Genomic DNA, 57,074 nt, shown 5'->3' with positions numbered 1-57,074 from the left:
CGTGATGCGACGCTCTTCCTCTTCGGCTGCGGGAAGGAGCGTCTTGATCTCTGCGACCTCGGCCTTGAGTCGCTCGGCCAGCGCCGCGTCCTTGCTCGCCATCGCCGCGCCGATCTCCTTGGAGGCGGCGTTGCGGCGCGACTGCATGTCCTGCGCCTTCTGGATGATCGAGCGGCGCGTCTCGTCAAGGGCGATCAGGCCGGCGGACGCCGGCTCCGCGCCACGCTTGGCCAGCGCTGCGTCCAGGGCCTCGGGATTTTCGCGGATCCATTTTATGTCGAGCATCGTCGTTCCAGGCGTCGTGGGGTTTTGCCCGTCCCGCCCGGCAGCGTCCGCTTGCGCCTGCTATCGGCTCTCGGCCTCTTGCGAAGCCGGCACTTCAGCCGCATCCGCCTCGGAGTCCGTTTCCTTTGCGGCGCTCGCCCGCTGCCGTTCGATGAGTCGGGCCGTATAGATCGAGATCTCGTAGAGAAGGATGGTCGGCAGCGCAAGGCCGATCTGGGAGATAGGATCGGGCGGCGTGAGGATGGCGGCGGCGACGAAGGCGGCCACGATCGCGTACTTGCGCTTGTCCACCAGCGCCTGCGAACCGATGAAGCCGGCGCGCACCAGCAGGGAGGACACTACCGGAAGCTGGAAGACGAGACCGAAGGCGAAGATCAGCGTCATGATCAGGCCCAGATATTCCGACACCTTCGGCAGCAACTGGATCGAAACCTCGCCCTCGCCGCCGCCCTGCTCCATCGCCAGGAAGAACCACATCACCATCGGGGTGAAGAAGAAATACACCAAGGCGGCGCCGATCAAGAACAGGACCGGCGAGGCGATCAGAAACGGCAGGAACGCGGCGCGCTCGTTCTTGTAAAGGCCGGGTGCGACGAACTTGTAGACCTGCTGCGCAATGATCGGAAAGGCGATCACCAGCGCACCGAACATCGCCACCTTGATCTGGGTGAAGAAGAACTCCTGCGGCGCCGTATAGATCAGTTCGACGTTTCGGTGCGTCAGCCCCGCCCATTCGACCGACCACTTGAACGGCAGCACAAGCAGGTTGAACAGACCCTTGGCAAAATAGAAGCAGACGAGGAACGCGACGAAAAAGGCGCCCACCGCCCACATCAATCGCCGGCGCAATTCGATCAGGTGTTCGATCAGCGGCTGGGGCTTGTCCTCGTAGTCGCCGCTCATGCCTCGTCCTTCTTGGGCTTGCGTGTGGTGGTCCTGGCCGCCGGCTTGCCGGGCGCCTTGGTAGCGGGCCCTGCCTTGGCCGCAGCGGCCTTTACGGGCGCATTCGCCCTGGCTGCGGCCTTGCGCTTCGGCGCGGGCGTACCGTCGCCCTCGGCTTTGGGCGTCCCCCTGGCCGTCTTTTTTGACGCGGCCGGGACGGCAGGACTTGCCTGATCTTCCGGCGCAGCCGTTGCCGGCTCGATCGGCCGGGCCTTCACCGGCGCGACCGGCGCCGCCGCCAGCGGCGGCGCCGCAGTTGCAGGTTCGGCCGCAGTTGCAGGTTCGGCCGCAGATGCAGGCTCGGCCAGCGCCGCCGGCGTCGCTTCGCCGGATGAAGCGGCAGGCTGATTGGTGCTCGTCGCCCGCTGCAGGTCGGACTTGATCTCGTCACCCACCTGGCGCAGCGGATTGACCGCGTCCCGGATGGCGTTCATCGGATTGAGCTTCTGCGCATCGCCGATGGTCTTGCGGACGTCGTCGAGATCGGCCTCGCGCAGGGCCTCGTCGAACTGCTGACGAAACTCGCCGGCCATGCCGCGCATCTTGGTCACCATGCGCCCAAAGGTCCGCAGCATCTGCGGCAGGTCCTTGGGACCCACCACAATGATCAGCACGATCGCAACGACGAGTATTTCGGTCCAGCCGACGTCAAGCATCTGGGAATGTCCTCAAGGGCCATGGCCGGCCGCCACGGCCGACCGACTACTTGGTTTCGTCGGCCTTGTGTTCGACCGTCTTGGTCTTGTCGGCATTGTCCTCGTCGGACATGCCCTTCTTGAAGTTCTTGATACCCTTGGCGACGTCGCCCATCAGTTCCGGAATCTTGCCACGGCCGAACAGCAGCAGCACCACCGCCAGTACGATCAGCCAATGCCAGATGCTGAAAGAACCCATTATCCTACTCCCTCTAGAATTCCGTACCCGATGTAAGACGTTCAGTCGTCTTTTTCAAACACTAGTATGTCGCGCTCGTTAACCGATACGGCCACGTCGCGCAATCCACCGGGAAGTTGACCGGCGCGAATGCGTGCGCGAACCGGCTGATCCGTTCCGGGAACGGCCATCTCCAACAGTTCGACAACGCCGAGGAACCGCCGCGACAGCACACGGGCCGGAATGGTCCCCTCCGATTGCGATACCGCCACGCCCGAGAGCCGCACCGCGATGCGCACTTGGGTGCCGTCACCGTGCGGGCCTGCCGGCACGATTCCGAGCGGCGTCTCGACCCTGCCGCCCCGGACGCTGCCGGGAAAGACGTTGATCTCCGAGAAGAAGCCGGCGGCGAAGACGTCGGCGGGCCGCAGGTAGAGTTCCTCCGCCGTGCCGATCTGCACCAGCTTGCCGTCGCGCAGCAGCGCGATGCGATCGGCCATGCGCATCGCCTCCTCTGCGTCATGGGTGACGACGATAGCGGTGGCCCGAGAGTGGCGCAGGATCGCCAGCGTATCGGCCCGGATCGAGTCCTTCAGCCGTGAGTCGAGCCCGGAGAACGGCTCGTCCATCAGCAGCACGGCCGGCCGCGGTGCCAGGGCGCGGGCCAGCGCGACGCGCTGCTGCTCGCCGCCCGACAACGCATGCGGATATTTGTCGGCGTAGTGCGAGAGCCCGACACGTTCGAGCGCCAGGTGAGCTTCCGCCACGGCTTCCGCCTTGGGGATGGCGGTCAGCCCGAAGCGAACATTGTCCAGCACCGACATGTGCGGAAACAGCGCAAAGTCCTGGAACATCAGCCCGACACCACGCCGTTCCGGCGGCAGGAACACCTTCGGTCCGGCGATTTCGCGGTCGTTCAACAGCACCCGCCCGCCGGCCTGGGCCTCGATGCCGGCGGCGATCCGCAGCAATGTGGTCTTGCCGGATCCGGACGGGCCGAGCAGGCACAACACCTCGCCCGGCTGCGCCGACATGGAGATGCCGCGGATCGTTTCCTTGCCATGGTAGCTGTGGTGGATGTCCTCGAAGGAAAGCTTGGCCGCAAAGGTGACCGCCGAAGCAGTGCGCTTTTCGCTCCCGTTCAAGGTCGACGAACCTGAAGCCATTCCCTGCCAATCCCTGCCTTCGCCGGAGCCCGGGATTGCCCCCGCCCCTCTTGCCGACCTGCCCGAAAAGCGGCGGCAATTCAGGGCAATGATAAGCTTCCGCTATTCGTCACCTTTTCCACCCGGTGTCAAGAGCCCAAGCTCCTCCAGGTCCTGCGGGGTGATCGGATCCTCGCCCTCGGCCAGTTCATCCTCGTCGAGCGGCAGCGGGATCTGGAAATTCGACGGCATGCGACCGGACAGCAGCCCGGCCCCCTTCAATTCGTCCAGTCCGGGCAGATCGCGGAGTTCCTCCAGTCCGAAGTGATCGAGGAAGTCCTTCGTCGTGCCGAAGGTGACCGGCCGGCCGGGCGTCCGCCGCCGACCGCGGAAACGGACCCAGCCGGCCTCCAACAGCACGTCGAGCGTTCCCTTCGAGGTCTGTACCCCGCGGATGTCCTCGATCTCGGCACGCGTCACCGGCTGGTGGTAGGCGATGATCGACAGCACCTCGAGGGCTGCGCGCGACAGTTTGCGCACCTCCGCCTCGTCGCTGCGCACGACGAAAGAGAGATCCGGTGCCGTGCGGAAGGCCCAGTGATCGCCGACCTGCACGAGGTGAACGCCACGCCCGGCATAGAGCGCCCGCAACTCGCGCATGACGTGACCGACGTCGACGCCGGTCGGAAGGCGATCGGCAATGTAGCTTTCGGCGACCGGTCCGGCGGAGGCGAAGACCAGCGCCTCGGCGATGCGTGCCGCCTCATGCAGCCGGCGCGGGTCGACCACGGTCGCCCTGTCCGCCACCACCACCACCCCTTCGCTGTCGCCCGCTTCAGACACGGTCGTTGTCCTCCTCCGCGCGGGTTCCCGGCCTGCCGCTGCGCAGGTAGATCGGCTGGAACGCGCCGTCCTGGCGCATTTCGAGGTGTCCCTCCCGTACCATTTCCAGCGTGGCCGCAAAGGCGCTGGCCGTCGCCGTCCGGCGCTCGGCGGGATCGGCCAGGTAGCGCAGCAGAAAATGGTCAAGCGCGGTCCACTCTTCCACCTCCCCGACCAGCCGGTGCAGGATCTCGCGGGCGTCTGACAGTGCCCAGACATTGCGTTTTTCGATTGTCACCTGGGTGACGGACTGACGCTGCCGCAGCGCCGCGTAGGCGCTGAGAAGGTCGTAGAGCGAGGCATCGAAGGCGGAGCGGCGCTGTGTCGGAATGTGCTCCGGTGCACCACGGGCAAAGAAGTCGCGGCCGAGGCGATTGCGGTTGATCAACCGGGTGGCGGCGTCGCGGATCGCCTCCAGCCGCTTCAGCCGGAAAGCAAGCGTCGCCGCCAGTTCCTCACCGGAGGGACCGTCGTCCTTCGGCTGCTGCGGCAGCAGCAGGCGCGACTTCAGATAGGCGAGCCAGGCCGCCATCACCAGGTAGTCGGCCGCCAGCTCGATGCGGATGCGCTGGGCGCGGTCGACGAAGGCGAGATACTGCTCGGCCAGCGCCAGCACGGAGATGCGCGCCAGGTCGACCTTCTGGGTGCGGGCAAGATGCAGCAGCAGGTCGAGCGGTCCCTCGAAACCGGCGATGTCGACGACGAGGCCCTCCTCGTGCAGCGTCCGTTCGCCCTCGGCCTGCCACAGGTCCTCCATCGGCGCGCTGTCCGATCCCTGGGTTTTCGACGGCCTTGTCCGCGATCCGTACACCGCTACTCCTGAAGCGCAATTGCCGCCGACCGCCTCTCCCTCAGGCTATGGCGATCAGCGCGTTGAACTCTTCCCGCAGGGCCTGCTCGTCGGCGCCATCGGCCGGCGGCAAGCCGGCGATGGCCTCGTTCGCCCGCCTCAGGCTCTCGCCCTCAAGCGGCGGCACATTCTCTGCAACAGCGATCATTTCCTCCATGATGCCGTGGCAATGCAAGACCAAATCGAGGCCGGCGGCGACAATGCCGCGCGCACGGGTTGCGATATCGCCGCGCAACGCATTCATCGAAACGTCGTCGGACATCAACAATCCGTCGAAGCCGATGTGCCCGCGAATGATCTCGCTGACAACCTTCGGCGAGGTGGTCGCCGGATTGTCCCGATCGATATCGGTGAAGACGATGTGCGCGGACATCGCCATCAACTCGTCCTTCATGCGCCGGAACGGAACGAAATCGACGGCTTCCAGTTCGGCGCGCACGGCGTTCACGACGGGCAGGTCATGGTGGGAATCGACCATCGTGCGCCCGTGGCCCGGCATATGCTTCATGACCGGCAGCAGCCCGCCCGCCTTCAGCCCATCCGACGCCGCCCGGCCCATCGCCGAGACGATCTCCGGCTCCTGGCCGTAGGCGCGGTTGCCAATGACGTCGTGAACGCCCGGCACGGCGACGTCCAGCACCGGAAGGCAGTCGACATTGACGCCGAGGCGCGACAGATCGAAGGCGAACAGCCGCGACATCAGCCAGGCGGAGCGCAAGCCCTTTTCCGGATCCAGCCGGTAAATCGCCCCCAGCGCCGCGGCGTTGGGATACTGCGGCACGTGCGGCGGCCTGATCCGCTGCACCCGCCCGCCTTCCTGATCGATCAGCACCGGGATGCGCTCATCGCCTCCGACAGTGTCGCGCAGCGCCGCCGTCAGATCGGCGACCTGCGCCGGCTCGCCGATGTTGCGGCCGAACAGGATGAAGCCCCAGGGACGTTCGTCCCTGAAGAAGGCCTTCTCGTCATCGGTCAGGGCGAGGCCCTTGCAACCGGAAATGAATGATTTCGATTCGCTCATGCGACGAATCATACGGCGCTGCGACGGAAAGGCGAGAGTGCAGGCGCCACTTTCTCAGCATTATCAGCCCTCGAAACGGCAAATGGCGCGGCTTCCGCCGCGCCATTCGCTCATTCGATCCGGCGAGGACCTACTTTGTCACGAGGCAGCTGCCACCGGCGCTCTTGTACTGAGCGCAGAGCGCGTTGGCCTCCTCACGCGAACCGGCAGGGATGCGCACGCGATAATAGGTTCCCTTGTTGGGAATGTCCGCCCGCTGGATATCCACGCCGCGGCCGCCAATGACGCTGGAAAACCGGCTGGACAGGTTGCTGTAGGACTTCTGCGCATCGGCCTCCGACGGCAGCGACGCGATCTGGATGACATAGCCGCCCGGATTGGCCACGGCGGCTGGCGCCTGCTCCGCCGCCGGCTGCGCCAAGGCCGCAGTCTCGGTCGGCGCCGTGTCGGCGACGCGGCCGCGCTCGGTGACCGTACCAACCACGTCCACCGGCTGGTCCACCGGACGGGTCACGGGAACGGGGGTGCCGGTCGGGGCAGCGGCGCTCGCCACGTCGGTGGCCGCCTCGGACGCCTCAGCGTCCACCGCGGTGGTCTTCACCGGGCGCACGGGGGCGAGTTGCTCGACCGACGCGTCGGCGACCTCCTTCAGCGCGGCCGACCCGTCGTCCGGTTCGGACGCGGCGGTGTCGGCCGTTGCGGAACGCAGCGCGACATTGGCCTCGCCAGCGGTGTCTGTCGGTGCGGCGAGCGCGGGCGCAGCCCCATCGACGCCGGCATCGCTGTTCGCCTCGGAGCTGCTTGCAGGTGACGCCATGGCGCTCTCCGGCTCGACGACCGGATCCTCGCGCGCGACCAGCGTTCCATCGGGCTTGACGATCATGGTGCGGACCTTGCGGGCCGAGACGACCGGCGCCTGGTTGTCCGCCACCGACGTTTCCACTGCCGGGTCGTCGTCGACCCCCGGCAGAAGGCGGTCATCGGCCTGCCCGGCGCTTGCCGCATCGATGGCGGGCGCCTCGTCCTCCGGCGCCTCGAAGGGCAGAGACTCGGGCGTCAGCGTGCGCTGGACGACATCAACCGGCTCTTCGGTGGCGGTGACCAGTTGCTCCTGCTGGGGCACGACGTCGTTGGCCCCGGCCACGCGATCGTAGACCGCCTTGTCCTGGTTGGGCACCGTCTTGCCGCCCCGCTGCTCGGGCACGATCTTGACCGGATCCTTGTCTGCCAGGATAACGCGCGGTTCGCCCGCTCCCGCGCCATCGGACCCGGCGCCCGACAAGAAGGCATAGGCGCCAGCGCCTCCGAGCGCGACCAGCACGGCCGCCGCGGCGGCGAATTTCAGCGTCCGGCCACGCCGCGACGGCTCATCGTAGCCATCGCCGACATAATCGTCATCAGCCTGCTGGGCATCGAGCGGTATCGCGTGACGCTCGGACTGGGACAGAGAGCGGCGCAGATCCTCTTCCAGAGCCTTGTCGAATTCGTCTGCCTCGCCCGGCGCATCCGTCGATCCGGAGGCCTCGGCCGGTCCGTCGCTGCGATCGCTGCGTGCGTAGCCAGCGACAGGGCGCGTGAAAAGTTGCGCCATCTCCGCATCGATGTCGAAGTCATACTCCGGCTGCTGATCCGCCACCTTCTCCTTGTCGGCGACCGGGAACTGCGGAACGTCCAGCTCCGCGACCGGCGCGACACTGACGTCGGTCTCGGCGATCAGCGATGGGTCGAAAGGCAGCGCGACGTCGAACTCCTCGGGCTCCGGCGCCTGCGCAGAAGCTGCAACAGGCTCCGCCGCGAACGCCGGCTCGGCCACGCGCGGCGCGGGTTCGGCTGCGGGAACGACCGGTTGCGAAGCCGCCCGCGAGCCCGCAGACTCCACCGCTACCGGCTGGGAGGCCGCGGCCTCCACGGCTGCGGGCTGGGTGAACACCGGTGCGGGCGGCGGCGCAACGGGCGCCTCCGCTTCGGTCGGCTCGATCTTCAGTTCGGTGGGGTCGAGCTCGATGTCGGACAGATCGAGCTCGAAGTTGGCGAAGGCATCCTCGACATCCGAAACGGCGTCGTCAGCCTCCGGCGCCGCAGGCTGTTCGGGGATCGGGGCGGACGTGGCAGTCGTGGCGGGCACGATCGCGGCCGCCGGCTCTGCCGGCAGATCGGCTTGAACCGACATCGCCGGCTCGATCCGGTCCTGCGCCGCGATGGCCGGCACGACCGGCTCCTTCTGCCGATCGGGGGCAACCGGGGTGGCCCGGCCGAACTTGACGCTGGAGAAACCGTCCAGCGATCCCGGCCGCGTGCGCGGCGCCTGGGCCGGTTCGACGACCGCTGCCGGCAGCACCGCCGCCATCGGCTCCGGCATCGGCTCGACCGACGGCTGGACCTGCGGGCGCGGCTCGGGCACGGGATAGCGTTCGACCTCGGCCAACAGTTCGTCGAGGTCGAAGCCGTCTGAGGAAGGCTCGGCCGGCGCCACGTCATAGGTCGCTGTCGGCTGGAACGCGGTGGCCTCGGTCCCGGTGCTATCCGGGTCGGCCGCCTGACGCTCGTCCTGCGAGAACATCACGGAGGCAACCTCGGCAGGCAGTCCGGCCGCTTCGAAGTGCCCACCCTCGCCCAGCGACCGCGTCACCGGTACCGGCTCATCGAAGGCAGACGGCCAGGCAAGCTCAGCCGCGCCACCGGGCGGAAGCTCGACCCGAGGCAAGGTCTCGATCAGCGATTCCTGATGTTCCCCGGCATGCGCATTGCCGGTATCAGCTATGGCAAGACCGGCAGCGTCGGCGTCGAAAGACAGGTCAGGAGCGGATGCAGATGGCGTCGCGACCGTCGGCAGCGCCGCCTCGACGAGCGGCCCTTCCGTCGCCTCGGTCAAAGTCTCGCCGAGCGAAAGCTCGAGCTCGCGATCAAGGTCCAGATCGAGCGAGGCAGACTCCGGGGCGGAAACAGCAAATTCCGCGGGTTGCAGTCCGAGGAACACGGGTTCCGTCGGAAGCGCCTCCGGCGCGTCCATCGCCGGCAGCGCTTCGGCGCTCGACGGCTGCTCGCCTGCAGGTGATCGGGTATCGTCCGCCATTGCGGAGGATTGCTCCACCCGGCCCGGATCAAAGTGATCGGCCGCGGCCGCGGCAGCGTGGCCCGGCTGGGATGGCGCGTTCCAATCCGGTTCCAGGGCAAACGCGGCCGGCACTTCCGGTTCCTGCGAAGCCGTTCCATCGGCGACCGGTTCCGCAGCCGGCTGGAACGGATCGCGACCGTGCGGCAAGACATCTTCGTCAAGGGCGGAGGCCGGCGCGATCTCGCTGGCGGCGACATGATCGACCGGATCCAGTGCGGGTGCATCGTACTGCGCGAACTCGCGCAACAATTCGTCCTCGAGATCGATCACCGGATCACGGAGCGGCTCCGGCGGCACCGGCCGGGCAGCTGTCGGAACATTGCGTGGCTCGTAGCCGACAATGCGTGCGAGTTCCGCCAACGGATCGTCGTCCGACAGGAGGTCGGCATCGGCTGCCCCGCTTCGCGCAAGATTCTTGTCTGCCATTCTGCTCCACTCACAAGCTACAAAACCGCGTTTGCCAGCTTATTGTGGGCAAATGGTGACGCTATCGCATCTCGTCCGGAGCGGCTGTACCTGTGATGGCAAGCCCGGATTTCAAAACAGAAGCGACCGCATACACCAGCCCGAGTCTGGCTATACTCAATTCTCGGTTTTTATCATTAACAAAACGTAAGTCAGGCTGATCCTTACCCTTATTCCAGTGCGCGTGGAATGCGCTCGCGAGGTCGTAAAGGTAAAATGCGATGCGATGAGGCTCGTGCGCGAGTGCAGCCGCCTCCACCACGCGCGGATACTCTGCCAGCTTGGCAAGCAACTGCAGTTCACTTGGATCGGAAATCTTGTCCTTGACCGCCTCGGCCAGATCAAGCGAGGCCAGATCCAATCCGGGAAAAGCCTCCGACGCCTGACGGAAGATGGACATGCAGCGCGCGTGCGCATACTGCACGTAAAAGACCGGGTTGTCCTTCGACTGCTCCGTGACCTTGGCAAAATCGAAGTCGAGCGGTTCGGAACTCTTGCGATATAGCATCATGAACCGGACCGGGTCGCGGCCGACCTCTTCAACGACCTCGCGCAAGGTGACGAAATCGCCGGAGCGCTTCGACATCTTCACCGGCTCGCCGCCGCGGAACAGCTTCACCAGCTGGCACAACAGCACGGTTAGCTTGGCGTTGCCGTCCGAGATCGCGCGGCACAGGGCCTCCAGCCTTTTGACATAGCCGCCATGGTCGGCGCCGAGGATGTAGATCATCTCGTCGAAGCCGCGGTCGAACTTGTCCTTGAAGTAGGCCACGTCGGCGGCGAAGTAGGTATAGCTGCCGTCCGACTTGATCAGCGGCCGGTCAATATCGTCGCCGACTTCGGTCGAGCGGAACAGGGTCTGCTCGCGGTCTTCCCAGTCCTCCGGCAGTTGCCCCTTCGGCGGCGGCAGCACGCCCTTGTAGACGTGCCCCTTGAAGGTCAGGTCGTTGATCGCGGTCCGGATCGGCGCGCCGCCATTGGCGTGTAGCGCGCGCTCGGAAAAGAACACGTCGTGGGTGACGTTCAGCGCCTTCAGGTCGTCGCGGATCATCGCCATCATCGCGTCGATGGTGCGGTCCTTGACGATCGGCAGCCACTTCTCCTCCGGCATCAGGCGCAGGCTCGAACCGAACTCGGCTGCCAGCGTCTCCCCGACCGGGACGAGATAGTCACCAGGATAGAGGCCGGGCGGAATATCGCCGATCGCCTCGCCGAGCGCCTCGCGATAGCGCAGGAAAGCGGAACGGGCGAGCACGTCGACCTGCGAGCCGGCATCGTTGATGTAGTACTCCTTCGTCACCCCGTAGCCGGCGAAGGCAAGCAGGTTGGCCAGCGCGTCGCCGACGACGGCGCCGCGGCAATGACCGACATGCATCGGGCCGGTCGGATTGGCCGAAACGTACTCCACATTGATCCTACGTCCGGCGCCGGTCTCGCTGCGGCCGAATTCGGTGCCCTTGCGGATGACGTCGGCGAGCACCTTTTGCCAATAGCCCACCGAAAGCCGCACGTTGATAAAGCCCGGGCCGGCGACATTGACCTCGGCAACCTCGGGATCCTGGCGCAATTTCTCGACGATCATGTCCGCCAGCGCGCGCGGATTGGTGCCGAGCGGCTTTGCCAGCACCATGGCGGCGTTGGTGGCCACGTCGCCGTGGCTGGCATCGCGCGGCGGTTCGACGCCGACGCGGGCGAAATCGATCTCGGAGCGCTTCTCGCGCACAACATCAAGATCTTCCAATACGCTTTTGATTCTGGTGTCGAAATCAACAAAAAGGTTCATGTCTTCCATCCACGCGCCGGGGAGGCGCCGTGCGCAAAAGCGCTGATTTTCCGGTTGGCCCGGGTGACTATCTCAATTCCGGGGTGTGGTCAAACAGCCGTCGGTGGGTGTCGATCGCGTAGTTGTCGGTCATGCCGGCGAGATAGTCGCCGACATGACGCGCCCGGGCCGCTTCGGGCATGTCGCGGATGCGGTCCACCCAGTAATGCCCACGCATCAGTTGCGGATCGGCCATGAACGCCTTGAACAGGTCGGTGACGATCGAGGCGGCGTTGGCGCGCACCCGCATCACCTCGGGATGGCGATAAATGCGGGAAAACAGCAGCTTCTTGATGGCCTTGTCGGTCTGCGCCATCGTCGCGGAGAAGGTCGCCATGACGCGCCCGGCGCCCCGCACCTCATCGGCGGATTGCGGCCGCGTCTCCCTGAGCGCGCCCTGAGCGTAGCCGATCACGTCCTCTACCATGGCGGTGATCTGGCGGCGCATGATTTCGTGGGTGAAGCGCGCCGGCTCCAGCCCGGGATAGAGCTGGCGCACCTCGGCCATCAGCCCGGCCAGGAAGGGAACCTCTTCCAGCATCTCGAACGAGAGATAGCCCGAGCGCAGGCCATCGTCGATGTCATGGGTGTTGTAGGCGATGTCGTCGGCGATCGCCGCCACCTGAGCCTCGAGGCTGGCGTAGCTGGCAAGTTCCAGGTCGTGCAGGGCGCAGTAGTCGAGGATCGGCTGCGGTACCGGCCCGCGGGTTCCCTCGCCCGCCGGTGTCAGCAGCGGGCCGTTGTGCTTGACAAGCCCCTCGAGACTTTCCCAGGTCAGGTTCAAACCGTCGAACTCGGCATAGCGGCGCTCGAGCTTGGTGACGATGCGAAGCGACTGGGCGTTGTGGTCGAAGCCGCCATAGGGCGCGAGCGCCTCGTGCAGCGCATCCTCGCCGGTATGGCCGAACGGCGTATGACCGAAGTCGTGCACCAGCGCCACGCCCTCGGCGAGATCCTCGTCGAGCCGCAGCGCCCGCGCGAGCGCGCGGGCGATCTGGGCCACCTCGATCGTGTGGGTCAGGCGGGTGCGATAGTGGTCGCCATCGGCGGCGATGAAGACCTGGGTCTTGTGCTTCAGCCGGCGGAAGGCGGTGGTGTGGACGATACGATCACGGTCGCGCTGGAAATCCGAACGGGTCGGGCTCTGGCCCTCGTCGAAAAGCCGCCCGCGGCTTGACCAGGGATCCGCCGCGAAAATCGCCCGTTGGCCCGCGCCGAAGCCCAGGGCATGTCTGTCCAGTGTCATGGTTCACCCGCATTCGGGCCGCCCATTGACGCGACCCCCATGCCTTCATACCTATAGTGTGCACAGCGTAAAGGCCCACCGCAAGCATGATGCTTATATTGCAAAGATATCATGCATTTGGCGCTTGCCCGAACATTGTGCGATAGTGGCCGGTAGCTGCGGCCCGCAAAGGAATCGATTCTCGGCGGACCTTGAACCCGCCCGGAGGTGCATATGAGCGAAATGAACGTCACACTCTCGGACGCCGCGGCCAGGCGCATCGCCGCCATTCTCGGCGCCGACCGCGCCAACAACGCCATGCGGGTCTCGGTCGAGGGCGGTGGCTGCTCCGGCTTTTCCTACAGGTTCGACCTTGTCGACAGCGCCGAGGACGACGACCTGGTGCTGCAGAAGGACGAGGCCCGCGTGCTGATCGACCCGTTGTCGCTCGTCTACATGGACGGCGCGGAGATCGACTTCGTCGACAATCTCATGGGCCAGTCGTTCCAGATCAAGAACCCGAACGCGGTCGCCAGTTGCGGTTGCGGCACCAGCTTCTCGATCTGAGCGCAACGAGCAGCCTGCTCCGAGCCCAAACGCCCGCCCCTGAATGCCAGCCCGGAAAGTACGACGCGGATGAAGATCGCCACCTGGAACATCAACGGCGTGCGCGCCCGGATCGACAACCTTCTGGCCTGGCTCAAGGAATCGCACCCCGACATCGTCGCCCTGCAGGAGATCAAGTGCCAGGACGACGCCTTCCCGCGGCTCGAGGTCGAGGCGCTCGGCTACCATGTCGAGACACACGGGCAGAAGGGCTTCAACGGCGTGGCGCTACTGTCGAAGATCCGTCCCGAAGAGGTCCATCGCGGCCTGCCGGGTGGCGATGGCGACGAGCAGTCACGCTTCATCGAGGGGGTGTTTTCCATCGATGGCGGCGTCATCCGTGTGTGCTCGATCTACCTGCCGAACGGCAATCCGCCACAGGACCCGGTCAAATATCCCTACAAGCTCGCCTGGATGGAACGGCTTCACGCGTTCGCGCGCGACCGGCTGGCACTGGAGGAACCGCTGGTGCTTGCCGGCGACTACAACGTCATTCCCGAGCCCTACGACTGCTGGGACGTCAAGGTCTGGCAGGGCGACGCGCTCTACCTGCCGCCCACGCGCCACGCCTTCCGCCGGCTCGAAAACCTCGGCTTCACCGACGCTGTGCGCGCCTGCAGCGACGCAACCTCGCTCTATACCTTCTGGGACTACCAGGCCGGATGCTGGCCGAAGAACAACGGCATCCGGATCGACCACCTTTTGCTGTCACCGGAGGCGGCCGACCGCCTGATCGACACGGACGTCGAAAAACACGTCAGAAACTGGGAAAAGCCGTCGGACCACGTGCCGGTGATCGCAAACCTGCGGTGACCGCAGGCACGCCGACGTTCCCGGCCTTGCCGGCGGAACGGCCTAATTGACCTTCATCTGCTGGGTCATTGTCACGGCCGCGCGCCGGTCCTTCTCGCTTGCCAGCGAAAACGACTGCTCCTGCATCTCCTGCAGCCAGGCGCAATACTTGGGCGCACAGTTTTCCAGCGCGGACGTCATCAGCGCCAGGCCCCGGGCCGTCTGCCCTTCCTGGAAAATGACGTTTCCGAACAGGCCCATGGCGCCGGAATGGCCGTTCTTCCGTGCCCGGTTGAGCCACTTCTTGGCCTGATGCACATTCGTCGATCCGCCCTCGCCCGACAGCATCATGCGCCCCAGCTCAAACTGCGCCTCCGGCACGCCGAAGGTGGACGCGGCCTGGAAATAGAGCTGGCGCGCCTGCCCGAGGTCGATCGTCACCGGACTGTCGGGAATGCCGCGACGATAGTAGCCGGCGAGCGCGATCAGGGCGTTGGCGAAGAAGCCGGTGTCCTCCGAGCCGGGCTCTACCCCCTGGCTGGCGATGTCGCTGTAGATCTTGAAGGCCTGGAGGTCGTCCTCGGCGACGCCGTCGCCGGCAGCATACATGTTGGCCAGCGCCCAGCGCGATCCGGTGTGGCCCTTCTCGGCCGCATAGCGGTAGGCCTCCACGGCGTCGTCCTTGCGGCCCTCCTTGTAGGAGGTGAAGCCGAACTTGAACAGATCGAACGGCCCGCTCTCCTTGGTCAGGCCAGAAGCAGGATCGAAGGCATGAGCACGCGACGCGGCGAACCCGCCCGTCAGCGACAGGCAGAGGCCGAGGGCCAGGCATTTCATCGATAGTGACTCAGACTTGTACATCGCTACTACAATCTTCCGCAGTGCCCGGCATGGGGCTCGATGCGGCCTTCCGCAAGAGGAACAGTGACGTGGAGAAGGTCTTCCATGAGCCGACAGTGCACCTCGCTTCTGACTATAGCACATACCGGCGATACACGCCCGCGGCGGTCTTCCGGCAATTTCGTCAGCAACTCTGCCACTCGGTTCATCGTTTCCCTGGCGCTCGATACCAGCGCGCTCTCGGACCTATCGCTGCTCCCTGTTTGTGGCGGGAAATGGACAAGCCGGCTCACCCCTTGTGTCTAGCAGACTATCGCAAAGAATGTGTTGCCAAACAGGCACAGGCCCCGGAGGAGACACAGCGCCCAATCACGCCGCCGGCGCCGGACCATCCCGGCGCACAAGCACCAGTCTCCACCATAAAAAAGGCCCGGGTATGACCCGGACCCCTTGTGCACGACAAGCGTCGGCTCGATCAGAACTTGACCTTCAATTCTCCCGACAGGGCCGAGACGAAATCCGTGCCGTAGTCGTAGCTGGTGGTCGTGTTGCCGAAGGCCTGCGACGAGCCGCTGGTCAGCAGGCCGACCGCGCCGGCGAAGCGGAGTTCCACGTTCTGGGTGGGCGTGTAGGCGCCGCCCAGACCGAGGCTCCAGGTGTCGCTCTGCGAACCGACGATGGTGCTCGTGCCACGGTCCCAGGTCAGGCTGGCGCCGCCGCTCCACTGCTCGTTGAACTTGTGGCCGACGCCGCCGGTCAGGGTCCAGCCGTCGCGGTAGTAGAGGTCGAGCGAGGTGAGCGTCACGCCCGTCGCCGGACCGCAGAATGCGGCGCCGCCATCGCAGGTGAATTTGACCGACTGCAGCCGGCTCCAGTTGGTCCACTTGACCGAACCGAAGGCCAGCCAGTCCGGCGCGATGCCGGACTGCAGCTTCAGTTCCAGCGACTCCGGCAGCGTCGCGGAGCCGGACACCGGCGTGCTCACACCGAAGATCCGCTGATAGACCGGGTTGGCCCCCGCCAAGGCAGCCGGTACGCCGGTCAGATCAAGCGTGCCGTTGATGTCGTCGTAGTCGACCTTGCTCGTATAGACGAGGCTCGCCCGTACCGCGTATTCCGGAATTTCGTAACCGACGCCCGCACGCCAGCCCCCGCTCTGATCCTTCATGTCTTCCAGGCGGCCAAGGCCGGAATAGATCGCCGCGGCCGGACCCAGCAAGGCCGGCGGCACGACGACCGCCTCCTTGTGACCGCCGATCTCCTGGTAAAAGCCGCCGCCGATAAAGCGCAGCTTGCCGGGACCCAGATCGAACTTGTAGGAGCACGAGCCGCCATAGTTGTGGCTGTACACCTCGATTTCGGTCATGTCATAGGCACCGGCCCAGTTGCGGCCCGGGTTGGAGTTCGCACCCCACGGCTCGGAATAGTCGATCATGCAGTCGATCGCATCGCCGATCGCCGCCTTGGCGCCGACATAGGGGTCGACATAGTTCTCGTACTCGTCCGCCGTCGAAGAATAGCCCAGCGTGTTCAGGTTCCTCGGATCCCCGGCCGGGAACGAGGTGTCGGTCGCATTCTCGATCTTCCGGTTCGGCATGACATAGGTCACGGAGCCGTCGAAGACATACGGCGACTGCTCGAACAGCAGATCAACGTCGTAGCCGTGACGCTCAAGACCACCGGCGAGCGCCGAAGTCGAGGCTGCCAGTGCAGCAAAGCCGAGCACGCCCGACGCCAGTGTTTTTCTTCTCATCAATCCCCCCTGCAATCCGTGCGACGGCCCCACTCCCTGGCTCTGTCGCGGTGGCCGGGAGTATCCGGAAGAGCAGGCCCGTTGGCAAATGAACGAATCGGCGACATTCATTTGCCGATTGTTCGCTGAATTACGTAAGTTTTTCTTGAAGAATGGTGGAACGGGTCACGATTAGATCAATTTTTCACTTCGGCGCGCCGGCGCCGTTCCCAATAGAACGATTTTTCGCCGCAACACCCGACTGTCACATTTCCAACACATAGGCGGAAATGGGCTATCCACAACGCGAAACCGCGCCGCAGTCGCGGCGCGGTTTCGACTTTTCCACGGTGGCGGCCGGACGGGCTCGACTCAGCGCGCCTCGGCGACCCGGGCCAGCGCGGTCCCGAGGCTCGCCAGTTGCTGCTCGAGTTCCGTCAGCCGCTCGCGCTCCGCCTCGACGACTTCCGGCTTCGCGTTGGCCACGAACTTCTCGTTGGCGAGCTTGCCCTGGATGCGCCCGGACTCGGCGCGCGCCTTGTCGATCGCCTTTTCGAGGCGCGCCGCCTCGGCCGCCAGGTCGATCAGGCTGCCCAGCGGGAGGCAGGCCGTCGCCTCGCCGACGACGATCTGCGCGGCGCCCTTCGGCGCCTCGTCGGCCAGCGTGACCGCTTCGACGCGGGCGAGCCTGCGGATCGCCGCCTCGTGGCGCTCGAGCCGCGTCCGCGTCAGCGTGTTTGCGCCGACCAGCACCAGCGGCGCGACCGCTGCCGGGGGCACGTTCATTTCGGCGCGAACGGAGCGGATCCCGGACACCAGTTCGATCAGCCAGTTGATCTCGCCGGCAGCGGCCTCGTCGGCATAGGCCGGCGACGGCCATTCGGCATGGCAGATCAGCCCGGCGCGCTGCCGGCCCTCACCAAGCGTCTGCGCCCAGAGCTCCTCCGTCATGAAGGGCATGAACGGATGCAGGAGCTTGTAGGTCTCCTCCAGGACATAGGCAGCACAGGCCTGGGATTCGGCCTTGGCATCCTCGTCCTCGCCGTTGAACACCGGCTTCAGCAGTTCCAGGTACCAGTCGCAGAACTGATTCCAGACGAAACGGTAAAGCGTGCCCGCCGCGTCGTTGAAGCGATAGTTCTCGATCGCCTCGGTCACGTCCCGCGCCGTGCGCGCCAGTTCGGTAAGGATCCAGCGGTTGATGGTCAGCGATGCCGCCTCGGGCACGAACTGCGGATCGATGCGCACACCGTTCATCTCGGCAAAGCGCGTGGCGTTCCAGAGCTTGGTGCCGAAATTGCGGTATCCGGCGACGCGCGCCGGATCGAGCTTCACGTCACGGCCCTGCGCCGCCATGATGGCCAGCGTGAATCGCAGCGCATCGGCGCCGTATTCGTCGATCAGGTCGAGCGGGTCGATGACGTTGCCTTTCGACTTCGACATCTTCTGCCCGTTCTTGTCGCGCACCAGCGCGTGCACATAGACGGTGTGGAACGGCTCGACCGGGTTGCCGAGTTCGTCCTTCATGAAGTGGAGGCCCATCATCATCATCCGGGCAACCCAGAAGAAGATGATGTCGAAGCCGGTGACGAGAACGTCGGTCTGGTAGTATCGCGCCAGTTCCGGCGTGCGATGCGGCCAGCCGAGCGTCGAGAACGGCCACAACGCCGACGAGAACCAGGTGTCGAGCACGTCCTCGTCGCGGGTCAGGATCTCGCCCGGCTGGAAGTTCTCCAGTTTCTCCTCGACCCAGGCCTTCCACGGGCCCTCGTGCGAGATGTAATGCTGGATGGCGGCGTGCAGCGCCTCCTCCTCGGTCTTCTCGACGAAGACCTGGCCGTCCGGCCCATACCAGGCCGGGATCTGATGGCCCCACCACAGTTGCCGCGAAACACACCAGGGCTGGATGTTCTCCATCCACTCGAAGTAGGTCTTCTCCCAGTTCTTCGGCACGAATTTCGTGCGTCCCTCGCGCACCGAGGCGATCGCCGGCTTGGCCAGCGTCTTGGCGTCGACATACCACTGCTCGGTCAGCCGCGGCTCGATCGGCACGCCGCCGCGGTCGCCGTGCGGCACGGTGTGCTTGTGCGGCTCGACCTTGTCGAGCAGCCCCGCGCTCTCGAAGATCTCCACGACAATCTTGCGGGCCTCGAACCGGTCCTTGCCCTCGAGCAGGTCCCAGGACCCGTGCAGAGCCGCCGGATGATCGAGCCCCTCGAGGAAGTCCTCGTTCTCCTTCAGCGTCACCCGTCCCTCGACGGTGAGGATGCTGATGGCACGCAAGCCCTGGCGCTTGCCGACATCGAAATCGTTGAAGTCATGGGCGGGCGTCATCTTGACGGCGCCGGTGCCGGCGGTCGGATCCGGGTATTCGTCGGCGACGATCGGGATGCGGCGCCCGACGATCGGCAGGATGACGTGCTTGCCGACGATGCTCTTGTAGCGCTCGTCGTCCGGATGCACGGCGATGCCGGTGTCGCCCAGCATCGTCTCCGGCCGCGTCGTCGCGACGACCAGGTAGTCGCGCGTCTCCCATTCGACCGCCTTGCCGTCCTCGTCGAAGGCAGTCGGATGCTGGTAGGTGACGCCGGGCTCGAGCGGATAGCGCAGGTGCCAGAGATGGCCGTTGACCTCGACCTGCTCGACCTCGAGGTCGGAGATCGCCGTCAGCAACTTCGGGTCCCAGTTCACAAGGCGCTTGTCCTTGTAGATCAGGCCCTGCTTGTAGAGCGTCACGAACACCTCGAGAACGGCTTCCGACAGCCCCTCGTCCATGGTGAAGCGCTCGCGCGACCAGTCGGCGGAGGCACCGAGACGGCGCAACTGGTTGAAGATCAGGCCGCCCGACTCTGCCTTCCATTCCCAGACCTTCTCGACGAAGGCCTCGCGTCCCATCTCGCGACGGTGCTGCTGCTGCTCCATCAGCTTGCGCTCGACCACCATCTGGGTGGCGATGCCCGCATGATCCATGCCCGGCTGCCACAGCACGTCCTTGCCGCGCATGCGCTCGAACCGCACCATGATGTCCTGCAGGGTGTTGTTGAGCGCATGCCCCATGTGCAGCGATCCGGTCACGTTGGGCGGCGGAATCACGATGGAGAAGGTCTCGGCGCCGGGCTTGGCGCCCGCGCCGGCGCGAAACGCGTCCTCGTCTTCCCAGACCTTCGCAATTCTCGGCTCAACGGCCGCGGAATCATAGTTTTTCTCAAGCATCGTTTTGGCCATGCCCATTGTTTCAGTCACCCGGTTCTAAACCGGATGGCCAGATTGAAGTCAACATAACAAAAACGCCGCGCCGGTTCGCGGCAAGGCCTATCGCAGCAGCAAAAGCGGACGTTTTAGCGGCGCGGCCCGCGCGCCACCCGCTCGATCTCCTCCCGCACCAGCCGCTCGACGAGCGTCGGCAGGTTGTCGTCGAGCCATTCCTGCAACATCGGCCGCAGCATCTCTTCGGCAATCTCGTCGAACGAGCGGCGCGGCCCGGCCTCGAGCGCCTGCGCCAGCGCGCCGAAGGAACTCGCCACCTGGGCGCCCACCGCCGGCGAGACGAGCGACACCGGCGTCGTCGGGCCGGATGCCGCTGCAGCGGTCGCGGACGCCGCGCTGGTCTCCGAGGCCATCTGCGCAGCTCCAGCCACTTCCGCCGGCGCCGACTGCGGGCGGGAACCAGTGATGCTTCCATCTGCCATTTGTGTCATGGCTTGCGGACCTCCTGCTTGCGGCTGCCGGTCCACCTGCGCGTCCGGCTCGGTTCGGCCGGGGACCGCCTCGCGCATGAACACGCCCGTGCGCTCGGAGGCCGCGCGGACACGCGCGGCGACGTCGGCCAGCGACAATGCGGGCTGCGACGGGCGCGAATCAGGCTCGGCCACGTCGATCTCCACCGGCTCCGGCTCTTTCGCCACGGTGGCGCGGCGCGCCTCCTCGGCGTGGAAATCGGCAACGATGATCTCGTCGTCGAAATTGTCGTCATCGGCTGCAGAGTCGTCGCGCGAGACTGGAGACAGCACCGCAGGCGCGCCGACTGGCGGTTCGTTGCTTTCGATGATGCGGCGGATCGATGCCAGTATTTCGTCCATCGACGGTTCACGCGCTACATTTGGCTGAGCCATTTTCATCCCCGTTCACTGCGTCCCGCAGCCGGCTGACGCGACTCGCTGGTCGTGCGTGCGGTGCGGATGAGCAAGACCATAGGTCACTCGCGAGGGCAAAAAAATCGTCGCGAATCAACTCTTAACAGTGATGCACAGATTTATGGGCGATGCCAATGGCCGCAGCTTTAGCGGCCGTCCACGGTGCGCAGGCCGAACCACTTGTCCTTGACGGCCTCGTAGTGATCGGCCGGCCGGTATTCGGCCACCTTCAGGCCCTGGTCGCGGACCGTCAGGCGCCCCATCGAAGCCAGGAGCGAATAGCTGGCAACGACCGCGACCCGCTGGGACAGGACGAGACGCTCCTGCGCGTCGAGCACGCTCTGCTGCGAAATCAATACGTCCAGGGTCGTGCGCTGACCGACATTGCGCTCCTCGACCACGCCCTTGAGCGCAAGGTTCGCCGCCGCGATCTCCGCCTCGTTCGCCTGGATCGCGGCGAGCGCGGCCTCGAGCTGCGTGCGGGCGGAGATGACCGTCTGCTGCACCTCGAGGCGAGCCGAATCGACGAGGATGCGCTGCTGGCCGAGCCGTTCCTTGGCCTGGCGGATCTGGCCGTACTCGGCACCGCCCTGGTAGAGCGGAATGTTGACCCGGGCGGAAATGCTGGCAGCGACGTTGTCGTTCAGATTGGTGTTGGTGTCTTCCTTGAAGACGTCGCCCTGGATCGACACGCCGGGCAACATCGTGCCCTCGGCCGCCTTGACGTTGTAGCCGGCCGCGTCGACGCCGCGCTGGGCCGACAGGATCTGCGGATTGTTCTGCAGACCAATCGCGACCGCCTCGTCGAGCGTGCGCGGGATGCCGCGCGTCGCCGGCGCCGGCTGCTTGATGTTCTTCGGCAGGTCGCCGACGATCTGGAAGTAGACAGCCTCGCTCGTCTTGAGCGCCGCCTGCGCCGAAACCAGCAAAGCCTCGGCCTGGGCCAGTTGGGCCTCGGACTGGCTCACGTCGGTCTGCGTCCCTTCGCCGACCTGGAGCCGGGCGCGCGAGGCGTTGAGCTGCTCGCGCAAGAAGGCCAGGTTCTGCCGCCGGATGGAGACGATCGCCTGGTCACGGGCGATGTTGGTATAGGCCTCGACGGCGGTAAGCAGAATGGAGATTTCCTGCGCCCGGAGCGCCTCGCGGTTGGCGAGCACATTGGCCTCGGCCGAACGCACCCGGTTCAGCGTCTGGAAACCGTCGAAGATCTGCTGGGTGATCGAGATGCCGTAGGCGGAGGTATAGGTGTCGCGCCGCTGCGAGGTCCCGGCAAGCGAACGGTCGAACCGCGTGTGCGTCGCGTCGACCTCCGCGACCGCACTGACCTGTGGCCGCATCGCGGCCTTGGCGATCGGCACGTTCTCGTCAATGGCCCGCAAGGCGGCCCGCGCCGCGTTCAGGTCGGGGTTGTTGGCATAGGTCTTCGCCATCGCACCCGCGAGGGTTTCGGCCGACACCTGATGGGTTGTCGCCAGAAGAAGGGGAACGAGCGCCGCGGCCAGCGCAGTCTTGCGGAAGAAAGCCACCGATGAACTCCAGACTGGACCGGCGCACCGGTCCCTCTCGAAAACAACACGACAACGCGTGACACGCGTGCTGCTCCTGCGCGTGCAATGCCCGTTCCGGGGCGCTGCACGCACCACATGCTACACCTTCTAACCTTTTCCCCGCCTCCTGCACAAGCACGGAGGGACCACAGCATTTTGTGGACAAGCCCCAAATACCACCGTTGCGTGCTCGACAGACACAACGGCGAGATTCCCCCGGGCGATTTTGCGCACATTCCGCCGCGAAAATCGACTCAGATTTTCAGACAATTGTCAGAATACGAACTCTGCGGCCTTGCGGAATCCCGGCAACGGCTTGACCGCGGTGTTGAAGACGCTGCGCTCCGACACGATACCGCGCTCCTTGACGTACAGGCGCGCCTGCGAGGCATTGCCGTATCCCTGCACGGCCACCAGCCGGCCCCCATCGCGCAACTCGCCGAAAAGCGATTCGGGGATGACTTCGACCGCACCGTTGACGAAGATCACGTCATAGGGCGCTTCCGCACCGTAGCCCTTCTCGAGTTCGCCGGTGACGACGGCGACGTTGTCGTAGCCAAGTTCCGCCAGGGTCTCGCTGGCGGTCGCGGCAAGCGCTTCATCGCTTTCCAGCGCCACCACCGAGCCGGCGAGCATCGACAGGATCGCAGAGGTGTAGCCGGTGCCGCAACCGACCTCGAGCACGACATCCTCCTTCGTGACGGTGGCAAGCTGGATCAGCTTGGCCAGCGGCGACGGCTCCATCAGGTAACGGCCCGGCGCGAGCTCGATGTCGTTGTCGATGTAGGCGAGAGGCTTCAGCTGTGCAGGGACGAAGGCCTCGCGCGGGACAGCCATGAACGCCTCGAGCACCGAATGCGAAGTCACGTCCGTCGTCCGGATCTGGTTGTCGACCATTTTGATGCGCGCTGCGGTGTAGTCCATCATTGCTGCCCCGTCACAGAAATCCGGCCGTCGCGGCCGGCGGTCCGATCGATATTGGCGCTTGTCTTAATGCCCTTTCCCGCCGGGTGTCCATATCCATGGGCGCGCCGGGCACGCAAAAAGTGACAGCCCTGCCCCGACCCCGGGCGATTTCCGGGGAGAAAAAACATGACTTTTACTGTCATGATAACATTGCCCGGCCGCAGCGTTATGTTGTAAGGGAAACTCAAGATTACGCATTCCAGCCCACCACCACCTGGAATGCCGGCTTCACCATCGAGACACCCAAAGGATCCGACCTTGTCGAAACGGCTTCACCTGGCCGCCGCCCTCGCTGCAATCGGCCTAACGCTCGCAAGCACCACGGTTCAGGCGCAGGAGGGTACTTCCCCTGCGGAGACCGCCACAACGCAGACACAGCCGCGGCCCGTGGTCGAGCCGGCGACGTCCGGCGCAAACCCAAATTCAGCCGCATCGCCGGTGATGGACGGGCAGGCGGCAGCGCCGGCCTTCATTTCCGATGCGATGTCGTCTGCCACTCCTTCCGCCGCCGAAGCGATCGCCGATGAAACCGGCGACGCGGCGCACTCGGTAGCCGGCGCGGCGGATGCCGCGAACGATCCGGCGGCTGTCCGCCAGGCCGGCCTGCCGCACGACCTGTCCCCCTGGGGCATGTTCATGGCCGCCGACATCGTCGTGAAGGCAGTGATGACCGGCCTCGCCTTTGCGTCGATCGTCACCTGGACCGTGCTGATCGCCAAGATTCTCGAACTCGGCGCCGCCCAGCGTGCCGTCGGCCGCGCCGCGCAGGCCCTCATCGCAGCGCCGGGGCTTGCGGCGGCCGAGAACGCCCTCCCCGGCCACCGCAACCTCCCGGCCCGCATGGTCGCGGCCGCACGCGAGGAGATCGAAAGCTCCGGATCCGTGCTGGATCACGTTTCCGACGCCGGCGTGAAGGAGCGGGTCGCCTCGCGGCTGCAGCGTCTCGAGGTCCAGGCCGGACGGCAGATCGCCAAGGGAACCGGGCTGCTCGCGACGATCGGCTCCACCGCGCCGTTCGTCGGCCTGTTCGGCACCGTCTGGGGCATCATGAACTCGTTCATCGGCATCTCGAAGGCCCAGACCACGAACCTTGCAATCGTCGCGCCGGGCATCGCCGAAGCGCTGCTGGCCACCGCCATCGGCCTCGTCGCGGCGATTCCCGCAGTGGTGTTCTACAACTTCCTCGCCCGCGCCATCACCGGCTACCGGCAGAACCTGACCGACACCTCGGCGGCGATCGAGCGCCTGGTCAGCCGCGACCTCGACCGGCGCCGGGCCGGTCTGGCCGCCCAGGCCCCGGCCGGGCGCGCCGATCCCGCCCTCGTCAGGATCGGATAAGCCATGGCCGGAAAGATCAGGGAAGGCCAGGGCGACGGGCTGGAGGAAAACAGCGAGATCAACGTCACGCCGTTCATCGACGTGATGCTGGTGCTGCTGATCATCTTCATGGTGGCGGCGCCGCTGGCGACGGTCGACGTCAATGTCGACCTGCCCTCCTCCGTCGCCAATCCGGTGCCGCGCGAGGACAAGCCGGTGTTCGTCACGCTGAAGACGGACCTGACGCTGTCGCTCGGCAATGGCGCCGTGATGCGCGAACGATTCGGCGACGAACTCGATGCGATCACGCAGGGCAACAAGGAGACGCGGATCCTGCTGCGTGCCGACAAGGCGGTGGACTACGGCGCCGTCATGGAGATCATGAACCTGCTGCGCACCGCCGGCTACGCCAAGATCGCCCTTGTCGGGCTGGAAGGCGGCGCGCAATGACCGCAGCGCCCGCCCCGCTTGTCGGACATTGCGGCTGACCGCCTGCACAGGGCCTGCCTCAACGACACGCCCCCCCTTGCCCCCGGCAAGCAACGAGAGGTAGTGTTATAGTACACATCTGCCCTGGAGAACGTCATGACCCATCGTGCCTCGTTCATTGCCCTTGCTCTGGCGCTCCTGATCCTGCCCGGATGCGCAACCCAGTCCGCCCAGTACAATACGACCTATTCCGACTACCAGGGCCCGTCGCCGGACGCCGAGGTCACCGGCATGCGGACCGGCACCGTGAACGCAAGCGGATACTGATCGCGTCGGACCTGTAGCGGCCCGCGGACAGTCCTTGCCGGGATGCCGACCGGTCGCCGGTGGCATCGGCTGGCTGGCCCGTCCGTCGATATGGTTGCGGCCTGACCGACCGCAGGAGGTACCGGCGCCCGCTACTCTCGCCCGGCCCAGGCGAGATAGCGCTGCTCCTCATCCCGGGCTTCCTGCTCAACCGCGTCATGATCGCTCACATATCGCCTGGCGAAGCCATCCACGCCCCAGTCGCGATATTGCCGGACATGGACGAGTTCGTGCACCCAGCGGACGGTGTTGGTCCGCGCATCGGACTCGCTGGCGAAGACAATGACATGATCGAGCGTGATTGCGGCCGCGCCCCCGTAACGCAGGGCGTTTGCCTGCAGGCTGAGCGCGCCTCCGCCACCGACGCGGTAGCGCGCCGAGTCCAGGATTTCGCGGTCCACGAAACCCGCCAGTTCGCGCCGGATCGCCGGCGGAACACTGCGGACGCCGGCCGAAAGGGCCTCGTCCCGCGAGATGGCGATCGCCTCCGCGAGATAGGACGCAGCCGACTGCACCAGCGCATCGACCAGGTCGCCCTCAAGCCCTTCGGCGCGTGCGCCGCCGGCGAGCGAAAGGCAGCCGGCCATCACGCATGCGGTCAAGATGCGTCGGATGCTTCCCTTGCGAGACATCGGCTGCCTCCAAGACTGCCACAACCAGTGAAGCCTACGCGCGCCTGCCCTGCGGGCAACAAAAAAGGCCGGGCTGACCCGACCTTCCTCTTCCTCGAGCCAGTGCCAGTACATCCGTGGTCAATGACGAGGTAAGTATGTTCTAGCGGCCGATCGTGACGATTGCGTGACGCGGCGCGAAGCTTGTGTGTCCAGCCGTTCGGCCGGCCGCGGCAGAATGACGCTTCATCCATGCGGCGGCAGGGGCCCACCAAAATGGGCCCCGAAATCCGATCGGAGCCCATTTCGCCTAGGCCCATTGCCGGCCCTCTGCACTCTTCTACGGCGCGGGCCAGCACCCGCAAGCCTGCTCATTGGACCCGATCGTCGACGCCCTTGCAAGCTAGCCGTTGGACGTAAGGATCCAGCCAAGGACGGAGGCGAGCCAGCCTCGACGCCGCCGCAAAAAGAAACCCGCCGAAGCGGGTCAGTTGGAGCTCGGGCGTGCCTCTGGGGCGGAGGCACCCGTGCATCACGCGGCGGTCAATGCGGGAGGGGCATTTAGGGGACCTGTGGAACCGCCAACGCGGGCATGATCGTCCCGGAAGCGCGTTTTGCGCAAGCCTGTGTGGACGCAGCAATTTGGTGGAAGCGCGTCGGCGCGTCCAATGTTTGACGGCGCACGGGGGGAAATGCACATGCACCTTTGTCTAGTTGTCACACGACGCCTGTATGGCACCGGCCGATCCTTTTTGCCCTGGAGCTAGCCTTATGCGCTCAATTTCGGCCACCGGCGCCGTCGTCCTCACACTGACCTCCATGCTCGCCCTGGTGGCCGCCGCCCTTCTCGTGCTGGCAATTTCGGCGCCGTAGCGTCGATGTCGGCCATAGAGCGGTTGCCCAAGGTCCGGCTGCCCCGCACGGCCGGCACGGTCTGCCTGCCCGAGCAAGACGGCTCCCATCGCGGCACCGCCCCCTTCGACTGCCGAACGCACTTGGTCTCCCATCGCGCTGGCGCAGCCGCCCGTGGGGTGTTAGCCGATCAATAGCCAGAAGATCGTCCCGAACACCAGGATGAAGGCTGCGACAACCGCCAGAAGGCGAGCAAGGCCCTCGTTGGTGTTGCTTTTCTCACCGACGATCTGCTCATAGGCAGAACGATGTTCCGATCCCTCGTTCATGGCGTCTCCTCCAGATCCGGGCGCTGGACGGCAGGGCTCATCATCTGCGTGTCAGCCGGTATTCGCTCCATCGCTGCGCCCACAATAGCGGCCCGTAGCAACCTGCCTGCCGCCGCGCTCGACAAGCCCTTGCTGGCTCGATCCTGACTTGGAGCCCGCAAAGGACCAAGGTACTTGTACCGTTAAAAGCCGCCACACATTGCCTGTCAACAAAGTCCGATTCACTGTTGGATTCGGGCAGGGTCAAGAGTGCCACGGCTGGGAGTGGCAAAAAGCGGCTCGCGGGGACGCGTCGGCACAGTTAAAGCCCTCTGCCTACGCTGCGGGAAGGTCTGAATACGCGATTCCGGTATGGTTGAGCGAAAAAGACTAAAGTAGTCACCGTCAATTCTCTGCGCGGAAATAGGCCGCAAGGTTCTGGCTTATCTCAGTCACCAATTTCCGACGGAGAGCGGCGGCATAGTCGCTTTTGTCGGTTGGCGTCATCACGAAGGCCCCGGGCCCCCCAATGACGTTGTCGGCAAAATAGGAAGCCAACGGATAGGGAGGCTTCTCATTTTTTGCTGGTATGACGATCGCGTTGATCGTGTATCCTTTGACGATTGCTCTCCGCCTGCTCTCCAAGACGGACATCCCGTCATTGTTCTCGCCATTGCCCGAGATGTCGATCACCTTCTTTTCAGCCTGACTTCCCAACTGCTCGAGGAGCAGGCATCCGACGTCGATGGCGGAAGAGATCGATGTCCCGCCTCGTCCCCTGCGCTCGGTGCCATTGTTTCCCTTCTCTTGGATCACCATGGCGGCCGCTTCGGCATCTTCACGCCGGCAGATTCTGGTCCATGGCAGCACGATGCTCAATTGCCCTGGACTCGCCCATTCGAAATAGGTCACGCTGATGCAGCCGAGATAGTTTCGGGCAATGGCTTTGATGACATCCGGCGAAGTGAGCGCCGTGGCGTGTCCGTAACGCTGCAGGTCGGCGGTCTCCGGATCGACCGAAGAGGAAACGTCGACGGCGAACACGACCGCTGCATCGACGTCGGTCGCATGCGTCTGCGATCCCCAGAGCAAACAAGCTGCAAGCGTTCCCACTAGCCGCAGGAATGAGTTCCGCCCCATTACTACCCCTCCTACCGAACATTCCATCAACGCTAGAAAACCGGGCGGAAAATCGAAAAGGACATCGGATCGGGAAGCGCTCGGATTGCGCATCCCGCGAAGAAGTCAGAATTGGATGGGAGATTCGATCGTTATTATTTTGACGAGCACACTCTCACAAAATGAGGGCTCCTCAAAATCACTTTTTCCTAATATTCGGGCGGCGTTGTGCTCAAAGCGGGGAGGTTTTCCGGTGCCTGAAGGCCGGCGTAGGCATGATATCGGGGCCCGCCTTCGTTTGCGGGACGGCGAAGAAGATCAAAGGGGCCGCTGGCCGATGTGAGGCCTATCCGGCTTGCATCCCCTTGCAGGGCCTTCAAGGCCTCCCAAGTTGCATTCCATGTCGCATGGACCATGCCGGACCCCGCACGGGATCTTCGAAAACACCCGGTGTTCCCTTGCAACATGCGTGCGACACGGAGCCGGAATATTCACCGGCCATCTCATGCTATCCGCATTGATTTCATTTTCGAAATTGAGTGGAGGCCTCGCCCGGAATCGAACCGGGGTGCAAGGATTTGCAGTCCTCTGCGTAACCACTCCGCCACGAGGCCGTCCGTGCTTAAAAGCGAGTGGTGCCGGGCGTTTAGAACGGATTCAAAAGAGACGCAAGAGGCATTCTTCGCGGCAGCGCGCTTTTCCTCGCCGCCGCGCGATTATCCCCGGCGTCGCAGTCTGCGCGTCGCCCACCAGACCGAAAGCTTGCGGCGCTGGCGGCGGATGAAGGGGGAATCGTGCGACAGCACCAACAGTCCGAGCGGAATCATCCAGAAGCCGAGAACGGGCAGGAATCCGAGCAGGCCGAGAAAGACGAGCAGCAGGCCGACAAGCGTGCGCACCATGCGCGACCGCGGCAGCCTGCAACGGAGCGGCCCGACGACGAGTTCGCGGGTGCGGTGATCGATGCCGAAATGGGTTTTCGCCGTTTCTCTTGGTTTCATCCGCGTGCGCCGCAATTCAGGGATGCTGGTTTTCCGGTTCGTCCAGGCTGTCATCTGGCCCTTATTCCACACGCAATCAAGGAAGATGCGTTTTTTTCTGAAAAACCGCTTGGCAAATCGGAAAAGCATTTGTAGAAGCCCACTCACACCGCGGCGAGCGGTTGATCCCTGGTAGCTCAGCGGTAGAGCACTCGACTGTTAATCGATAGGTCGTCGGTTCGAATCCGACCCGGGGAGCCAGTTTCAAGAAGGGCCGCGCGGCGAAGGCGTGGCCCTTTCTGATTCCGGGCGGTACACAGGACGGCGCCTGGCTCGCGCCTTGTGTTCTCCGAAGTTCCGGGCTGTCAAAAACACCCGACTGCGCTACCTCTTAGGTAAGGAGGAAAGGCCATGCCGGACAATGACATGCCCTCAGGAGCGGACGGACTGGACCGACTGATCGATTGCGAACAGGCGATCGACCCCGCCTTCCAGGAACTGGTCCTGCAAGCGGTCCGGGCCGGCTGGAGCGAGGATCAGGTGTGCCAGGCGATCAAGTCGCTCGCCGAGAACCAGCTTCTGCTGCTGCGGGGAACCGACGACCCCGTGAACTCCAAATGCTGAGGCTCGGTGACCGACGCTGGCCCGGCAATCGCCAGAGACCCGGCGGCCGATGACTGGCAACAGGTCGCGGTCCGATGCTCCCGCCATCCTCTGGTTCAGGCGCGACCTGCGCCTGGGCGACAATCATGCCCTGGCGGCCGCCGCCGCCGGCGGTCGCCCGGTCATCCCGCTGTTCATCCTGGAAGAAGGCAATGACGACGCCCTGCCCTATGGCGCGGCACAAGCGTGGTGGCTGCACCTTTCCCTGTCTCACCTGTCCGGGCGGCTCGCCGCGCGCGGCAGTCGGCTGGTGCTGCGGCGCGGGCCGGCGCTGGCGACGCTGGAGGCGATCGTGGCGGAGACGAAGGCCGGCGCCCTGTACTGGAACCGCCGCCACGATCCGGGCGGCATCGCGGTCGACACCGCCGTCAAGGACGCCTTCGGCAAGGCCGGCCTCGAGGTGCGCAGTTTCGCCGGCCAGTTGCTGCACGACCCGACGCGCCTGAAAACGACAGCGGGCACGCCGTACCGCGTCTTCACCCCGTTCTGGCGGGCGCTGGCCGACGGCGGCGAGCCCGACACGCCGATTGAGGCGCCGGCACACATTCCGGCCCCCAACCGGTTTCCGGACAGCGAGCAGTTGGACGACTGGGCCCTGCCACCGCGACAGCCGGACTGGGCGAGCCGGTTCGCCAGGACCTGGACACCCGGCGAAAAAGCCGCACACGAGCGTCTGGTCGAATTCGTCACCGATCAGGTCGGCGACTACGAGGCGACGCGCGACTTCCCGGCGACAGCGGGCACCTCTCGGCTGTCGCCGCACCTCGCGTTCGGCGAGATCACCCCGGCCCAGGCTTGGCATGCCGCAAGGCAGTCTCCGGCTAAGATCGGTGCGGGCGGACCGGTAAGCTTCCGCAAGGAGCTGGCGTGGCGCGACTTTTCCTATCACCTGCTGTTCCACAACCCCCGGCTCGCCGCTGCCAGCCTCGATAGCCGCTTCGACGATCTTGGATGGCGCGACGACGAGGCGGGCTATCGCGCCTGGACGCGCGGACAGACCGGCTACCCGATCGTCGACGCCGGCATGCGCCAGCTCTGGACAACGGGCTACATGCACAACCGGGTGCGCATGGTCGCCGCGTCGTTCCTGATCAAGGACCTGCTGATCGACTGGCGACGCGGCGAAGCCTGGTTCCGTGACACGCTTCTCGACGCCGACCCCGCCTCGAACGCTGCCAGCTGGCAGTGGGTGGCCGGCTGCGGAGCCGACGCCGCACCCTTCTTCCGCATCTTCAATCCGGTTCTGCAGGGCGAGAAGTTCGACCCGGACGGCGCCTACGTGAAGGCGTTCGTGCCGGAACTCGCCCGCGTGCCGGCCAATTACATCCACCGTCCTTTCGAAGCACCGGGCGCGGTCCTGAGGGATGCCGGCGTCGCACTGGGGCAGGACTATCCTCGTCCGATCGTCGACCATCGCGCCGCGCGCGAGCGGGCGCTTGCAGCCTTCGGAGTGCTCAAGGCCACGCGCTAGGCCGCCGTGCAAACGCGAAAATATCCCACGGCGCCGAGGTCCGCAGGAAAAGCATTTCTTGCAAACCATTGCTTGCGGTCCGAAAAGTCGCTGCCTAATCTAGCTGTTAAAGTACGAGGTACGCGGGCCATGGCTATTCTCCCTTCAGTGTTGGACGCAATCGGCAACACGCCGCTGATCCGGCTGAAAGGCGCATCCGAAGCAACCGGCTGCACCATCCTCGGCAAGGCGGAATTCCTCAATCCCGGTCAATCGGTGAAGGATCGTGCGGCGCTGTCGATCATCCGCGCGGCGGAACGGGGCGGCCAGCTTCGCCCCGGCGGCGTGATCGTCGAGGGCACCGCCGGCAACACCGGCATCGGCCTCGCCATGGTTGCGCAGGCGCTCGGCTATCGGACGGTGATCGTCATTCCCGAAACGCAGAGCCAGGAGAAGAAGGACGCGCTCAAGCTGCTCGGCGCCGAATTGGTCGAGGTTCCCGCGGTGCCCTACAAGAACCCGAACAACTACGTGAAGCTGTCCGGCAGGCTGGCCGACGAACTGGCGAAGACGGAGCCGAACGGCGCGATCTGGGCCAACCAGTTCGACAACGTCGCCAATCGAGACGCCCACATCGAGACGACCGCGCCGGAAATCTGGCGCGACACCGACGGCAAGGTCGACGGCTTCATCTGTGCCGTCGGCTCGGGCGGCACGCTCGCCGGTGTGGCCCAAGGCCTACGGGCGAAGAACCCCGGCGTCAGGATCGGCATCGCCGACCCCGACGGCGCGGCGCTGTTCAACTACTATGCCCACGGCGAACTGAAGTCGTCGGGCAGCTCGATCACCGAAGGCATCGGCCAGGGCCGGATCACCGCAAACCTCGAGGGCTTCCGGCCGGACCATGCCTACCAGATCCCGGATTCGGAAGCGGTTCCGCTGGTCTTCGATCTGATCGAGAACGAGGGCATCTGCGTCGGCGGCTCGACCGGCATCAACATCGCCGGCGCGATCCGCCTGGCAAAGGACATGGGACCCGGCCATACGATCGTGACGATCCTCTGCGACTATGGTAACCGCTACCAGTCCAAACTCTTCAATCCGGACTTCCTCGATTCGAAGGGCCTGCCGGTTCCGGCGTGGCTGACCAGGAAATCGGGGGTCAAAGTCCCCTACCAGGCAGTCGACTGATCCATGACCAAACCCGTGACCGCGCTCTTCCGTGACGACTTCTATCTGTCCACGGCGGAGGCGGTGGTCACGGCGGTGCACGAGGATGGCGGCATCGAGTTCGACCAGACCTGCTTTTACGCCACATCTGGCGGGCAGCCCGGCGATACCGGCTTCCTCGAACGCAGCGACGGCAGCCGCATCGACCTTGGCCCCACCGTCCACGGGCCGACCAAGGACATCGTCATCCACCGTCCGCTGACGAACGCGGTGCTGCCCTCGGTCGGCGAGACGCTGGTGCTTCACATCGACTGGGCCCGGCGCTACCGCCTGATGCGCATGCACACCGCCTGTCATCTGCTTTCCGTCGTCTGCCCTTTCCCGATCACCGGCGCGGCGGTTGGCGAGACCGAAAGCCGGGTCGATTTCGACATGAGCGAGACGATCGACCGCGACGAGGTGACGGCGAGGCTGATGCGGCTGGTGACGGAGAACCACCCGGTCTACGTCCAGTGGATCAGCGACGAGGAACTTGCGGCCAATCCCGGCATTGTTAAGTCCAAGAACGTGCGTCCGCCGATCGGGCTCGGCCGCGTCAGCCTCGTCTGCATCGGCGCGGACTCGGCGATCGACAGCCAGCCCTGCGGTGGCACGCATGTGTCCGAGACGCAGGAGGTCGGCGCCATCCACATTGCGAAGATTGAAAAGAAGGGCAAGGAAAACAGGCGCTTCCGCATCCGGTTCGGATCGCCGTCGCCCGTCGCCTGAGGAGAAGCATTCGTGAGCGCAGCCAAAAGCAAATTTGTCGTCACGCCGGACTGGGTGCAGGAACGGCTCGGCGCGCCGGGCGTCAGGATCGTCGACGCGTCCTGGTACCTGCCGGCCCAGGACCGCAACGGCGCGGCCGAGTATGCCGCCGGGCATGTCCCGGGCGCGGTGTTCTTCGACCACGACGCGATCGCCGACCATTCCACGGGGCTTCCGCACAGCATCCCCGCGCCCGAGGATTTCGCGGCCGCTGTGGAGAAGCTCGGCATCTCCGACACCGACACGATCATAGTCTATGACGGCCCCGGTATCTTCACAGCGCCCCGCGCCTGGTGGCTGTTTCGCACCATGGGAGCCAGGAGCGTCTTCGTCATGGACGGCGGCCTCGACGGCTGGAAGCGCGACGGACGTCCCCTCGAAACGGACCTTCCGGAGCCGGCGCCGGGCCGCTTCCGCGCGCAGTACGATGCCGACGCCGTCACCTCCTTCGACCAAATGCACGCGATCGTCTCGTCCGGTGCGCGGCAGATCGCCGACGCCAGGAGCGCCGGCCGCTTCGCCGGCGATGAACCCGAACCGAGGGCGGGTATGCGCTCCGGACACATGCCCGGCGCCCACAGCCTGCCGTCCGGCAGTTTCTCGGTCGACGGGCGACTGAAGGACCTGGATGCGCTGAGGGCGACCTTCGAGGCCGCCGCCATCACCCTCGATGGTCCCGTCGTCACCACCTGCGGCTCCGGGATCACCGCAGCGATCATCACGCTGGCCCTGCACTCGCTCGGACACCAGAACAACACGCTCTATGACGGCTCGTGGTCGGAGTGGGGCAGCCGGGACGACACGCCGGTGGTGACAGGGCGAGACTGAACATGGCAGCCAAGAACGTGCCGGCCGCCGTAGCGGTCCACATCACCGAGTTGCGCATGACGGCGCCGCCGAAACAGAGCCTGCCGGTCCCGGTCAACATCCAGACCGCGATCATGCGCGTTCCGAGGATCCCGCCGGCATATTACCGCTTCCTCTACACTCAGGTCGGCCGGCGCTGGCAATGGGTCGACAGGCTGCGCATGGACGATCGGGTACTGTCTGACATCCTGCACGACAAGCGCACGAACGTCACCGTGCTCTATGTCGACGGCGCTCCCGCCGGATTCTTCGAATTGTTCCAGCAGGACGCGGATACCACCGAACTCGTCCATTTCGGCCTGTTCGAGCACGCCCTCGGGTTGGGCCTTGGCAAATGGTTCATGCTGCAGACGCTTTACGCGGCCTGGGCCTCCGACCCGAAAGCCCTCACCGTGACGACCAACAACCTCGATCACCCGCGGGCGCTGCAACTCTACCAGATGTTCGGCTTTTCCCCGGTGAGCACGCGGGATGGCGTCATTCAGCCGCTCTCGGACGCGGAACTGCTGGAACTGGCCCGTCGCAGCTGAACGGCAAGGGCGCCGGGCGTCTCCGCATGAACCGTTGACAGGCATCCTTGCGGACTTGTCCCGACTGGAAACGGCGGTTTGTTTGCGTCATATAGACGCCAGTCCGACCTGTACGGCCGGCGCGGAGAGACCAGGACAGATCGCGAACGCATGAATCATTCCCGCCCCACCATCCGCGATCTGCTGGCCCGCGACACCCATGTCCTGCACACGAAGTGGCGCTTCAACATCCGGAAGCGGATCGTCGAGCTGGACGGACAGAAATACGTCCTCTACCGGTTCCGATGGAAGCGCACGATGGAGCGTTTCGAGGCCACGGTGCGACGGCTCGCACTAGCGGGCATCACCGTGCAGGCCATCTGCGCGCGCACCTCGACGGTCGGGGAGTACCTCCGATACGGCTACTGGATCGCCCTGTCCTACCTGCCCGGCCAGCCGCTGCTGCCGCGTAACGCGAACAGGATTGGCCTCGCCTCTCTGGCCCGCGCGATGGCGAGGCTGAATTCGCTGGAGGGCCCGCCGCGCCGCGCCCTGTTCGAGCGACGGCACCTTGAGTTGCCGCACGCGGCCTATCTCGCGCGCGAACCGCAACTGAGCGACGCGCAGCGGCAATGGATCCGCGAGAGCCTGACGCGACTGAGCCGCATTCCGGCGACGCAACTCGTCCACGGCGATCTTTTCAGCCACAACATCATCCAGGACGACGACCACAAGGTGGGTCTGATCGACTACGAACTGTTCGGCCATGACGTGGCCGGGATCGAACTTGCGGCGACCCTGCTGCGGCCCTTCTGTCGCCTGCCAAACCGGCGGGCGACCCTGCTGCGGGTCTACTTGCGCACCTGCTCGCCGCCACTGCGGCAGACATGGACCGACCATGGCCGCGACCTCGTCTTCGCCGCCGCTGCGCGGCTGGCGCTCGGCCGGCAGGACCGGCTCCGCCACGTCGCCCGTCGGGAGCGCCTGCTTGGCCTCGGCCGGCTGGTGCCGCACCGTCCGGCGCAGGAGGCCATCGCACGCCGGCTGCGGGCCGATGTCGGCGTCGTCAGGGCGGCGCAACGCAACGAGGCCTATTACGGCCATGTCGCCCGCACGATGATCGAGCTCTGTCTGGCCGACCCCCAGGCCGATCCGCTTGCCCTGCTGCAGCAGTGCGACGCGCGGTTCCGCAAGCAGAACCGAGCGCCGGCGCAAGAATCGGGTGTCGCCGACCGTCCGTCAGGACGATGATCCCGCCTGCCACAGCAGGAGGACCCCATGGCCATACGTTGCCGTCCCATTCCGACAGAAGAAGCAGCCGAACTCTGGAACGGCGGCGCCGATGCCTATGGCATGCGGCCCGAGCGCCGGGTCTCGGATGGCGGGGGCGTGCCCTGCCGCCACTGCCTCGGCATGGTCGAGGCCGGCGCGCCCTATCTGACGTTGGCCCACCGTCCCTTCCCCGCCCCTCAACCCTATGCCGAGACCGGACCGATCTTCCTGCACGCTGATGCCTGCCCGGCCTTTTCCGGCGAAGGCCTGCCGCCGATGCTGGAAAGCCGTGACTACATTGTCCGCGGCTACGACGCCGAGAACCGCATCGTCTACGGCACCGGTGCGGTGACGCCGACGCGAGAAATCCCGGGCTATGCAGGCGAACTGCTGCGACGCGCCGACATCGCCTATGTCCACGTGCGGTCGGCCCGCAACAACTGCTACCAGTGCCGAATCGAACGCGCCTAGCCTAACAGGAAGGGCCCGGATGCACTCCGGGCCCTTCGGTTGCATGTCGTCCCGGGGCGAGGGTCAGGCCACGTTGAGGGCAGACTCCGGCGCGGTAGCCTCGTAGCCAAGGGCCTCGGCAACCGCGCTGTTGGTTATGCGGCCGCGGTGGACGTTCAGTCCGGCGCGCAGGTGGCGGTCCTCGGCAATCGCCTTCAGTCCCTTGTCGGCCAGTTGCAGGCCGTGATGCAGGGTGGCGTTGTTAAGGGCCTGCGCCGAGGTGATCGGCACGGCGCCCGGCATGTTCGCCACGCAGTAGTGGATCACGCCGTCGACCTCGTAGGTCGGCTCGGAGTGCGTGGTCGCATGGGAGGTCTCGAAGCAGCCGCCCTGATCGATCGCCACGTCGACGATGACCGCGCCCTTCTTCATGCCCGACAGCATCTCGCGCGTGACCAGCTTCGGCGCCGCGGCGCCCGGAACCAGGACGGCGCCGATGACGAGATCGGCGGTGAACACCTCCTCCTCCAGCGCGTCGATGGTGGAATAGCGGGTATGGACACGTCCGTTGAAGATGTCGTCGAGCTGGCGCAGGCGCGGGATCGATCGATCAAGAATGGTGATGTCGGCACCGAGGCCGGCCGCCATCTTGGCCGCATGCAGGCCGACGACGCCGCCGCCGATGACCGCCACCTTGGCCGGCACCACGCCCGGCACGCCGCCGAGCAGGATGCCGCGGCCGCCATTGGCCTTCTGCAGCGCGGTCGCGCCGGCCTGGATCGAGAGGCGCCCGGCGACCTCGGACATCGGCGCCAGCAGCGGCAGGCCGCCGCGGTCGTCCGTCACCGTCTCGTAAGCCACCGCCGTGACGCCCGACTTCAAAAGACCCTCGGTCTGGTCCGGATCGGGCGCGAGATGCAGGTAGGTGTAGAGAATCTGGCCGTCACGCAATTGCGCCCATTCGGCGGGTTGCGGCTCCTTGACCTTGACGACCATGTCCGCCTTTTCAAACACTTCCTTGGCGGAACCGACGATCTTCGCGCCGGCGGCGCGGTAGGTGTCGTCATCGGCGCCGATCCCGGCGCCGGCTCTGGTCTCGACGATCACTTCGTGTCCGTGAGCCACGTACTCGCGTACCGATCCCGGCGTCAGGCCGACCCGGTATTCATGGTTCTTGATTTCCTTCGGGCATCCGACACGCATTCTTGCGTTCCTCTCTCTGTCTAGTGCCAATGATGGTCCGCCACTCCTGCGGCCTTGCACAATTGGACCAGAACTGACGCGCAATGTCCTTGCAAAGACTGCTGGAGAGCGGCGCAGTTTTCGCCTATCCTTGCGCAAATTCTCCAACACTTCGAAGGATTGTTCTATGGGCGCGCTTGATTCGATAGATACTGCGATGCTGCGTATCCTGCAGCAGCACGGCCGGATCTCGAATGCCGAGCTGGCCGAGCGCGTCGGCCTGTCGCCGTCGGCCTGCTCGCGCCGGCTCGACATTCTCGAAAAGAGCGGTGTGATCAGCGGTTATCACGCGCACCTGTCGCAGAAGGCGCTCGACTACACCATGATCGCCATCGTGCACATTTCGCTTTCCGGCCAGTTCGCCAAGACGCTGGCCGAGTTCGAGGCGGCGGTGAAACTCTGTCCCAACGTGCTGGTCTGCTACCTGATGTCCGGCGAGTACGACTATATCCTGCGGGTCGCGGCCAAGGACCTCGCCGACTATGAGCGCATCCACCGCGACTGGCTGTCGGCGCTGCCGCACGTCGTGAAGATCAACTCGAGCTTCGCGCTACGCGAAATCATCGACCGGCCGAACCTCGGCGTTTAACGCTCGCGCACCGACGACACGATTGCGGCCGCCATGCTTGGCGGCGTAGAGGCGTGCATCGGCGGCAGACAGCAGTGCGTTGAGCGTGCCGCCATCGCTGTCGCTGGTGGCCACGCCGATGCTGACGGTAACCGGGCGGCCGTCCGGGCGGGCGATCTTCTGCTCCACAGCGCACCGGACCTGGTCGGCGCGCGCAAGCGCATCGGCATGCGACAGCCCCTCGCAGATCGCGACGAATTCCTCGCCGCCGAAGCGGTAAACCCGGTCGCTGGCACGCATGCCGCCCTGCAGCGCCGCGGCGGTCGCCTTCAACACCTGGTCCCCGACGAGATGCCCAAACAGATCGTTGATCGCCTTGAAATGGTCGGCGTCGATGATCATCAGGCTCACGACCGAATCCGCTTCGGCCGAGGCGTGCAGGATCCGCGGCCCCTCGAATTCCAGCCGGCTGCGATCGAACATCCCCGTCAGCGCATCCCGGCCGGACCGGTCGAGGAGATCCTCGTAGCGCTCGCGGAAAGTCAGGTCGTTGAAGATGTCGGCGATCGGCCGCGGCGAAACGGGAATGGCGGAAATTCGCGAGAGGCGCAGATAGACCGCCGTCAGGCTGGAAAACACGACGGCCGCCAGCATCTTTGCGATCCAGCCGCCCCAGAACACCTCCACCGGCGCGGCATTCAGGTAGCTGAGGGCCGCATAGAAGCCGACCTGGTCGAAGGTCAGGACGACGGCGCCGGCGACGAGGAATCGCAGCCACACCATGCGCCGCATCAGCCGGCCCAGCCGCTCGTAGAGCAGGATGATCGCCAGTGCATCGATGTAGAGCAGCGTCGTGCCCCAGAGCATCAGCCACCCCATCTCGTCGATGAAGGCGAGGTCGGCCAGTCGTCCCGGCACGACGCCGACGGTGTCGTGATAGCGCAGGATCAGCGCCAGGCCGACGGTCAGGAAGTTTCCGGCGAGCAGGCCGTAGATCGGCGCCCGCACGATCGCCGCGTCTTCCTTGACGTAGAGCAGCAGGATCATGATCAGCTTGCCGGCAAACAGCACGGACGATCCGGGCGAGATCACCCCGAACGGCAAGGGCACGTAGAAGACCGCAGCGAGGTAGGTCTCGAGAAAGTGCATCACGCCAAGGGCGACGATGAAGGCGCCGATGCCGATGCGGTGACGCTGGTGCAGCAGTCCCACCATGAAGGCGAAGTAGAAGACCGCCTCCGCCATCAGAAGCACGAGATTGTTGAATTCCATGGACCAGTCCGTGAGCGCGATTCGACCCGGCCCGACACTAGCGCGGCACAACAAAAAAGTACCTAAAACTTGATCGATTGCCCGATCGTCTGCGGTTTTTTCGGCAGATTACTGCCCGCCTGCAACGGCAACGGCCGCTTCAGACCGGACGGCTCGGGGCGCCGTCGGAGAACAGGGCGGGGCCATGCTGGTCGGCGATCTGCCGGCCCTTGCGGAACGCCGCCGCGACGGTGTCGTCACGGCTGGAAAAGAGGTCGGCCCGGATGAAGGTGCGAACGAGGACGACGTCGCCACCATGCTTCTCGATGCGGCCGGCGAGGCGAAACTGCGATCCTTCCGCCACCGGCGTCGCCACGAGCACGAGGTCGTTGTAGACCTCCTTTTCCTCAGGCGTTGCCGCGGAGCCGTTATCCTTGCCGGAACGGCCGAAAATCTTTGAAAGAAACGATGCCATGATCGACTGGTAGCACAGCGTGCCGGCCTGTCAACGGTTGTTCACCGCCGCTCAGATGACGAGATTCGCCAGAATCTCGTTGTCGGTGATGTCCTGATAGCGCAGACCGGTGCGGTCGAACGCCTCCGTCAGCACCTCGAAGTTCTCCGGCTTCTTCGTTTCGATGCCGATCAGAACCGAGCCGAAGTTGCGCGCCGATTTCTTCAGGTATTCGAAGCGGGAGATGTCATCCTCGGGGCCGAGCAGATTGAGGAAGTCGCGCAGGGCGCCCGGCCGCTGCGCCATGCGCAGGATGAAATACTTCTTCAGCCCCCGGTGGCGCATCGCGCGCTCCTTGACGTCCGGCAGCCGTTCGAAATCGAAATTGCCGCCGGAGACGACTGCGACCACGGTCTTGCCCTCGAGCCCGTCGCGACCGAGTGCCTCGAGCGCGGTGATCGCCAAGGCGCCGGCCGGCTCCAGCACGACGCCCTCCCCGTTCAGCATGTCGACGATCGTGACGCAGATCGCGTTCTCCGACAAAAGCATCGCCTGGCCGGGCCCGAACCTGCGCAGGGCCGCGAAGTTGAGGTCGCCGATCCGCCCGACGGCGGCGCCGTCGACGAAGTTGTCGACCTGGTCGAGCGTGATCACCTCGCCCGCCTCCAGGCTGCGCCGCAGGCTCGGGGCCCCCTCCGGCTCGCAGAACAGGAAGCATTCGTCGGCAACGCTGTCGGCCAGGTAGCCGGTGACGCCGGCCGCCAGCCCGCCGCCGCCGACCGGCAGCACGATCAGGTCCGGGCGCTGGGCGCCGGCCAGTTGCGCCATCGTCTCCGCGGCCACCGTTGCCTGCCCCTCGATGATGTCCGGATGGTCGAACGGCGGCACCATGATGGCGCCGGCGTCCCGCGCGTGGTCCTGGGCGGCGCGGTAGCACTGGTCGAAGATGTCGCCGACGAGGCGGATCTCGACGAACTCGCCGCCGAAGGTGCGCGTCTTGTCGATCTTCTGCTGCGGCGTCGTCACCGGCATGAAGACCACGCCCCTGACGCCGAAATGCCGGCACACGAAGGCAAAGCCCTGGGCGTGGTTGCCGGCCGAGGCGCAGACGAAGCTCTTGGTTGCGCCGTCGCCGGCGACGACCTTGCGGAAGAAGTTGAACGCGCCGCGAATCTTGTAGGAGCGGACCGGCGAAAGATCCTCGCGCTTGAGGTAGACCTGCGCGCCGTAGCGGGCGCTCAGGTGCTCGTTGAGCTGCAGCGGGGTCTCCGGAAAAAGCGTGCGCAGGGCTTGGGTTGCCTGCTCGACGTCCTGTTTCATGGCCTGTTGCCGTCCTTGAGTTTGCCGGTGCCAACCGCTATTGCATATTGCAGCCGCGGAGGCCACCCGCCCGTTTCCTGCGGATCGTGCGCAACGCCATTTACGAACGAGACGCCTCTTGAACGCCACGATCTACCGGTCCGCCATCAACATCGCTGCGACCTTCGCACTCTACCTTTCCCTTTCGATGCTGGTTCCCGTCGCAGTCGACCTCTACTACGGCCATCCCGACTGGAAGAACTTCCTGATCGCGGCCGCGGTCGTCGGCGGGCTGTCGCTGATCACCTCGGCAGCGACCCAGGGCGGACCGCCGCCGTTCAACAAGAAGATGGGCTTCCTGCTGGTCAACCTGCTGTGGGCCGTGTTCTCGCTCACCGGCGCCATCCCGCTGTGGCTGTCGACGGTCGACCTCGATTTTTCCCAGGCGCTGTTCGAATCGGTATCGGCGATCACCACCACCGGATCGACCGTCATCATCGGCCTCGACAATGCCCCGCCGGGCATCTTGCTGTGGCGGTCGCTGCTGCAGTGGTTCGGCGGCATCGGCATCGTTGCGCTGGGCCTGTTCGTGATGCCCTATCTGCGCGTCGGCGGCATGTCGTTCTTCAAGATGGAATCGTCCGAGACGAACGAAAAGCCCTTCGCCCGCATCGCCACCTTCACCCGCGCCTTCGTCGTCGTCTATGTGGGCATCACGCTGGCGTGCACCATCACCTACTCGATGCTCGGTATGGACCGGTTCGATGCCGTCAACCATGCCATGACGACGGTCGCCACCGGCGGCTTTTCGACCCATGACGCCTCGTTCGGCTACTTCAACAGCCTGCCGATCCTCTGGGCCGGGACATTTTACATGGTCCTCTGCAGCCTGCCGTTCTCGATCCTGATCGTGTTCATCGTCCGGGGCCGGCTCGACGCACTGCGCGACCCGCAGATCTTCGTCTTTCTCGCCTATGTCGTCGCCTTCTCGATCGCCGCCGCGATCTGGAACCGCCTGGCCAACGGCGTCGATTTCCATGCCGCGATCACCCACGCGTTCTTCAACATGGCCTCCGTCCTGTCCACCACCGGATTTGCGAGCCAGGACTACACGCTCTGGGGGCCGTTCGTTGTCGTCCTCGCCTTCTTTGCCACCTTCATGGGCGGATGCTCCGGCTCCACCGCCGGCGGGATCAAGGCCTACCGCTTCATCGTGATTTTCAACTCGATCCGCGCGGGGCTGTACAAGCTGATCTATCCCAACGGCATCCACACCGTCCGCTACGGCAAGATCACCGTCGAGCAGGACACGCAGCGCACCATCTTCCTGTTCTTCTGCACCTACCTGCTCCTGTGGGTGCTCGGCAGCATCGCGCTCTCGGCGCTGGGGCACGACCTGGAGACGGCGATCTCGGCGGTGGTTACCGCCCTGTCCAACGTCGGCCCGGGCATCGGTCCGGTCGTCGGCCCGGCCGGCAATTTCGCCAGCTTCGGCGACGCGTCGCTCTACATCCTGTCGCTGATGATGCTGCTCGGCCGTCTCGAGGTGTTGACGGTGCTGGTGGTCCTGACGCCGCTGTTCTGGAAGAGCTGATCCCAGACACGTCCTTGACTGCCTGTCGGCATCTGCGCATCCTTTCACCGGGTTGAACCGAGGGGGCCGCATGCCAGCAAGGCCATTCGCATCCGCACTGCCGCTTGCAACCGCACTCAGCCTCTGCGCCCTGCCCGCCGACGCCGGGCCGCTGGTGGATGCGGCAACGCGCGCGGAAAAGCTCGCCACCGAAGGCAATCCGGTCGGCGCCCACGATGCGGTGCGCGACGCGTTCGGCGCCTTTGCCTCGACACTGCCGTTCTCGATCGGCAAGGCCACGTTCGTCAGCGATTCGCCGGACGGCTATGGCATGTACACGCCGCGCCCGACTGCGGTCTACAAGCCCGGCGAGCCACTGATCTCCTACGTCGAGCCGGTCGGCCTGAGCTGGCGACCGGTCGACGGCGGCAAGGTCGAGGCGCAGTTCACCGTCGATCTCGAACTCCTCAACAACAAGGGCGACACGCTCGCCGAAAAGAAGGCCTTCGGCGCCTTCACCTTCCGCGGCTTCGTGCGCAACCAGGAGGTCTTCGCCAAGCTGACGCTGAACATGGAAGGCCCGCCGGCCGGCGACTACGTGCTGCGCTACCGCTTCCGCGACGGCATCAGCGGCGCGGTCGCGCTTTCGGACCAGACGTTCTCGATCGCGCCGTGACCGCCGCACAAACCACCGGCGAACGCTTGCAAAATCGCGCCAGCCCCTTGATTGCACAGCGCTCCTCCGCTACCGACGCAGCCACGCGGACGTGGCGAAACTGGTAGACGCAAGGGACTTAAAATCCCTCGACTTCGGTCATACGGGTTCGATTCCCGTCGTCCGCACCATGTTTGTTTTTTCTCAATAGGGTCGGATAGCTTCGCGCACCAGGTGTGGGACCTGGGGCCGGGAACTCGTCGGTGCCGGCGACGTTGCGTTACCTGTCCAAGCAACCGACAGCACGTCACCGACAGTCCATGCCGGCCGCAATCAGCTCAAATTCCAACGCGATCTCGACGCCAGCGTCGAGCAGCCCCCTTCAGGCGAAACAGAATCGCCGGGATGGCCCACAACGGATGCAGCGGCAGTGGCAGCATTCCCAACCGCTTGCGCCGCTTGAACGCCCTGCCGATGCGGCTAGCGCCGATATCGCAGTCGATCTTGTTGGCCAATGCCTCGGCCGCCCCGATCGGAAAGCTACGAATGCCCCTAGCATAGGCATAGTTCGCCAGCAGAAGCGCATGACCGGCTAGCGTTCTCCGTGCGATTCGGTGAAGTTCAGGCTTGTTGCGAACGCTGGCACCGACCCCCGAAAAGACCGCTTCGAAGGACAGCCATCTCTGTTCGAGATCGATAAGCTGCCCTTTCGGCGTCCCTGACGCGAACATCCTCACGTTCATGTTGCTCGCGTGTTGTCGATAGTATGCCTGGTCCACGCCGATCAAATAGCCGATATCCGCCCTCGCCGCGGTTCGAAGCCACATCTCGAAATCTCCCGCATGCGGCAAATCGTTCCGATATCCGCCGAACTCGCGCAACAGCGCCGTACGCATCACCACTTCCGGTGATGCAACAACGTTGTAGCCGGAGATGCAGCGGGTCCGGAGCCAATCATTGCCCGACCAGAGGATCCAGCGATTGCCGCAGGTGCGGGCCGGAGGGAGGGTGCCATAGAATGCGATGGACTGACCGTAGACGAGCCCCACGTTAGGATGCGCCACCAGCAGTTCCGCCGCCCGGGTCAGGGCCCTCGGCGTAACACAGTCATCTGCCGAAATCAGCAGTACAAATTCACCAGTCGCGGCTGCAAGGCCGTCATTATAGGTTGCAATATGACCAGCATTCGAACCATGCGCAATGACACGGACACGGTGATCCTCCGCCGCAATAGACCTTGCGATGCTCAGGCTATCGTCTGTTGAGGCATCGTCGACAACAATGACCTCGACCTCAAGTCCGGGCTGGTTGTCCAGAACGCTGCCGACGCATTGCCGCAGATACCGTCCGTAATTGTAGCAGGGAACGACCACACTGACGGTTGGCACCCGTCCAAGAGGCTGACGGGTGTGAATGCGTCCGCCGGATCCCTGAATGAGCATTGCCTCGAGCAGCACACCGGCCCCCTTGTCCTCATCACTGGCCAGACGCCCTACTAGGCCCCTTCCCGGTCGCACTCCCTTATCCGCGTCGTGAGTGCGCGGTAATACTCGACGACGTCCGTCGTTTCGCGAATGCGAGAATACCTATCCAGAACAAAGGACGACGCCATCAACCCGCGTGCCGCGCACCAGCAGTCGTCATCATTCTCCAATAAGACTGCCTCTTCGACCGCTCGGACGAAAGCATAAACGTCGCCGTGACCGACACTTTTGCTGAACTCGTGGTGAAAGAACTCTTTGCCGGCAAAGCCGTGATTGCCGATCACGTAGGCGCCGCAGGCCATGGCCTCGGCGGCCGGCAGCCCGAATCCCTCCTGATCAGCGAAGGCGAGGAAAATCCGGCAGGTCCTCAGTTCCTCAGCGACCCGCTCATGCGCCAGTCCATCCAGGGCCACGACCTGCCAATTGCGAAGAAGCCTGCGAGCGCTTAGCGCTTCCAGCACTTGCCGGGCGTCGTCCTTACGGCGCCGCGGCATGTAGCCAATCCGATGGGGGCGCTGACCGACGTGATTGGCATTGAAGATGCGTTCATCGATCCCGAGGTGGATCCGACTCACATAGGTGCGGGGATAGGCAAACTTCAGCATGGACTGGTTGTGCTTGGAAACGGTCAGGAAACCGAGCATGTTCCGGCGGGTAGCCTCATGTTCCAGTTCAAGCCCGGATATCCGTTGCCATGTGAGATGGGCATTCTGGTTGAATATGATGAACGGAAGCCCCTCTGGAATTCTCCTAAGGTAGTCACAGTCGACCTCCGGCACCACCAGAAGATCCGCGCCACATAGGATCGTGGTGGACAGATAGGAGATGACGCTTTTGTTTGCGAACCAATCACATCTGAACCCAGGCTTGTGATGCAGGACCGCGCTGGAGATGCCAGCCTCGTTGAGTAGGTCCACATGTCGATAGATGACTCTAATCCCTCCTGATGGGCGGTTGTGGTCCGGGCACAGAAAGTAGACCCTTTGCCCCCCACGGCCAACCTTCTGGAACCGCAGCTGGAAACGAGCGCGCGAAAGAGCCTCAGTCTTGACAAGGAGTTGTCGAAAAAAATCGTGCGCGCCACGCATGCAATACTCCCGAAGAAGATATCAAACGCCTACGCTTTCTTGCCGCAAAATTAAGTGACCGACGATATACTGAATAGGACATAACGGTCAACCATAAATTGAAATTTTATCTCCGATTATATACATTATGAACGTATATCTCTTTCAATCCACGGTTCTTTAAATACATTAAACGCAACAATGATCGGCCCCGTCACCTTACATTACCAATCCATCATATGCCGATGCACTTAGCGCCAAAGATGACACTGGCAGGAAGTACCTCTTGCCCTACAGTGATGCAACCATAGAGCCCCTTTCGCCAGATCCGGGACTGCCTTGTCGGCATGATCTTTTGGGCGGAATCGGCGCGTTGGCTGGCCGCCTGTCGATCACTCCGCTGGAAAATCGCGCCGCGGCGTGACGTTTGGCTCAGACAGCGTTGCGGATGCCGTTGCCGCCAGGAGCGGCCGCGTGTGGCTCGGCGCCTCACGTCCGATCGAGGAAATCTTCAGCGGGTGTGGTGGAATGGCAGACGCAAGGAGCTTAAAAGCCTGCCGGCGCCCTCCAAAGGCGTGTACCGGTTCAAGACCGGCCAGCCGCCAGGTCGCCTCTCAGGGGTCGGCATCCATCGCCATCCGGCCGGTCACCGTGTGGATGGCGATGAAATAGAACACCGGAACCGGGCCTTCGGACGGGTGTCTGGGCGGCTTGAAGGCACCCGGCTCCCACCAGTTGCAGTGCTTCTCCAGCAGCGACCAGGCGTGCATATGCTCGGCGTGGCCGCGTGCAGTGTCGGGCAGTTCATGGAATTGACCGAACACAACCGCGCTCTTCCAGTTGCGGACGCCCGCGACCAGGTCGAGCTGGAGGCAGACCTTTGGATTTTCCCGCATCCAGTCGATCTTCTGCCCGGGCATGGAGAAGCTGTAGATCCGGTTCTCGGACAGGACGTACAGGATCGGCACGATGTAAGGCTGGCCGGCCCGAGCGCAGGCGAGGCGCGCCACGCGCTGCTCCGAAAAGAGCTGCAGGCACTGTTCGTAGGTCATCTCGCGGACAATCATCGCGCGCCTCCTCCCGTCGCCCGAACGCCATCGTTGCGCTGCCCGCCCTCAAGTCGGCCTCCGGAACGGCTGGTGCCGCGCGTTAACCCGCTCTCGCGCGCCGGCCCCCCTGCGGCGGATGCAGCACGCCGCCCGCCGATCGGATCGGCGGACCGCCGGCCAATCCGTAGATTGCACCTCTGGGGGCCCGTTGGAAAGATGCCGCGCGACGGGCGGGCGCGGCCTATTGGTTCCTGCCGCCCCGCGGCTGCCGGTCACACCACTTCGACGTCGATCACGCCCGGCGCCGAGCGCAGGGCGGCGGCAATCTCCGGCGAGATGCGATAGCGCTCGTTCAGCTCGACCTCGATCTCGCGCTGGCCGTTGTCCTTGATGACGATGAAGGAGACGAGACCGTCGCCCCTGGCGTTCAGGTGGGCGGCGATCGAGCGCAGCGGGCCGGAATCGCGGACATAGACGCGCAGCGCCTTCTGCTGCTGCAGCGCCTCCTCCTCGAGCGAGCGCAGCGTCTGGATCCGAAGGCCGATCCCTTCCGGACGCTCCTCGGCCTGGACCGTCATCACCAGCGACTTTCCCGGTTCGAGCAGGTCACGATACTGGTGCAGCATCTCCGAAAACAGCACCGCCTCGAACTGGCCGGAGGCATCGGAGAAGGCGACGATGCCCATCTTGTTGCCGGTGCGGGTCTTGCGCTCCTGCTTCGAGGTCACAGTGCCGGCCAGGCGGCCGGCGGTCGCGCCCTGCTTCACCGCGACGGCGAAGTCGGCGAAGTTCTGCACCCGCATCTTGGCGAGCATGGCATTGTAGGTGTCGAGGGGATGGGCCGAGAGGTAGAAGCCGAGCACCTGGAACTCGCGGTGCAGTTTTTCCGAAGCGAGCCACGGCGCGTAGGTCGGCAGCGTGATCGTCTCCGGACCGGTGGCGGCCCCGGCGCCGAACATGTCGCTCTGGCCGCTGGTCTTGTTCTCCTGGGCGCGCTGGGCGTAGCCGAGCAGCCGGTCGAGCGCCGCGACCAGCCCGGCCCGGTCATGGCCGAAGCAATCGAAGGCGCCGGCACAGATCAGGCTTTCGAACACGCGCCGGTTCACCTGCTTCGGATCGATGCGCAGGCAGAAGTCTTCCAGACTCTCGAACGGGCGGTCGCCGCGCACCCCGACGATGTGCTGCACGGCCGCCTCGCCGACGCCCTTGATCGCCGCCAGCGCATAGTAGATGCAGCGCTCGCCGGTCTCGAAATGGGCGTAGGAGGTCTGGACCGACGGCGGGACGACCTTGATGCCGAGCCGTGCGGCGTCCTGGCGGAAGTCGTTCAGCTTGTCCGTATTGGACATGTCGTAGGTCATCGAGGCGGCGAGGAACTCGACCGGGTAGTGCGCCTTCAGGTAGGCGGTCTGGTAGGAGACGATGGCGTAGGCGGCCGCGTGCGACTTGTTGAAGCCGTAGTTGGCGAACTTGGCGAGCAGGTCGAAGATCAGGTCAGACTGCGGCTTGGACACGCCGTTCTTCACCGCGCCGTCGACGAAGCGGGCGCGCTGCTTGTCCATCTCCTCCTTGATCTTCTTGCCCATGGCGCGGCGCAGCAGGTCGGCTTCGCCGAGCGAATAGCCCGACAGGACCTGGGCGATCTGCATCACCTGCTCCTGGTAGACGATGACGCCCTGCGTCTCCTTCAGGAGATGGTCGATCATCGGATGGATCGACTCGATCTCCTCCTCGCCGTGCTTGCGGGCGTTGTAGACCGGAATGTTCTCCATCGGCCCCGGGCGGTAGAGCGCCACCAGGGCGATGATGTCCTCGATGCAGTCGGGGCGCATGCCGATCAGCGCCTTGCGCATGCCGGCACTTTCCACCTGGAACACGCCGACCGTCTCGCCGCGCGACAGCATCTCGTAGGTCAGCCGGTCGTCGAGCGGCAGGCTGCCGAGGTCGATCTCGATGCCGCGCTTGCGGGCGAAGTCGACCGCCGTCTTCAGCACGGTCAGGGTCTTCAGGCCGAGGAAGTCGAACTTCACCAGGCCGGCCTGCTCGACCCACTTCATGTTGAACTGGGTGACCGGCATGTCGGAGCGCGGATCGCGGTACATCGGCACCAGTTGCGACAACGGCCGGTCGCCGATGACGATGCCGGCGGCGTGGGTCGAGGCGTGGCGGTAGAGCCCCTCGATCTTCTGGGCGATGTCGAGCAGGCGGGCGACGACCGGCTCCTTCTCCGCCTCCTCCTGCAGCTTCGGCTCCTCCTCGATCGCCTTGGACAGCGGCGTCGGATTGGCCGGATTGTTCGGCACCAGCTTGCAGATCTTGTCGACCTGGCCGTAGGGCATCTCGAGCACGCGGCCGACGTCGCGCAGCGCCGCGCGCGCCTGCAGCGAACCGAAGGTGATGATCTGCGCCACTTGCTCGCGGCCGTATTTGCGCTGGACGTAGCGGATCACCTCCTCGCGCCGGTCCTGGCAGAAGTCGATGTCGAAGTCCGGCATCGACACGCGCTCCGGATTGAGGAAGCGCTCGAACAGCAGCGAAAAGCGCAGCGGGTCGACGTCGGTGATCGTCAGCGCGTAGGCGACAAGCGAGCCCGCGCCCGAGCCGCGTCCCGGGCCGACCGGAATGTTCTGCTGCTTGGCCCACTTGATGAAGTCGGCAACGATCAGGAAGTAACCCGGGAATTTCATGCGCTCGATGACGCCGAGCTCGAAGTCGAGCCGTTCGCGATAGTCCTGCTCGCTGTAGCCCGGCGAACGCCCGAGCGCGGCTAGGCGCGATTCAAGCCCCTCGACCGCCTGACGGCGCAGTTCGGCCGCCTCCGCCCGCTCCGCCTCCTCCGGATCGGCGGACGCGCCGGTGAAGCGCGGCAGGATCGGCGCGCGGGTCTTCAGCACGAACGAGCAGCGCCGCGCGATCTCGACGGTGTTGTCGAGCGCCTCGGGCAGGTCGGCAAACAGCGCCGCCATCGCCGCGCGGCTCTTCAGGTAGTGGTCGGGCGACAGCCGGAAGCGGTTGTCGTCCGAGACCATGGCGTTGTGCGCAACGGCCATCAGCGCGTCGTGCGCCTCGTAATCGTCGGGCGCAGGAAAGAACGGCTCGTTGGTCGCCACCAGCGGCAGGTCGTTCGCGTAGGCAAGCTCGACCATCCGCCGCTCGTGCCGGCGATCATAGCCGGCGTGCCGCTGCAACTCGACATAGAGCCGGTCGCCGAACAGGCGCTTCAGCTCCTGCAGCCGCGCCTCGGCCAGCGCCGGCTGCCCGGCGGCGAGGGCCATATCGACCGGCCCGGTCGACGCCCCCGTCAGCGCGATCAGCCCGTCGGTGCCGTCCTGAAGCCAGGCGCGGAGCATGTGGATCGCGTGGGCGCCGCCGCCCTCACCCTCCAGATAGGCGCGGCTGACGAGGTCCACCAGCCGCACATAGCCGGCATCGGTGGCCGCCAGCAGCACCAGCGAGGGCAGCCTCGTCAGCGCCTGCGCCGGGGTGCGGCGCTCGCCCTCGGCCTCGTCCTGCATGTCGATCGACAGCTGGCACCCGATCAGCGGCTGGATTCCGTCCGCCACCGCCTTCTGCGAAAACTCCAGCGCGGCAAACAGGTTGTTGGTGTCGGTGATGGCGATCGCCGGCTGCTCGTCGCTGACGGCCTTGCCGAGGATCTTCTTGATCGGCAGGGCACCCTCGAGCAACGAATAGGCCGAATGGACACGAAGATGCACGAACTGCACCCCCCCCGCCGTCCCCTGACCCGTCACTGCTGCCGCTTCCGCCATCGCCGTCACCTTTCACTCGCGGCAGAAAGGATAAGCGGATTCGCACGGAGAAAGTCCAGAGCGACACCTGGCCTTGCGCAAACTTTCCCCGCCTGCATCGCAAGGGCGGGAAACGTTGCCGGCCGGTACCGGGGCTAAAGCCCCAGGGCAAGCACCGAGAGACTGGCGATGAACATCGTAATGGAGGCAAAAGCTGCAAATTCGCGGATGAAGTCGGTCATTTCAGGCTCCCTTTCCGATTATGTTTTTATTTTGTTCTATTTTTGTTCCTGCGTCAACCCACTTGCAACCCCACGCCGATTTTCTATCCTGATGACCGGTCACGCCCGGGAAAGTCGCCATGAAGATCGCGCCAGCGTCCCTAGCCTTCCTGCTGATGTCGCCGCCGGCCGGGGCTGGAGATTTTCCCGCCGAGCGGATCGTCGCGGCGGCCGCCGGGGACTGGAACGGCGACGGGCATGCCGACCTGGCCGTGATCGCCAGGCCTGCGGCGGACAGCGACGAAGACAACGGCCTCTACATCTATCTCACCGATCCGGATGAGGCCCGCCTGAAGCTGGTCGTCTCGGCCCCGGACAGCGTCTGGGGCAACCTTGTGATGTTCGGGCAGGAGCCAGCCGTTACCGCCCTTGCCAGCGGCTCCATCAGGCTGACGTCGCAGAACAGCTCGATCGGCCGCGATCGCTGGCACCAGGCGCTGACGATCGCCTATCGCGACGGCCAGTTCCTCGTCGCCGGCTACAACTATTCGTCCTATGACACGCTCGACAACGACAATTCGACGAACTGCGATCTGAACCTGCTCACCGGCAAGGGCACGGCGAACGGCAAGCCCGTCGCAGCCAAGGCGGCGAGGATCACGCTCGAGGCGTGGCGCGACGCCATAGGCCGGGAAGCCTGCGGCCTTGATGCCGGCTGACCGGGGGGCAGGCGTTCGCCCATCGGACACAAGATGCGGCAGGACGGACGGGATGGGGGCCGCTTAGCCGAAATCGCGCAGCTTGCCGTCCTCGATCGTCACCCTTCGGTCCATCAGCGAGGCCAGCTCGTGGTTGTGGGTGGCGATCAGCGCCGCCAGTCCGGACTGGCGGACCAGCGCTTCCAGCGCCTCGAACACATAGCCGGCCGTCTCCGGATCGAGGTTGCCGGTCGGCTCGTCGGCGAGAAGCACGAGCGGGGCGTTGGCGACGGCACGGGCGATCGCCACGCGCTGCTGCTCTCCCCCCGAAAGCTCGGCCGGCCGGTGGTCGGCGCGATGGCCGATGCGCATGTAGTCCAGCAACTGCTTCGCCCGCTCCTGCGCGTCCGCCTTGCCGAGACCGGCAATCAGCTGCGGCATCATGATGTTCTCCAGGGCGGAGAACTCCGGCAGCAGGTGATGGAACTGGTAAACGAAGCCGATCTCGTTGCGGCGGATGGCGGTGCGCTGATCGTCGCCCAGCGCCGCGCAGGACTTGCCGTTGACGATGACGTCACCGCCATCGGGCTTTTCCAGCAGGCCGGCGACATGCAGGAGCGTCGACTTTCCGGTTCCCGACGGTGCCACGAGGGCGACGGTCTCGCCGCCATGAAGGGTGAAGTCCGCCCCCTTGAGGATGGACAGGACCGTCTCCCCCTGGCCGTAATGGCGCTCCACGCCGGATAGCTGCAATGCCACGCGCGCTTTCATCGATCGCTTCTACCTATTCGTATCGCAGGGCCTGGACGGGATCGAGCCTCGACGCCCGCCAGGCAGGAAAGATCGTGGCCAGGAACGACAACGCCAGCGCCATCACGACGATCGAGACCGTCTCGCCGACGTTCATGTCGGCCGGCAGCTGGCTGAGGAAGTAGAGCTCCGGATCGAACAGCGTCTGACCCGACAGCCAGGAGAAGAACTGCCGGATCGACTCCACGTTCAGGCAGACCACGACGCCGAGGACGACGCCGGCGATCGTGCCGACCGTGCCGATCGCCGCCCCGGTCATGAAGAAGATCCGCATGATCGCGCCCGAGGTCGCCCCCATCGTCCGCAGGATCGCGATGTCGCTCCCCTTGTCCTTCACCAGCATGATCAGGCCGGAGATGATGTTGAGCGCCGCGACCAGCACGATCAGCGTCAGGATCATGAACATCACGTTGCGCTCGACCTCAAGCGCGGAAAAGAAGGTGCGGTTGCGCTGGCGCCAGTCGGTCACGTAGATCTGCCGTTCCGCCGCCAGCTCAATCGGCTGGCGCAGCTCGTCGACGGCATCGGGATCGTCGACGAACAGCTCGATCGACTGCACCAGTCCATCGGCGTTAAAGTAGAGCTGCGCCTCCTCGAGCGGCATGTAGATGATCGAGGCGTCGTACTCCGACATGCCGATCTCGAAGGTCGCCGCGACCGGGTAGGTCTTGACGCGCGGGTTGACGCCGAGCGGCGTCACGTCGCCTTCCGGCGCCACCAGCGTGATTGTGTCGCCGGCGGCGATGCCGAGCTGATCGGCCATGCGCGCCCCGATCGCCAGCCCGGTCCCGGCATTGAACTCCTCGAGGCTGCCGGACTTGATATGGCTGGAAACGGTCTTCAGGTTCGCCATGTCGTCGGCGCGGATGCCGCGCACGAGCGCGCCCGTGCCGGCCCCGCCCCTGCCGGACGCGAGCGTCTGCCCCTCGACCAGCGGGATCGCCAGCCGCACGCCATGGACCTTGGAGAACCGCTCCGCCAGGTCGGCGTAATTGTCGAACGGTCCGTCGATCGGCTGGACGATCATGTGGCCGTTGATCCCGAGAATGCGCGAGATAAGCTCGGTGCGAAAACCGTTCATTACCGCCATGACGATGATCAGCGTCGCAACGCCGAGCATGATGCCGATGAAGGAGAACCCGGCGATCACCGAAATGAAGGCTTCCTTGCGCCGCGAGCGCAGGTAGCGCCAGGCCACCATTCGCTCGAACCCGGAGAACGGGCGGCTTGCGGGCGCCGCCTCCGCCTTGACAAGGGCGCCCTCGCCCGTCGCTTCCGCCATGATGCCTCCGGATCAGTCGCTGCCGCCGAGCGCGGCCGGCGGACGCGCAAGGGACTCATTTGCCGGATCGACCCTGCGCGAAATCGCGCCGGAAATCGATCCCGATTTTCAGGCTCGGGCGCCTGCAGTCAGTCGCGCGATCGCCGCCTCGACGGTCAGCGTCTCGCGCTCGCCGGTCTTGCGGTCCTTCAGCTCGACCTCGCCGGCGGCAACCGAACGCGGTCCGACGATGACCTGGAACGGCGCGCCGATCAGGTCAGCGGTGGCGAACTTGGTGCCGGCCCGTTCGTCCTTGTCGTCGAGCAGCACATCGACACCGGCGTTCGCCAACGCACCGTAGATCGTCTCGCTGGCAGCGTCGCAGGCGGCATCACCGGTCTTCATGTTGATGACGACCACCTCGAACGGCGCCACCGACCTCGGCCAGATGATGCCGTTCTCGTCGTGCGAGGCCTCGATGATCGCCGGCACCAGCCGGGTCGGCCCGATGCCGTAGGATCCCATGTGCACGATGTGCTCCTTGCCGTCGGGGCCCTGGACCTTGGCGCCCATCGCCTCGGAATACTTGGTGCCGAAATAGAAGATGTGGCCGACCTCGATGCCGCGCGCCGACAGGCGGTCATCCTCGGGTATCGCGGCGAAGGCCGCTTCGTCATGCATCTCCGAGGTTGCCGCATAGCGCGACGTCCACTTGTCGAAGATCGACTTCAGTCCGTCGACGTCTTCGAAGTTCGTGTCCGCGGCCGGGACCCCGAATTCGAGGAAGTCCCTGTGGCAGAACACTTCGGACTCGCCGGTGTCGGCGAGAATGATGAACTCGTGGCTGAGATTGCCGCCGATCGGCCCGGTGTCGGCGCGCATCGGGATGGCGCGCAGGCCCATGCGCGAGAAGGTGCGCAGGTAGGCGGCGAACATGCGGTTATAGGCGTGCTCCGCACCTTCGCGGTTGAGGTCGAAGGAATAGGCGTCCTTCATCAGGAACTCGCGCGAGCGCATGGTGCCGAAGCGCGGCCGGATCTCGTCGCGGAACTTCAGCTGGATGTGGTAGAGGTTCAGCGGCAGGTCCTTGTAGGACTTGACGTAGGAGCGGAACACGTCGGTGATCATCTCCTCGTTGGTCGGGCCATAGAGCATCGGCCGATCCTGCCGGTCCTTGATGCGCAGCATCTCCTTGCCGTAGGCGTCGTAGCGCCCGCTCTCCTGCCAGAGCTCGGCCGATTGCAGCGTCGGCATCAGCAATTCGACCGCGCCAGAGCGGTTCTGCTCCTCGCGGATGATGGCGTTGACCTTGTCGAGAACGCGCTTGCCGAGCGGCAGCCAGGTGTAGATGCCCGCCGACTGCTGCTTGACCATGCCCGCACGCAGCATGAGGCGATGCGAGACGATCTCCGCCTCTTTCGGGTTTTCCTTGAGGATCGGCATGAAGAAGCGGGAAAGGCGCATGACTGGTTCCAAATAGACAGGTTTCGCCTAGCGGCGGATTCGGGCGAAATGACGTTGAATTTCGATGCGTTCATAGACGCTTCGCGGGCGGAAGGAAACCCGCTGTGCATGCGTGCCGGGGCACGCCGATCTCGCGCACCACCGAGACGAGAGGGCCGGACAATAACGGAAATTTCCGCCTTCAAGTCAACGGAAAAATTTTCTTCGAGTGTAGCAAAAATGCAAAAAACAGGATGACAACGCCCAACCTTTGGGCTAGTTTCAGGCCACAAAAGAGGCAGGGAGTGCAAATTTCTGCCATTCTCGCGGTCAAGTCTTGGGAGGATCAGATCTTTTGGCGCGCGCAGACGCAGCCACCGGCAACGGACAAAGATCACGCGATACTTTAGAAACAAGGCTCTACGCCTTGTTTTTTTTTGCTTTCTCCAATTGATGAAACCTCCCCTAGCCGCCGTCTGTGACAACCGGATGACAGGCGCTGCGACAATGCGGCGCATCGCTCGGGCCCACGCCCTCCCTGCCCGTCTTCACGTTACGTGATGATTGTCGCCGGTTGCCGACATGACGCAACGGCAGGAAATGCGCAAACGCGCCGCCGCGCGGGCAGGCTTCACTCAGCGAAAATCGGGAAAGAACTGGGGAATTGCGTCGATGCCGTAACCGAACTCGACCGACAGGACCCACCATGCGGCATAGATGATCGCCGACACGATCGTCGTGATGACGAGGATTCTGGCGGCACGGAACCTGGCCGGCGCGCTCTCCACGGTGCCGAGAACCACGTCGTTTTCCTCCGCCTGCGTGCGCAGGCCGAACGGCAGGACGATGAAAAGCGTCATCCACCAGATGATGAAATAGACGGCGAGGATCGAAAACAGCTGCATGGCCGGGGTCCCGAGGTTTGCGTCACCGTCCGTCGCAGCATGGCCGCGACGCACGTCGTCCGCCCTCGGACGACCCGGCGACACCGGGTGACGCGCCGTTCTACTCCCGTGGCCGCCGCATTTCAAATGCGCCTTGCTGTCACACCTGCTCGAGTTCGATCAACGTGCCGAAGAAATCCTTGGGATGCAGGAACAGCACCGGCTTGCCATGCGCGCCGATCTTCGGCTGGCCGTCTCCGAGCACCCGCGCGCCGCCGGCCACGAGCCGGTCTCGTGCGGAGGCAATGTCGTCCACCTCGTAGCAGATGTGGTGCATGCCGCCGCCGGGCGCCTTCTGGAGAAAGGCCGCGATCGGCGAGGCCTCGCCGAGCGGTTCCAGCAGTTCGACCTTGGTGTTGGGCAACTCAACGAAGACGACCGTCACTCCATGTTCCGGCAAAGCCTGCGGATCGGTCACGCGCGCGCCGAGAATGTCCCGGTAGGACGCGCTCGCCGCAGCCAGATCGGGCACGGCAATGGCTATGTGATTGACGCGTCCAAGCACCGGTTTCTCCCTCCGTTCCACCGCCACTGCGGCACCCGCGCGGCCCGCTCCGGGGCCTGCCGTGGTGCCGGCACCTCATCGGCCAACGGCCGAATGCCGCGCCTGACCTTCCGGGCGCGGCCTGATCCGTCAGACCTTCGTCACGAACACGGTGACGACCGGCTTCTTGCCCCAGACCTCGTTCGCCATCGCCCGCACCGCCCGGCGCACCGCCTCGCGCACGGTGCCCAGATCCTTCCGCCGCGCACGCGGAATGCTTTCGACGGCGCCCAGCACCGCGTCATACAGGGTGTCGCCCATGTCCTCGCCTTCGTCGTCAAACTGCGGCAGTCCAAAGGGAACGACCTCGGGGTCGCTGCGGAAGTCATAGCGCGCATCGAGCACGATATT

52 protein-coding genes and 3 tRNA genes (2 of these 55 running past the window's edge) are annotated in these 57,074 nt (G+C 65.0%); 19 read left to right on the top strand and 36 right to left on the bottom strand.

Features of this window, described 5'->3' with window-relative positions:
* The 11 genes from serS to ACXAGF_RS08875 form a co-directional block, all read right to left on the bottom strand.
* Positions 1-285, bottom strand: the beginning of a protein-coding gene (gene serS / locus ACXAGF_RS08925) for a serine--tRNA ligase (RefSeq protein ID WP_475016223.1). Its footprint begins 999 nt before the window's first position; the window shows 285 of its 1,284 coding nt (coding positions 1-285); its start codon is at positions 283-285; the stop codon falls past the left edge of the window.
* Positions 286-345: 60 nt separating this feature from the next.
* The gene (gene tatC, locus ACXAGF_RS08920; protein ID WP_475016220.1) at positions 346-1,188 is read right to left on the bottom strand and encodes a twin-arginine translocase subunit TatC; all 843 of its coding nucleotides are present in this window, start codon (positions 1,186-1,188) and stop codon (positions 346-348) included.
* A complete protein-coding gene (gene tatB, locus ACXAGF_RS08915) occupies positions 1,185-1,883 on the bottom strand; it encodes a Sec-independent protein translocase protein TatB (RefSeq protein WP_475016218.1) in 699 nt (232 codons plus the stop codon). The genes tatC and tatB overlap by 4 nt, the downstream gene beginning before the upstream one ends.
* 46 nt (positions 1,884-1,929) lie before the next feature.
* Positions 1,930-2,121 (bottom strand): twin-arginine translocase TatA/TatE family subunit, encoded by a 192-nt coding sequence (locus tag ACXAGF_RS08910; protein WP_475016217.1) that lies wholly within the window; start codon positions 2,119-2,121, stop codon positions 1,930-1,932.
* Between the two features lie 41 nt (positions 2,122-2,162).
* Positions 2,163-3,266: an ABC transporter ATP-binding protein gene (locus ACXAGF_RS08905; RefSeq protein ID WP_475016216.1), complete on the bottom strand. Its 1,104-nt coding sequence runs from the start codon at positions 3,264-3,266 to the stop codon at positions 2,163-2,165.
* A gap of 102 nt (positions 3,267-3,368) precedes the next feature.
* Positions 3,369-4,061, bottom strand: coding sequence for an SMC-Scp complex subunit ScpB (gene scpB / locus ACXAGF_RS08900; RefSeq protein ID WP_475019240.1), 693 nt, complete (start codon positions 4,059-4,061; stop codon positions 3,369-3,371).
* A gap of 19 nt (positions 4,062-4,080) precedes the next feature.
* Positions 4,081-4,884: a segregation and condensation protein A gene (locus tag ACXAGF_RS08895; protein WP_475019239.1), complete on the bottom strand. Its 804-nt coding sequence runs from the start codon at positions 4,882-4,884 to the stop codon at positions 4,081-4,083.
* A 94-nt stretch (positions 4,885-4,978) separates the two neighbouring features.
* A complete protein-coding gene (gene nagZ / locus ACXAGF_RS08890) occupies positions 4,979-5,998 on the bottom strand; it encodes a beta-N-acetylhexosaminidase (protein ID WP_475016214.1) in 1,020 nt (339 codons plus the stop codon).
* Positions 5,999-6,128: 130 nt separating this feature from the next.
* On the bottom strand, positions 6,129-9,383 hold the full coding sequence (locus ACXAGF_RS08885; RefSeq protein ID WP_475016213.1) for an SPOR domain-containing protein: 3,255 nt from the start codon (positions 9,381-9,383) through the stop codon (positions 6,129-6,131).
* A 217-nt stretch (positions 9,384-9,600) separates the two neighbouring features.
* Entirely contained in the window at positions 9,601-11,361 is a 1,761-nt protein-coding gene (gene argS / locus ACXAGF_RS08880; RefSeq protein ID WP_475016211.1) for an arginine--tRNA ligase, read from the bottom strand.
* Between the two features lie 67 nt (positions 11,362-11,428).
* Entirely contained in the window at positions 11,429-12,646 is a 1,218-nt protein-coding gene (locus tag ACXAGF_RS08875) for a deoxyguanosinetriphosphate triphosphohydrolase (protein ID WP_475016209.1), read from the bottom strand.
* 213 nt (positions 12,647-12,859) lie between these two features.
* On the opposite strand from ACXAGF_RS08875, the gene erpA reads away from it, so the two are divergent.
* Positions 12,860-13,192, top strand: coding sequence for an iron-sulfur cluster insertion protein ErpA (gene erpA / locus ACXAGF_RS08870; RefSeq protein ID WP_475016207.1), 333 nt, complete (start codon positions 12,860-12,862; stop codon positions 13,190-13,192).
* A gap of 69 nt (positions 13,193-13,261) precedes the next feature.
* Entirely contained in the window at positions 13,262-14,044 is a 783-nt protein-coding gene (gene xth, locus ACXAGF_RS08865; RefSeq protein ID WP_475016205.1) for an exodeoxyribonuclease III, read from the top strand.
* A gap of 42 nt (positions 14,045-14,086) precedes the next feature.
* Here the strand turns inward: xth and exoR are convergent, their stop codons facing one another.
* The 6 genes from exoR to ACXAGF_RS08835 form a co-directional block, all read right to left on the bottom strand.
* A complete protein-coding gene (gene exoR / locus ACXAGF_RS08860; protein WP_475016203.1) occupies positions 14,087-14,884 on the bottom strand; it encodes an exopolysaccharide production regulator ExoR in 798 nt (265 codons plus the stop codon).
* 454 nt (positions 14,885-15,338) lie between these two features.
* On the bottom strand, positions 15,339-16,616 hold the full coding sequence (locus tag ACXAGF_RS08855; protein ID WP_475016201.1) for an OmpP1/FadL family transporter: 1,278 nt from the start codon (positions 16,614-16,616) through the stop codon (positions 15,339-15,341).
* A 351-nt stretch (positions 16,617-16,967) separates the two neighbouring features.
* Positions 16,968-19,808, bottom strand: a complete 2,841-nt coding sequence (locus ACXAGF_RS08850) for a valine--tRNA ligase (RefSeq protein WP_475019238.1) — start codon at positions 19,806-19,808, stop codon at positions 16,968-16,970.
* 125 nt (positions 19,809-19,933) lie between these two features.
* Entirely contained in the window at positions 19,934-20,707 is a 774-nt protein-coding gene (locus tag ACXAGF_RS08845; protein WP_475016200.1) for a PopZ family protein, read from the bottom strand.
* 167 nt (positions 20,708-20,874) lie between these two features.
* Positions 20,875-22,254 (bottom strand): TolC family outer membrane protein, encoded by a 1,380-nt coding sequence (locus ACXAGF_RS08840; RefSeq protein ID WP_475016198.1) that lies wholly within the window; start codon positions 22,252-22,254, stop codon positions 20,875-20,877.
* 294 nt (positions 22,255-22,548) lie between these two features.
* Positions 22,549-23,199, bottom strand: coding sequence for a protein-L-isoaspartate O-methyltransferase family protein (locus tag ACXAGF_RS08835; RefSeq protein WP_475019237.1), 651 nt, complete (start codon positions 23,197-23,199; stop codon positions 22,549-22,551).
* Positions 23,200-23,499: 300 nt separating this feature from the next.
* Between ACXAGF_RS08835 and exbB the strand changes: the two genes are divergently transcribed.
* The 3 genes from exbB (at position 23,500) to ACXAGF_RS08820 (ending at position 25,314) form a co-directional block, all read left to right on the top strand.
* On the top strand, positions 23,500-24,579 hold the full coding sequence (gene exbB / locus ACXAGF_RS08830) for a tonB-system energizer ExbB (RefSeq protein WP_475016196.1): 1,080 nt from the start codon (positions 23,500-23,502) through the stop codon (positions 24,577-24,579).
* Between the two features lie 3 nt (positions 24,580-24,582).
* Positions 24,583-25,008 carry a TonB system transport protein ExbD gene (gene exbD / locus ACXAGF_RS08825; RefSeq protein ID WP_475016195.1) on the top strand — a complete coding sequence of 142 codons (426 nt, stop codon included), beginning with the start codon at positions 24,583-24,585 and terminating at the stop codon, positions 25,006-25,008.
* Positions 25,009-25,143: 135 nt separating this feature from the next.
* Positions 25,144-25,314 (top strand): hypothetical protein, encoded by a 171-nt coding sequence (locus ACXAGF_RS08820; RefSeq protein WP_475016193.1) that lies wholly within the window; start codon positions 25,144-25,146, stop codon positions 25,312-25,314.
* A gap of 131 nt (positions 25,315-25,445) precedes the next feature.
* Here ACXAGF_RS08820 and ACXAGF_RS08815 read toward each other — a convergent pair whose 3' ends face one another.
* The 5 genes from ACXAGF_RS08815 to ACXAGF_RS08795 all read right to left on the bottom strand — a co-directional run bounded on the left by ACXAGF_RS08815 (position 25,446) and on the right by ACXAGF_RS08795 (position 29,244).
* Positions 25,446-25,985, bottom strand: coding sequence for an eCIS core domain-containing protein (locus tag ACXAGF_RS08815; protein WP_475016191.1), 540 nt, complete (start codon positions 25,983-25,985; stop codon positions 25,446-25,448).
* Between the two features lie 1,013 nt (positions 25,986-26,998).
* Positions 26,999-27,145 (bottom strand): hypothetical protein, encoded by a 147-nt coding sequence (locus ACXAGF_RS08810; RefSeq protein ID WP_475016190.1) that lies wholly within the window; start codon positions 27,143-27,145, stop codon positions 26,999-27,001.
* 384 nt (positions 27,146-27,529) lie between these two features.
* The gene (locus tag ACXAGF_RS08805) at positions 27,530-28,264 is read right to left on the bottom strand and encodes a DUF1194 domain-containing protein (protein WP_475016189.1); all 735 of its coding nucleotides are present in this window, start codon (positions 28,262-28,264) and stop codon (positions 27,530-27,532) included.
* A gap of 519 nt (positions 28,265-28,783) precedes the next feature.
* Positions 28,784-28,857 (bottom strand) — tRNA-Cys (locus tag ACXAGF_RS08800).
* A gap of 102 nt (positions 28,858-28,959) precedes the next feature.
* On the bottom strand, positions 28,960-29,244 hold the full coding sequence (locus ACXAGF_RS08795; protein WP_475016187.1) for a hypothetical protein: 285 nt from the start codon (positions 29,242-29,244) through the stop codon (positions 28,960-28,962).
* Between the two features lie 165 nt (positions 29,245-29,409).
* On the opposite strand from ACXAGF_RS08795, the gene ACXAGF_RS08790 reads away from it, so the two are divergent.
* The 9 genes from ACXAGF_RS08790 to ACXAGF_RS08750 all read left to right on the top strand — a co-directional run bounded on the left by ACXAGF_RS08790 (position 29,410) and on the right by ACXAGF_RS08750 (position 36,432).
* Positions 29,410-29,484 (top strand) — tRNA-Asn (locus ACXAGF_RS08790).
* A 150-nt stretch (positions 29,485-29,634) separates the two neighbouring features.
* Positions 29,635-29,847, top strand: a complete 213-nt coding sequence (locus ACXAGF_RS08785; protein WP_475016186.1) for a hypothetical protein — start codon at positions 29,635-29,637, stop codon at positions 29,845-29,847.
* Between the two features lie 49 nt (positions 29,848-29,896).
* Complete coding sequence (locus ACXAGF_RS08780; protein ID WP_475016184.1) at positions 29,897-31,357, top strand: cryptochrome/photolyase family protein; 1,461 nt, start codon at positions 29,897-29,899, stop codon at positions 31,355-31,357.
* A gap of 129 nt (positions 31,358-31,486) precedes the next feature.
* Complete coding sequence (locus ACXAGF_RS08775; protein ID WP_475016182.1) at positions 31,487-32,527, top strand: cysteine synthase A; 1,041 nt, start codon at positions 31,487-31,489, stop codon at positions 32,525-32,527.
* Positions 32,528-32,530: 3 nt separating this feature from the next.
* Positions 32,531-33,274, top strand: a complete 744-nt coding sequence (locus ACXAGF_RS08770) for an alanyl-tRNA editing protein (RefSeq protein ID WP_475016180.1) — start codon at positions 32,531-32,533, stop codon at positions 33,272-33,274.
* Positions 33,275-33,286: 12 nt separating this feature from the next.
* Positions 33,287-34,141 carry a 3-mercaptopyruvate sulfurtransferase gene (sseA, locus tag ACXAGF_RS08765; RefSeq protein WP_475016178.1) on the top strand — a complete coding sequence of 285 codons (855 nt, stop codon included), beginning with the start codon at positions 33,287-33,289 and terminating at the stop codon, positions 34,139-34,141.
* A 2-nt stretch (positions 34,142-34,143) separates the two neighbouring features.
* Positions 34,144-34,710, top strand: a complete 567-nt coding sequence (locus ACXAGF_RS08760; RefSeq protein ID WP_475016176.1) for a GNAT family N-acetyltransferase — start codon at positions 34,144-34,146, stop codon at positions 34,708-34,710.
* Positions 34,711-34,860: 150 nt separating this feature from the next.
* A complete protein-coding gene (locus tag ACXAGF_RS08755; RefSeq protein WP_475016174.1) occupies positions 34,861-35,940 on the top strand; it encodes a phosphotransferase in 1,080 nt (359 codons plus the stop codon).
* Positions 35,941-35,967: 27 nt separating this feature from the next.
* Complete coding sequence (locus tag ACXAGF_RS08750) at positions 35,968-36,432, top strand: DUF1203 domain-containing protein (RefSeq protein WP_475016172.1); 465 nt, start codon at positions 35,968-35,970, stop codon at positions 36,430-36,432.
* 63 nt (positions 36,433-36,495) lie between these two features.
* Here the strand turns inward: ACXAGF_RS08750 and ald are convergent, their stop codons facing one another.
* Positions 36,496-37,614 carry an alanine dehydrogenase gene (gene ald / locus ACXAGF_RS08745; RefSeq protein WP_475016170.1) on the bottom strand — a complete coding sequence of 373 codons (1,119 nt, stop codon included), beginning with the start codon at positions 37,612-37,614 and terminating at the stop codon, positions 36,496-36,498.
* Positions 37,615-37,780: 166 nt separating this feature from the next.
* Between ald and ACXAGF_RS08740 the strand changes: the two genes are divergently transcribed.
* On the top strand, positions 37,781-38,242 hold the full coding sequence (locus ACXAGF_RS08740; RefSeq protein WP_475016168.1) for an Lrp/AsnC family transcriptional regulator: 462 nt from the start codon (positions 37,781-37,783) through the stop codon (positions 38,240-38,242).
* Here the strand turns inward: ACXAGF_RS08740 and ACXAGF_RS08735 are convergent.
* From ACXAGF_RS08735 to ilvA, 3 genes are all read right to left on the bottom strand, one after another.
* Positions 38,204-39,493 carry a GGDEF domain-containing protein gene (locus ACXAGF_RS08735; protein ID WP_475016166.1) on the bottom strand — a complete coding sequence of 430 codons (1,290 nt, stop codon included), beginning with the start codon at positions 39,491-39,493 and terminating at the stop codon, positions 38,204-38,206. The genes ACXAGF_RS08740 and ACXAGF_RS08735 overlap by 39 nt on opposite strands.
* A 139-nt stretch (positions 39,494-39,632) precedes the next feature.
* Complete coding sequence (locus tag ACXAGF_RS08730; RefSeq protein WP_475016164.1) at positions 39,633-39,947, bottom strand: HlyU family transcriptional regulator; 315 nt, start codon at positions 39,945-39,947, stop codon at positions 39,633-39,635.
* A gap of 51 nt (positions 39,948-39,998) precedes the next feature.
* Positions 39,999-41,246: a threonine ammonia-lyase gene (gene ilvA, locus ACXAGF_RS08725; protein WP_475016162.1), complete on the bottom strand. Its 1,248-nt coding sequence runs from the start codon at positions 41,244-41,246 to the stop codon at positions 39,999-40,001.
* A 118-nt stretch (positions 41,247-41,364) separates the two neighbouring features.
* Here ilvA and ACXAGF_RS08720 point away from each other — a divergent pair, with 118 nt between their 5' ends.
* The 3 genes from ACXAGF_RS08720 to ACXAGF_RS08710 all read left to right on the top strand — a co-directional run bounded on the left by ACXAGF_RS08720 (position 41,365) and on the right by ACXAGF_RS08710 (position 43,644).
* Entirely contained in the window at positions 41,365-42,819 is a 1,455-nt protein-coding gene (locus tag ACXAGF_RS08720; RefSeq protein ID WP_475016160.1) for a TrkH family potassium uptake protein, read from the top strand.
* A gap of 70 nt (positions 42,820-42,889) precedes the next feature.
* The gene (locus ACXAGF_RS08715) at positions 42,890-43,474 is read left to right on the top strand and encodes a hypothetical protein (RefSeq protein WP_475016158.1); all 585 of its coding nucleotides are present in this window, start codon (positions 42,890-42,892) and stop codon (positions 43,472-43,474) included.
* Positions 43,475-43,559: 85 nt separating this feature from the next.
* Positions 43,560-43,644, top strand: a tRNA-Leu gene (locus ACXAGF_RS08710).
* Between the two features lie 147 nt (positions 43,645-43,791).
* Here ACXAGF_RS08710 and ACXAGF_RS08705 read toward each other — a convergent pair.
* From ACXAGF_RS08705 to dnaE, 4 genes are all read right to left on the bottom strand, one after another.
* Positions 43,792-44,910: a glycosyltransferase family 2 protein gene (locus ACXAGF_RS08705; protein ID WP_475016156.1), complete on the bottom strand. Its 1,119-nt coding sequence runs from the start codon at positions 44,908-44,910 to the stop codon at positions 43,792-43,794.
* Positions 44,911-44,948: 38 nt separating this feature from the next.
* Positions 44,949-46,025: a glycosyltransferase gene (locus ACXAGF_RS08700; RefSeq protein WP_475016154.1), complete on the bottom strand. Its 1,077-nt coding sequence runs from the start codon at positions 46,023-46,025 to the stop codon at positions 44,949-44,951.
* Between the two features lie 593 nt (positions 46,026-46,618).
* Positions 46,619-47,071, bottom strand: a complete 453-nt coding sequence (locus ACXAGF_RS08695) for a pyridoxamine 5'-phosphate oxidase family protein (protein ID WP_475016152.1) — start codon at positions 47,069-47,071, stop codon at positions 46,619-46,621.
* Between the two features lie 254 nt (positions 47,072-47,325).
* Complete coding sequence (gene dnaE / locus ACXAGF_RS08690) at positions 47,326-50,823, bottom strand: DNA polymerase III subunit alpha (RefSeq protein WP_475016150.1); 3,498 nt, start codon at positions 50,821-50,823, stop codon at positions 47,326-47,328.
* 340 nt (positions 50,824-51,163) lie between these two features.
* Between dnaE and ACXAGF_RS08685 the strand changes: the two genes are divergently transcribed.
* On the top strand, positions 51,164-51,742 hold the full coding sequence (locus ACXAGF_RS08685) for an FG-GAP repeat protein (RefSeq protein WP_475016148.1): 579 nt from the start codon (positions 51,164-51,166) through the stop codon (positions 51,740-51,742).
* A gap of 63 nt (positions 51,743-51,805) precedes the next feature.
* Here the strand turns inward: ACXAGF_RS08685 and ACXAGF_RS08680 are convergent, their stop codons facing one another.
* The 6 genes from ACXAGF_RS08680 to ACXAGF_RS08655 all read right to left on the bottom strand — a co-directional run.
* Positions 51,806-52,492 carry an ABC transporter ATP-binding protein gene (locus ACXAGF_RS08680; RefSeq protein ID WP_475016146.1) on the bottom strand — a complete coding sequence of 229 codons (687 nt, stop codon included), beginning with the start codon at positions 52,490-52,492 and terminating at the stop codon, positions 51,806-51,808.
* Between the two features lie 13 nt (positions 52,493-52,505).
* Complete coding sequence (locus tag ACXAGF_RS08675) at positions 52,506-53,813, bottom strand: lipoprotein-releasing ABC transporter permease subunit (RefSeq protein ID WP_475016144.1); 1,308 nt, start codon at positions 53,811-53,813, stop codon at positions 52,506-52,508.
* Positions 53,814-53,921: 108 nt separating this feature from the next.
* A complete protein-coding gene (proS, locus tag ACXAGF_RS08670) occupies positions 53,922-55,256 on the bottom strand; it encodes a proline--tRNA ligase (RefSeq protein WP_475016143.1) in 1,335 nt (444 codons plus the stop codon).
* Between the two features lie 614 nt (positions 55,257-55,870).
* Entirely contained in the window at positions 55,871-56,140 is a 270-nt protein-coding gene (locus tag ACXAGF_RS08665; protein ID WP_475016141.1) for a DUF1467 family protein, read from the bottom strand.
* Positions 56,141-56,279: 139 nt separating this feature from the next.
* Positions 56,280-56,684 carry a methylmalonyl-CoA epimerase gene (gene mce, locus ACXAGF_RS08660; protein WP_475016140.1) on the bottom strand — a complete coding sequence of 135 codons (405 nt, stop codon included), beginning with the start codon at positions 56,682-56,684 and terminating at the stop codon, positions 56,280-56,282.
* A gap of 129 nt (positions 56,685-56,813) precedes the next feature.
* Positions 56,814-57,074, bottom strand: partial view of a ribonuclease J gene (locus ACXAGF_RS08655; RefSeq protein ID WP_475016138.1) — the end only. The gene runs 1,407 nt beyond the window's last position; 261 of the gene's 1,668 nt are visible here — the last part of the coding sequence; its start codon lies beyond the right edge, outside the window; it ends in the stop codon at positions 56,814-56,816.

The sequence above is a fragment of the Mycoplana sp. ABR4_002 genome, assembly GCF_056159645.1.
Note: the sequence above shows the minus strand (reverse complement) of the source record. Positions and strands in the feature narration are given on the sequence as shown.

Bases quoted from the DNA above. Each gene is read 5' to 3' on its own strand.
- ACXAGF_RS08820 (WP_475016193.1), top strand. From the start codon at position 25,144: ATGACCCATCGTGCCTCGTTCATTGCCCTTGCTCTGGCGCTCCTGATC.
- ACXAGF_RS08735 (WP_475016166.1), bottom strand. From the start codon at position 39,493: ATGGAATTCAACAATCTCGTGCTTCTGATGGCGGAGGCGGTCTTCTAC.
- ACXAGF_RS08755 (WP_475016174.1), top strand. From the start codon at position 34,861: ATGAATCATTCCCGCCCCACCATCCGCGATCTGCTGGCCCGCGACACC.
- tatB (WP_475016218.1), bottom strand. From the start codon at position 1,883: ATGCTTGACGTCGGCTGGACCGAAATACTCGTCGTTGCGATCGTGCTG.
- ACXAGF_RS08675 (WP_475016144.1), bottom strand. From the start codon at position 53,813: ATGGCGGAAGCGACGGGCGAGGGCGCCCTTGTCAAGGCGGAGGCGGCG.
- tatC (WP_475016220.1), bottom strand. From the start codon at position 1,188: ATGAGCGGCGACTACGAGGACAAGCCCCAGCCGCTGATCGAACACCTG.
- ACXAGF_RS08815 (WP_475016191.1), bottom strand. From the start codon at position 25,985: ATGTCTCGCAAGGGAAGCATCCGACGCATCTTGACCGCATGCGTGATG.
- ACXAGF_RS08740 (WP_475016168.1), top strand. From the start codon at position 37,781: ATGGGCGCGCTTGATTCGATAGATACTGCGATGCTGCGTATCCTGCAG.
- dnaE (WP_475016150.1), bottom strand. From the start codon at position 50,823: ATGGCGGAAGCGGCAGCAGTGACGGGTCAGGGGACGGCGGGGGGGGTG.
- ilvA (WP_475016162.1), bottom strand. From the start codon at position 41,246: ATGAAACAGGACGTCGAGCAGGCAACCCAAGCCCTGCGCACGCTTTTT.
- nagZ (WP_475016214.1), bottom strand. From the start codon at position 5,998: ATGAGCGAATCGAAATCATTCATTTCCGGTTGCAAGGGCCTCGCCCTG.
- ACXAGF_RS08730 (WP_475016164.1), bottom strand. From the start codon at position 39,947: ATGGCATCGTTTCTTTCAAAGATTTTCGGCCGTTCCGGCAAGGATAAC.
- ACXAGF_RS08895 (WP_475019239.1), bottom strand. From the start codon at position 4,884: ATGGAGGACCTGTGGCAGGCCGAGGGCGAACGGACGCTGCACGAGGAG.
- ACXAGF_RS08875 (WP_475016209.1), bottom strand. From the start codon at position 12,646: ATGACACTGGACAGACATGCCCTGGGCTTCGGCGCGGGCCAACGGGCG.
- ACXAGF_RS08715 (WP_475016158.1), top strand. From the start codon at position 42,890: ATGCCAGCAAGGCCATTCGCATCCGCACTGCCGCTTGCAACCGCACTC.
- ACXAGF_RS08785 (WP_475016186.1), top strand. From the start codon at position 29,635: ATGCCGGACAATGACATGCCCTCAGGAGCGGACGGACTGGACCGACTG.
- ACXAGF_RS08680 (WP_475016146.1), bottom strand. From the start codon at position 52,492: ATGAAAGCGCGCGTGGCATTGCAGCTATCCGGCGTGGAGCGCCATTAC.
- ACXAGF_RS08910 (WP_475016217.1), bottom strand. From the start codon at position 2,121: ATGGGTTCTTTCAGCATCTGGCATTGGCTGATCGTACTGGCGGTGGTG.
- argS (WP_475016211.1), bottom strand. From the start codon at position 11,361: ATGAACCTTTTTGTTGATTTCGACACCAGAATCAAAAGCGTATTGGAA.
- ACXAGF_RS08750 (WP_475016172.1), top strand. From the start codon at position 35,968: ATGGCCATACGTTGCCGTCCCATTCCGACAGAAGAAGCAGCCGAACTC.
- ACXAGF_RS08805 (WP_475016189.1), bottom strand. From the start codon at position 28,264: ATGGGGCGGAACTCATTCCTGCGGCTAGTGGGAACGCTTGCAGCTTGT.
- ACXAGF_RS08835 (WP_475019237.1), bottom strand. From the start codon at position 23,199: ATGGACTACACCGCAGCGCGCATCAAAATGGTCGACAACCAGATCCGG.
- ACXAGF_RS08795 (WP_475016187.1), bottom strand. From the start codon at position 29,244: ATGAAACCAAGAGAAACGGCGAAAACCCATTTCGGCATCGATCACCGC.
- ACXAGF_RS08770 (WP_475016180.1), top strand. From the start codon at position 32,531: ATGACCAAACCCGTGACCGCGCTCTTCCGTGACGACTTCTATCTGTCC.
- ACXAGF_RS08700 (WP_475016154.1), bottom strand. From the start codon at position 46,025: ATGCGTGGCGCGCACGATTTTTTTCGACAACTCCTTGTCAAGACTGAG.
- exoR (WP_475016203.1), bottom strand. From the start codon at position 14,884: ATGTACAAGTCTGAGTCACTATCGATGAAATGCCTGGCCCTCGGCCTC.
- proS (WP_475016143.1), bottom strand. From the start codon at position 55,256: ATGCGCCTTTCCCGCTTCTTCATGCCGATCCTCAAGGAAAACCCGAAA.
- ald (WP_475016170.1), bottom strand. From the start codon at position 37,614: ATGCGTGTCGGATGCCCGAAGGAAATCAAGAACCATGAATACCGGGTC.
- exbD (WP_475016195.1), top strand. From the start codon at position 24,583: ATGGCCGGAAAGATCAGGGAAGGCCAGGGCGACGGGCTGGAGGAAAAC.
- ACXAGF_RS08760 (WP_475016176.1), top strand. From the start codon at position 34,144: ATGGCAGCCAAGAACGTGCCGGCCGCCGTAGCGGTCCACATCACCGAG.
- ACXAGF_RS08775 (WP_475016182.1), top strand. From the start codon at position 31,487: ATGGCTATTCTCCCTTCAGTGTTGGACGCAATCGGCAACACGCCGCTG.
- ACXAGF_RS08780 (WP_475016184.1), top strand. From the start codon at position 29,897: ATGACTGGCAACAGGTCGCGGTCCGATGCTCCCGCCATCCTCTGGTTC.
- ACXAGF_RS08810 (WP_475016190.1), bottom strand. From the start codon at position 27,145: ATGAACGAGGGATCGGAACATCGTTCTGCCTATGAGCAGATCGTCGGT.
- ACXAGF_RS08665 (WP_475016141.1), bottom strand. From the start codon at position 56,140: ATGCAGCTGTTTTCGATCCTCGCCGTCTATTTCATCATCTGGTGGATG.
- ACXAGF_RS08855 (WP_475016201.1), bottom strand. From the start codon at position 16,616: ATGAGAAGAAAAACACTGGCGTCGGGCGTGCTCGGCTTTGCTGCACTG.
- erpA (WP_475016207.1), top strand. From the start codon at position 12,860: ATGAGCGAAATGAACGTCACACTCTCGGACGCCGCGGCCAGGCGCATC.
- xth (WP_475016205.1), top strand. From the start codon at position 13,262: ATGAAGATCGCCACCTGGAACATCAACGGCGTGCGCGCCCGGATCGAC.
- ACXAGF_RS08905 (WP_475016216.1), bottom strand. From the start codon at position 3,266: ATGGCTTCAGGTTCGTCGACCTTGAACGGGAGCGAAAAGCGCACTGCT.
- ACXAGF_RS08695 (WP_475016152.1), bottom strand. From the start codon at position 47,071: ATGATTGTCCGCGAGATGACCTACGAACAGTGCCTGCAGCTCTTTTCG.
- ACXAGF_RS08845 (WP_475016200.1), bottom strand. From the start codon at position 20,707: ATGGCTCAGCCAAATGTAGCGCGTGAACCGTCGATGGACGAAATACTG.
- ACXAGF_RS08850 (WP_475019238.1), bottom strand. From the start codon at position 19,808: ATGCTTGAGAAAAACTATGATTCCGCGGCCGTTGAGCCGAGAATTGCG.
- ACXAGF_RS08685 (WP_475016148.1), top strand. From the start codon at position 51,164: ATGAAGATCGCGCCAGCGTCCCTAGCCTTCCTGCTGATGTCGCCGCCG.